The 57671-nt window shown below is 70.8% G+C and carries 48 protein-coding genes (1 of these 48 running past the window's edge); 23 read left to right on the forward strand and 25 right to left on the reverse strand.

Annotation, left to right across the window (positions count from 1 at the left end; genetic code table 11):
- Both J5X75_RS21690 and J5X75_RS21695 read left to right on the forward strand, forming a co-directional pair.
- Positions 1–177, forward strand: a 177-nt coding sequence (locus J5X75_RS21690; RefSeq protein WP_208469474.1) for a CAP domain-containing protein, incomplete at its 5' end; no start/stop codon positions are given.
- A 229-nt stretch (positions 178–406) separates the two neighbouring features.
- The gene (locus J5X75_RS21695) at positions 407–1975 is read left to right on the forward strand and encodes a pectate lyase family protein (protein WP_208469303.1); all 1569 of its coding nucleotides are present in this window, start codon (positions 407–409) and stop codon (positions 1973–1975) included.
- A 179-nt stretch (positions 1976–2154) separates the two neighbouring features.
- Here the strand turns inward: J5X75_RS21695 and J5X75_RS21700 are convergent, their stop codons facing one another.
- Entirely contained in the window at positions 2155–3552 is a 1398-nt protein-coding gene (locus tag J5X75_RS21700) for an MFS transporter (RefSeq protein WP_208469305.1), read from the reverse strand.
- Between the two features lie 67 nt (positions 3553–3619).
- On the opposite strand from J5X75_RS21700, the gene J5X75_RS21705 reads away from it, so the two are divergent.
- Positions 3620–4195: a helix-turn-helix domain-containing protein gene (locus tag J5X75_RS21705; protein ID WP_208469307.1), complete on the forward strand. Its 576-nt coding sequence runs from the start codon at positions 3620–3622 to the stop codon at positions 4193–4195.
- Between the two features lie 137 nt (positions 4196–4332).
- Here the strand turns inward: J5X75_RS21705 and J5X75_RS21710 are convergent, their stop codons facing one another.
- Entirely contained in the window at positions 4333–4569 is a 237-nt protein-coding gene (locus tag J5X75_RS21710) for a hypothetical protein (protein ID WP_208469309.1), read from the reverse strand.
- Between the two features lie 293 nt (positions 4570–4862).
- Between J5X75_RS21710 and J5X75_RS21715 the strand changes: the two genes are divergently transcribed.
- The 3 genes from J5X75_RS21715 to J5X75_RS21725 all read left to right on the forward strand — a co-directional run bounded on the left by J5X75_RS21715 (position 4863) and on the right by J5X75_RS21725 (position 8639).
- Complete coding sequence (locus tag J5X75_RS21715) at positions 4863–6134, forward strand: hypothetical protein (RefSeq protein WP_208469311.1); 1272 nt, start codon at positions 4863–4865, stop codon at positions 6132–6134.
- Positions 6135–6205: 71 nt separating this feature from the next.
- The gene (locus J5X75_RS21720; protein ID WP_208469313.1) at positions 6206–6817 is read left to right on the forward strand and encodes a dihydrofolate reductase family protein; all 612 of its coding nucleotides are present in this window, start codon (positions 6206–6208) and stop codon (positions 6815–6817) included.
- Positions 6818–7010: 193 nt separating this feature from the next.
- On the forward strand, positions 7011–8639 hold the full coding sequence (locus J5X75_RS21725; RefSeq protein WP_238488808.1) for a hybrid sensor histidine kinase/response regulator: 1629 nt from the start codon (positions 7011–7013) through the stop codon (positions 8637–8639).
- Here the strand turns inward: J5X75_RS21725 and J5X75_RS21730 are convergent.
- Positions 8617–10560, reverse strand: a complete 1944-nt coding sequence (locus tag J5X75_RS21730) for a hybrid sensor histidine kinase/response regulator (protein WP_208469315.1) — start codon at positions 10558–10560, stop codon at positions 8617–8619. The genes J5X75_RS21725 and J5X75_RS21730 overlap by 23 nt on opposite strands.
- Positions 10560–11312 carry a sensor histidine kinase gene (locus J5X75_RS21735; RefSeq protein WP_208469316.1) on the reverse strand — a complete coding sequence of 251 codons (753 nt, stop codon included), beginning with the start codon at positions 11310–11312 and terminating at the stop codon, positions 10560–10562. Before J5X75_RS21735 ends, J5X75_RS21730 begins: the two co-directional genes overlap by 1 nt.
- 82 nt (positions 11313–11394) lie before the next feature.
- On the opposite strand from J5X75_RS21735, the gene J5X75_RS21740 reads away from it, so the two are divergent.
- Positions 11395–15276: a PAS domain S-box protein gene (locus J5X75_RS21740; protein WP_208469317.1), complete on the forward strand. Its 3882-nt coding sequence runs from the start codon at positions 11395–11397 to the stop codon at positions 15274–15276.
- A gap of 4 nt (positions 15277–15280) precedes the next feature.
- On the opposite strand, the gene J5X75_RS21745 is transcribed toward J5X75_RS21740, so the two are convergent.
- On the reverse strand, positions 15281–16396 hold the full coding sequence (locus tag J5X75_RS21745; protein ID WP_208469319.1) for a 5-methyltetrahydropteroyltriglutamate--homocysteine S-methyltransferase: 1116 nt from the start codon (positions 16394–16396) through the stop codon (positions 15281–15283).
- Between the two features lie 55 nt (positions 16397–16451).
- On the opposite strand from J5X75_RS21745, the gene J5X75_RS21750 reads away from it, so the two are divergent.
- On the forward strand, positions 16452–16955 hold the full coding sequence (locus J5X75_RS21750) for an epoxide hydrolase N-terminal domain-containing protein (RefSeq protein ID WP_208469320.1): 504 nt from the start codon (positions 16452–16454) through the stop codon (positions 16953–16955).
- Between the two features lie 4 nt (positions 16956–16959).
- On the opposite strand, the gene J5X75_RS21755 is transcribed toward J5X75_RS21750, so the two are convergent.
- The 4 genes from J5X75_RS21755 to J5X75_RS21770 all read right to left on the reverse strand — a co-directional run bounded on the left by J5X75_RS21755 (position 16960) and on the right by J5X75_RS21770 (position 24073).
- Entirely contained in the window at positions 16960–17955 is a 996-nt protein-coding gene (locus J5X75_RS21755) for a LacI family DNA-binding transcriptional regulator (RefSeq protein WP_208469321.1), read from the reverse strand.
- Between the two features lie 52 nt (positions 17956–18007).
- A complete protein-coding gene (locus J5X75_RS21760) occupies positions 18008–19264 on the reverse strand; it encodes a DUF1996 domain-containing protein (RefSeq protein WP_208469322.1) in 1257 nt (418 codons plus the stop codon).
- A complete protein-coding gene (locus J5X75_RS21765) occupies positions 19261–20925 on the reverse strand; it encodes a galactose-binding domain-containing protein (protein WP_208469323.1) in 1665 nt (554 codons plus the stop codon). Before J5X75_RS21765 ends, J5X75_RS21760 begins: the two co-directional genes overlap by 4 nt.
- Before the next feature lie 187 nt (positions 20926–21112).
- On the reverse strand, positions 21113–24073 hold the full coding sequence (locus J5X75_RS21770; protein ID WP_208469326.1) for a discoidin domain-containing protein: 2961 nt from the start codon (positions 24071–24073) through the stop codon (positions 21113–21115).
- A 123-nt stretch (positions 24074–24196) separates the two neighbouring features.
- On the opposite strand from J5X75_RS21770, the gene J5X75_RS21775 reads away from it, so the two are divergent.
- Positions 24197–24742 carry a DUF305 domain-containing protein gene (locus J5X75_RS21775; RefSeq protein ID WP_208469327.1) on the forward strand — a complete coding sequence of 182 codons (546 nt, stop codon included), beginning with the start codon at positions 24197–24199 and terminating at the stop codon, positions 24740–24742.
- Between the two features lie 22 nt (positions 24743–24764).
- Here the strand turns inward: J5X75_RS21775 and J5X75_RS21780 are convergent, their stop codons facing one another.
- Positions 24765–26156, reverse strand: coding sequence for a DUF1996 domain-containing protein (locus J5X75_RS21780; RefSeq protein ID WP_307798188.1), 1392 nt, complete (start codon positions 26154–26156; stop codon positions 24765–24767).
- A gap of 161 nt (positions 26157–26317) precedes the next feature.
- Here J5X75_RS21780 and J5X75_RS21785 point away from each other — a divergent pair, with 161 nt between their 5' ends.
- From J5X75_RS21785 to J5X75_RS21805, 5 genes are all read left to right on the forward strand, one after another.
- Positions 26318–27349, forward strand: coding sequence for a LacI family DNA-binding transcriptional regulator (locus J5X75_RS21785; RefSeq protein ID WP_208469328.1), 1032 nt, complete (start codon positions 26318–26320; stop codon positions 27347–27349).
- Positions 27350–27464: 115 nt separating this feature from the next.
- The gene (locus J5X75_RS21790; RefSeq protein WP_208469329.1) at positions 27465–28142 is read left to right on the forward strand and encodes a hypothetical protein; all 678 of its coding nucleotides are present in this window, start codon (positions 27465–27467) and stop codon (positions 28140–28142) included.
- A 184-nt stretch (positions 28143–28326) separates the two neighbouring features.
- Entirely contained in the window at positions 28327–29991 is a 1665-nt protein-coding gene (locus J5X75_RS21795; RefSeq protein WP_208469330.1) for a DUF4331 family protein, read from the forward strand.
- Between the two features lie 479 nt (positions 29992–30470).
- Entirely contained in the window at positions 30471–31763 is a 1293-nt protein-coding gene (locus tag J5X75_RS21800; protein WP_208469331.1) for a tetratricopeptide repeat protein, read from the forward strand.
- The gene (locus J5X75_RS21805; RefSeq protein ID WP_208469332.1) at positions 31760–33505 is read left to right on the forward strand and encodes an urease accessory protein UreH domain-containing protein; all 1746 of its coding nucleotides are present in this window, start codon (positions 31760–31762) and stop codon (positions 33503–33505) included. Before J5X75_RS21800 ends, J5X75_RS21805 begins: the two co-directional genes overlap by 4 nt.
- A gap of 390 nt (positions 33506–33895) precedes the next feature.
- Here J5X75_RS21805 and J5X75_RS21810 read toward each other — a convergent pair whose 3' ends face one another.
- Together J5X75_RS21810 and J5X75_RS21815 are read right to left on the reverse strand one after the other, a co-directional pair.
- On the reverse strand, positions 33896–34303 hold the full coding sequence (locus J5X75_RS21810) for a hypothetical protein (protein WP_208469333.1): 408 nt from the start codon (positions 34301–34303) through the stop codon (positions 33896–33898).
- Entirely contained in the window at positions 34300–34632 is a 333-nt protein-coding gene (locus J5X75_RS21815) for a hypothetical protein (RefSeq protein WP_208469334.1), read from the reverse strand. Before J5X75_RS21815 ends, J5X75_RS21810 begins: the two co-directional genes overlap by 4 nt.
- A 214-nt stretch (positions 34633–34846) precedes the next feature.
- On the opposite strand from J5X75_RS21815, the gene J5X75_RS21820 reads away from it, so the two are divergent.
- The 4 genes from J5X75_RS21820 to J5X75_RS21835 all read left to right on the forward strand — a co-directional run bounded on the left by J5X75_RS21820 (position 34847) and on the right by J5X75_RS21835 (position 37324).
- On the forward strand, positions 34847–35401 hold the full coding sequence (locus tag J5X75_RS21820; protein ID WP_208469335.1) for a hypothetical protein: 555 nt from the start codon (positions 34847–34849) through the stop codon (positions 35399–35401).
- A gap of 7 nt (positions 35402–35408) precedes the next feature.
- A complete protein-coding gene (locus J5X75_RS21825) occupies positions 35409–36332 on the forward strand; it encodes an AEC family transporter (RefSeq protein WP_208469336.1) in 924 nt (307 codons plus the stop codon).
- Positions 36333–36428: 96 nt separating this feature from the next.
- A complete protein-coding gene (locus J5X75_RS21830) occupies positions 36429–36956 on the forward strand; it encodes a snapalysin family zinc-dependent metalloprotease (protein ID WP_208469337.1) in 528 nt (175 codons plus the stop codon).
- Positions 36957–37048: 92 nt separating this feature from the next.
- A complete protein-coding gene (locus J5X75_RS21835) occupies positions 37049–37324 on the forward strand; it encodes a hypothetical protein (RefSeq protein ID WP_208469338.1) in 276 nt (91 codons plus the stop codon).
- A gap of 187 nt (positions 37325–37511) precedes the next feature.
- On the opposite strand, the gene J5X75_RS21840 is transcribed toward J5X75_RS21835, so the two are convergent.
- From J5X75_RS21840 to J5X75_RS21855, 4 genes are read right to left on the reverse strand one after another with little or no spacing between them, the layout of a single operon-like run.
- Complete coding sequence (locus J5X75_RS21840) at positions 37512–39398, reverse strand: polymorphic toxin type 5 domain-containing protein (protein WP_208469339.1); 1887 nt, start codon at positions 39396–39398, stop codon at positions 37512–37514.
- Positions 39399–39455: 57 nt separating this feature from the next.
- Positions 39456–39902, reverse strand: coding sequence for a CD225/dispanin family protein (locus J5X75_RS21845; RefSeq protein ID WP_208469340.1), 447 nt, complete (start codon positions 39900–39902; stop codon positions 39456–39458).
- Positions 39877–41049: a hypothetical protein gene (locus J5X75_RS21850; RefSeq protein WP_208469341.1), complete on the reverse strand. Its 1173-nt coding sequence runs from the start codon at positions 41047–41049 to the stop codon at positions 39877–39879. The genes J5X75_RS21845 and J5X75_RS21850 overlap by 26 nt, the downstream gene beginning before the upstream one ends.
- A gap of 12 nt (positions 41050–41061) precedes the next feature.
- A complete protein-coding gene (locus tag J5X75_RS21855) occupies positions 41062–41787 on the reverse strand; it encodes a neutral zinc metallopeptidase (RefSeq protein WP_208469342.1) in 726 nt (241 codons plus the stop codon).
- Between the two features lie 281 nt (positions 41788–42068).
- Between J5X75_RS21855 and J5X75_RS21860 the strand changes: the two genes are divergently transcribed.
- Complete coding sequence (locus J5X75_RS21860; RefSeq protein WP_208469343.1) at positions 42069–43100, forward strand: AI-2E family transporter; 1032 nt, start codon at positions 42069–42071, stop codon at positions 43098–43100.
- On the opposite strand, the gene J5X75_RS21865 is transcribed toward J5X75_RS21860, so the two are convergent.
- Positions 43087–44148, reverse strand: coding sequence for a hypothetical protein (locus J5X75_RS21865; RefSeq protein ID WP_208469344.1), 1062 nt, complete (start codon positions 44146–44148; stop codon positions 43087–43089). The genes J5X75_RS21860 and J5X75_RS21865 overlap by 14 nt on opposite strands.
- Positions 44149–44314: 166 nt before the next feature.
- On the opposite strand from J5X75_RS21865, the gene J5X75_RS21870 reads away from it, so the two are divergent.
- The gene (locus tag J5X75_RS21870; RefSeq protein ID WP_208469345.1) at positions 44315–44989 is read left to right on the forward strand and encodes a LuxR C-terminal-related transcriptional regulator; all 675 of its coding nucleotides are present in this window, start codon (positions 44315–44317) and stop codon (positions 44987–44989) included.
- Here J5X75_RS21870 and J5X75_RS21875 read toward each other — a convergent pair.
- From J5X75_RS21875 to J5X75_RS21890, 4 genes are all read right to left on the reverse strand, one after another.
- Positions 44982–46352, reverse strand: coding sequence for a S8/S53 family peptidase (locus J5X75_RS21875; protein WP_208469346.1), 1371 nt, complete (start codon positions 46350–46352; stop codon positions 44982–44984). The genes J5X75_RS21870 and J5X75_RS21875 overlap by 8 nt on opposite strands.
- Positions 46349–49018 carry an AfsR/SARP family transcriptional regulator gene (locus J5X75_RS21880; RefSeq protein ID WP_208469347.1) on the reverse strand — a complete coding sequence of 890 codons (2670 nt, stop codon included), beginning with the start codon at positions 49016–49018 and terminating at the stop codon, positions 46349–46351. The genes J5X75_RS21875 and J5X75_RS21880 overlap by 4 nt, the downstream gene beginning before the upstream one ends.
- Before the next feature lie 139 nt (positions 49019–49157).
- Entirely contained in the window at positions 49158–50249 is a 1092-nt protein-coding gene (locus J5X75_RS21885) for a glycoside hydrolase family 19 protein (RefSeq protein WP_208469348.1), read from the reverse strand.
- 138 nt (positions 50250–50387) lie between these two features.
- Complete coding sequence (locus tag J5X75_RS21890; protein WP_307798189.1) at positions 50388–50657, reverse strand: hypothetical protein; 270 nt, start codon at positions 50655–50657, stop codon at positions 50388–50390.
- 109 nt (positions 50658–50766) lie between these two features.
- Here J5X75_RS21890 and J5X75_RS21895 point away from each other — a divergent pair, with 109 nt between their 5' ends.
- From J5X75_RS21895 to J5X75_RS21905, 3 genes are read left to right on the forward strand one after another with little or no spacing between them, the layout of a single operon-like run.
- The gene (locus tag J5X75_RS21895) at positions 50767–51774 is read left to right on the forward strand and encodes a hypothetical protein (RefSeq protein ID WP_208469350.1); all 1008 of its coding nucleotides are present in this window, start codon (positions 50767–50769) and stop codon (positions 51772–51774) included.
- Positions 51761–52465 carry a GAF and ANTAR domain-containing protein gene (locus J5X75_RS21900; RefSeq protein WP_208469351.1) on the forward strand — a complete coding sequence of 235 codons (705 nt, stop codon included), beginning with the start codon at positions 51761–51763 and terminating at the stop codon, positions 52463–52465. Before J5X75_RS21895 ends, J5X75_RS21900 begins: the two co-directional genes overlap by 14 nt.
- Positions 52466–52476: 11 nt before the next feature.
- The gene (locus J5X75_RS21905; RefSeq protein ID WP_208469352.1) at positions 52477–53025 is read left to right on the forward strand and encodes an AAA family ATPase; all 549 of its coding nucleotides are present in this window, start codon (positions 52477–52479) and stop codon (positions 53023–53025) included.
- Between the two features lie 263 nt (positions 53026–53288).
- Here the strand turns inward: J5X75_RS21905 and J5X75_RS21910 are convergent, their stop codons facing one another.
- The 4 genes from J5X75_RS21910 to J5X75_RS21925 all read right to left on the reverse strand — a co-directional run.
- On the reverse strand, positions 53289–54002 hold the full coding sequence (locus J5X75_RS21910; protein WP_208469353.1) for a VIT1/CCC1 transporter family protein: 714 nt from the start codon (positions 54000–54002) through the stop codon (positions 53289–53291).
- Between the two features lie 3 nt (positions 54003–54005).
- Positions 54006–54515 (reverse strand): hypothetical protein, encoded by a 510-nt coding sequence (locus tag J5X75_RS21915; RefSeq protein ID WP_208469354.1) that lies wholly within the window; start codon positions 54513–54515, stop codon positions 54006–54008.
- A 958-nt stretch (positions 54516–55473) separates the two neighbouring features.
- Positions 55474–56856, reverse strand: a complete 1383-nt coding sequence (locus J5X75_RS21920; RefSeq protein ID WP_208469355.1) for a glycoside hydrolase family 43 protein — start codon at positions 56854–56856, stop codon at positions 55474–55476.
- Positions 56857–56982: 126 nt separating this feature from the next.
- Positions 56983–57671 carry the 3' end of a beta-L-arabinofuranosidase domain-containing protein gene (locus J5X75_RS21925; protein WP_208469356.1) on the reverse strand. 1567 nt of this gene lie beyond the right edge of the window, so 689 of the gene's 2256 nt are visible here — the last part of the coding sequence; the start codon falls outside the window, past its right edge; it ends in the stop codon at positions 56983–56985.

Consider the following 57671-nt stretch of genomic DNA (forward strand, 5'->3'; position numbering starts at 1 on the left):
CCCTCCAGCGAGAACATCGCCTACGGCTACCGCACCGCCACCGACGTCGTCACCGGCTGGATGAACAGCCCCGGCCACCGCGCCAACATCCTCAACTGCAAATCCAAGACCGTCGGCGTCGGCGTCGCCTACGCCACCGACGGCACCCCCTACTACACCCAGGACTTCGGTTACTGACACCCCCGATGTGAGCAGCGACGCCCCAGCCGGTCCCCCTGCGGCTGGGGCGTCGCGCTGTCCGGTCGGCGCGACGCGCTTGCCACATTCACTCGGATCGCTCTATATTCTCGCACTAGGAAAGCGCTTTCCCGCATCTAGAGGCGCTCCGCGGCGGTCATCCCCAGCGTTCCACCCGCCGCCCATCCCCCATGCGCGCACCCCGATGCGCGAGAACAGGTGAAGCGAGATGAGACGATCAGTCGCTCTGCGACTCTCCGCGGTCCTCGGCGTGGCCGGCGCGGCCGGCGCGATCGCCCTGGGCCTGCCGCAGCACGAGGCGTCCGCCGCGGCGAACGCGGCCACCGGTTTCGCCAGCCAGAACGGCGGTACCACCGGTGGCGCGGGCGGGACCACCGTCAAGGCCACCACCGGCACCGCGATCCACAACGCGCTGTGCACCCGGGCGTCCAGCTCCACCCCGATCATCATCCAGGTCGAGGGCACCATCAATCACGGCAACACGACCAAGGTGTCCGGCGACAGCTGCAACACGGCGGCCGACAAGATCGAGCTGAAGGAGATCAGCAACGTCACGATCGTCGGCGTCGGGGCCGGTGCGACCTTCGACCAGCTGGGCATCCACATCCGGGACTCCAGCAACATCATCATCCAGAACGTGACGGTCAAGAACGTCAAGAAGTCCGGCTCGCCGACCTCCAACGGCGGTGACGCGATCGGCATGGAGAGCACCGTCCGCAACGTCTGGGTCGACCACGCCACCCTCGAGGCGTCCGGTGGCGAGTCGGAGGGCTACGACGGTCTTTTCGACATGAAGGACGACGTCGAGTACGTGACGCTGTCCTACAGCATCCTGCGCAACTCCGGGCGTGGTGGCCTGATCGGCTCCAGCGAGAGCGACACCGGCAACAGCAACATCACCTTCCACCACAACAAATACCAGAACATCGATTCGCGTACGCCGTTGCTGCGCGGCGGGATCGCCCACATCTACAACAACCACTACGTGAGCCTCAACGAGTCGGGCATCAACTCGCGGGCCGGCGCCAAGGCCCGGGTGGACGGCAACTACTTCGAGGACTCGAAGGACGTGCTCGGCACCTTCTACACCGACGCGGCCGGCTACTGGCAGGTGTCCGGCAACATCCTCGACAACGTGACCTGGTCGGCGAAGGGCACCGAGAACAACCCGGCCGGCCCGAACGTCGTGTCGAACACCAGCGTGAGCATCCCGTATTCGTTCACCGCCGACAACGCGTCCTGCGTACCGTCGATCGTCGCGGCCACCGCCGGCGCGAACACCGGCCTGAAGGTGTCGACCGGCACCTGCTCGGTGACGTCGTCGCCGAGCGCCTCGCCCACCTCGTCGCCGACCTCCAGCCCCACGTCCTCGCCGACGTCCAGCCCGACCGCGTCGCCGACCGCGACCTCCGGCACCAACCTGAGCATCGGCGCCGGTGCGGACGGTTCCAGCAAGGCCAGCGGCACCAGCTACGGCAACGTCAAGGACGGCGACGTCAGCACGTACTGGTCGCCGAGCGGCACCACCGGTGACATCTCGATCAAGTGGTCGTCGGCCACCACGGTCGGCCGCATCACCATCGTCGAGGCGTCCGGCTCGACCGGCGCGATCGGCGCGTGGCAGGTGCTCAACGGCGCGACCGGGGCGGTGCTGAAGTCGGGCACCGGGGCGGGTTCCATCTCCTTCACCGCCACCTCGACCACCAAGGTCACCTTCCGCATCACCGGCGCGACGGCGACCCCGAAGGTCGCCGAGTTCCAGACCTTCGCCAGCTGATCCACCGAACGTGGGGCGCCCCCCCCCCGGGGCCGGGGGCGGGGCGGCGGCCCCCCCCCCGCCCGGCCCCCCCCCTGCTGAGCCCCCGACGGGCGGCCGCCCGGGCTGTCCGCGGGGCGGGGGGCCGGCCCACCCCTAGAGGCAGGGCACACCGTCCACGACGGCGTGCCCTGCCTCGCTCACCGCGCCGGTGCGGCGACCGGGCCCGGCGGCGCCACGGCGGCTCTCGCCACGCCGGCCGGGGACGCCTGGGCCACGGCCAGGATCGCCAGCCCGCAGGCGGCCACCAGCACCCATCCGGGCCGGGTCGCCGCGGCCAGCCGGTCCGGTGGCAGGTCCGCGACGATGCCCCCGGCGATCGCCACGCCGAGCGCCGTGCCGACCTGCCGGGCCGTCGAGGCGATGCCACCGGCCAGACCGGAGCGCTCCGGCGGCAGGCCGCTGACCGCGGTGTTGGTGATCGGCGCGTTCGCGAACCCCAGCCCGATCCCGGCGACCAGGTAGGCGGTCAGCAGCAGGGCCGTACTGGTACGGTCGCCGAGCCCGATCAGCAGCGCCCCGCCGAGCAGGGTGCACGTCCCGGCCACCCGCAGCGGCAACCGCGGCCCGAACCGGCCGACCAGATGGCCGGACAATGGCGCGCACACCGTAGTGGCCAGGGCCATCGGCAGGGTGAACAGGCCCGCCTCGATCGGGCGCAGACCCCGTACCTGTTGCAGGTAGAGGGTGCCGAGCAGCAACGTCACGCTGAACGCCACGAAAACGGCCACCGCGCCGCCGATCGCCGCGGCGAACGGCGGCCGCCGGAACAGGGCCAGGTCGATGAGCGGCTCGGCACGCCGGGACTCGGCTCGGACGAACGCCGCCAGGGCCGCCGCGATCACCAGGTATCCGGCCAGCAGCGCCGGTGACGTCCAGCCCAGGCGCGGGCCTTCGATCAGCACCGCGACGCCCGACCCCAGGAGCACCACCAGCAGGATCTGGCCGGGCAGGTCCAGCCGGCGGGCCTTCGCCGCACGCGACTCCGGCACGAAGAAGGCGGTCAGCACCAGAACCGCCGCGATGATCGGCAGGTTGGCCCAGAACACGGTGCGCCAGCCGAGCCCGGTGATCAGCGCCCCACCGAGCACCGGCCCGGCCGCCATGCTCAGGCCGAACACCGCCGCCCACACGCCGATCATCCGGGCCCGCTCCCGCGGATCGGTGATCACACTGATCACGATGGCCAGCGCCACCGGGCTCAGCATCGACCCGCCGACGCCCTGCAACGCGCGGGCCGCCACCAGGAAGCCGATCGACGGGGCCAGGGCGCACGCCACCGACCCGGCGCCGAACAGCACCAGACCGAGCCGGAAGACCCGGCGACGGCCGATCCGATCGGCCAGCGCACCGGAAGTGATCATCAAGCTGGCCAGGACCAGGGCGTACGCGTCCACCGCCCACTCCAGGTCGGCGGTCGCGAGCCGCAGGTCGTCGCCGATGGCGGGCAGCGCCACGTTGACGGCCGTCGTGTCCAGGCCGACCAGGAAGATGCTGGTGGCACAGATCGCCAGCACCAGCCATCGTTGTTCTCTCATGGCGCCGATCGTCACGTCGGCACCCCTCCCCGGCCCAGTGGTCTTGCGAGGACCGCAAAATGCTCGGGTGGACGCGGAACTGGAACGACTGATCGGCGACATCGGCCCCCGGCTCAACCGGGTCCGGCAGGATCGCGGCCTGACCCTGGACGAACTGGCCGGCGCCACCGGCATCTCGGTGAGCACCCTGTCCCGGCTGGAGTCCGGCAAGCGCCGGCCCACCCTGGACCTGCTGCTGCCGCTGGCCCGCGTCTACCGGATGTCGCTGGAGCACATGATCGGCGCCCCGCAGACCGGTGATCCGCGCGCCCATCTGACCCCGCACCACCGGGAGACCCGGACCGGCATCGACAGCGTGGTGATCCCGTTGACCACCTACCCTGGCCGGATCCAGGTGTTCAAGCAGATCCTGAGCCCCGCGACCGCCACGCCGTCGCTGGTGACGCACCCCGGGCACGCCTTCTTCTATGTGCTGGCGGGCACGGTCCGGCTGCTGCTCGGCGAGAGCGAGCGGTTGCTGAAACCCGGCGACAGCGCCGATTTCGACGCCGGCGAGCCGCACTGGTTCGGCCCGGCGGGTGGCTCACCCGCCGAGATCCTTCACCTGTACGGCCCGCACGGCGACCGTTTCCCGGCGGGCTAGGCCGTTCCGCGCTCAGGGTCGCACCGGTCACGACGTCGATGGTGGACGGTTCACCACCGTCTTCGGTGGCGAACCGTCCACGATCGCGCGGTCCGGCGGGAGCGGGACGCGCAGCATCCCGCCGGACCCTTGCCGTCCTAGCCGCGGCGGATGTAGACGGTCACCACGCCCAGCGCACACAGCATGATCAGCGCGAAGGCGGCGACCGCCGCGTACGCGAGACCGGCGGGGATCGCCCCGTAGGCCGCCGCGCCGATGATCCCGGTCAGCCCCACGGCAGACGCGCCGGCGACGGTGAGCGAGGTCTTGATGACCCCGGCCCGATGATCGGGACTCTCCTGTCGGCGGCCCGGCGGATTGGATAACGTACGCATGTTGCTCCCCTGGTGATGGTCCTCGCACGGTCGTTTCCGGTACCGGGCAACCCGACGGCCCGCCTGCCAGCGGGCCGTCGCCTGTCCTACCGCTCGGTACATCCGCCCAGTCTGCCGCCCGTGGCCATCCGCGGACTCCGCATCGGACGCCGCCTGACAAAGGTCGACCGGCGCGATTTCGCAGATGGCGCCTCGGCGACCACGGTCCGCGCGCCCGGCCCGCTGCCGCCGCACCGCGGATCCGCACCGCCCGGATCAGTGGATCGGCCGGGCGGATGCTTGAATCCTCGACCATGGGGGATCTACATGTTTCGAAGAAGGTGATCGCCCTCGCGGTCACGGTTCTGGCTGTCGTCGCCGGTGTCGCGGTGTTCTGGCCGGACCGGGACCGGCCCGCCACCGCGACACCGCAGCCGAGTGCCTCGTTCCATAACCCGGTGGCGGATGCACGCGCTGAGGTCAAGGCGCTGTTCGACACCCAGGCGAAGGCTCTGGTCGCCGGAGACGAGCGGGGCTGGCTCGCTCCCGTCGACCCGGCGCTGCACGACACGTTCCGGGTGATGTACCGCAACCTGCGGGCGCTGGAGATCAGCCATGCCGAGAGCGACGTGGTCCTGCTGAAGTACTCCGAGTCCGAACTGCTGATCGATGTGGTGCTCGGTTACTGCCTCGGTGGCGTCCCCTGCCCGGCCTGGGCGGCCGGCGATGCGGAGGGAGCGCCGAAGCTCTACTACCGGACGGTCGTGGTGCCCCGGAACGGCTCCTACACGGCGACCACGATGAGTGAGGCCGACTACCACAACCACCTGAGCCCCGCCCCCTGGCAGACTCCCGGCCTGCGGTTCGTCCGCGGCGAACGGGTGATCGTCGCGGCGCCGGCCGGCCTGGCGAAGCATCTGGGCCGGGTCCTGCCCGTCGCCGAGAAGGCCGCCACGGTGGCCGACCGCTTCGCGGCCGTCTCCGGCACACCGCCCCAACGCTACCGGGTCTATCTCGCCGACAACCGGGCCTGGAAGAGCTGGTACGGCGGTGAGCGGCGGAACTGGGTGGCCGGCTACCACAAGGCTCTCAACCGGACCGGCAGCGACCTGGTCCTGCGTGCCGACGCGGTGCTGGGCTCCGACCGTCGGCTGCGCGAGACGATCCAGCACGAGATGGGGCACGCCGTCACCCTGCTGCCGACCGTCGACTGGACCGAGGACGACGAGGACTGGCTGGTCGAGGGCATCGCCGAATACATCGGGTCCGCGCCGGCCGCAGCACCGGACACCGGCAGCGCCACGGTGCTGCGCCGGTCCTTCGCCAAGCGCGGCGCTCCCCGGTCGATCGCCCTGCCCGGCCTCACCGAGAAGAGTGACGAACTGACCGTCGACACCCTGTACGCGCACAGCCACTTCGCCGCGGCGTGCCTGGCCGATCGGTACGGTGAGCGGAAGCTGCTCGACTTCGCTCACCTGGTCCTCCAGCGGGGTCAACCGGTCGACACGGCGTCACGTGGCGCGTTCGGGCGGCCCTTCGCCGTCGTCGACAAGGCCTGTGTGGCGTGGATCCGGAAGAAGATCTGAGCGACCGATGAGTTCCGGCCACCGCGCCGGTCTACCCCACGGAAAGCACACGACACGAAAGGGGCCCCATCATGGCCAAGGTCATTTCCACCCTGTTCATCTCGGCCGACGGTGTGGCGGAGATCGACCCGGACTGGCACTTCCCGTACTTCGACGAGAACATGGGCCGGGCCGTGACCGAGGACTACGAGACGGCCGACGTGCTGCTGCTGGGCCGGGAGACGTTCGACAGTTTCGCCGGCGCCTGGCCGGAGCGGGAGGCCGCCGGCGGGGAGGACGCCCCGTTCGCCAAGCAGCTCGGTGACACCCGCAAGGTGGTGGCGTCCCGTCAACGGCTGGAGTTCTCCTGGCGCAACTCCGAGCTGATCGACGGCGACCTGGTGGCGGCCGTGACGGCGCTGAAGGCCGACGCCGGCGTGAAGGGCGTGCTCATCCCCGGCTCGATCTCGGTGGTGCAGCAGCTTCTGGCCGCGGGTCTGGTCGACGAGCTGCGCCTGCTGGTGCACCCGGTGGCCGCCCGCAAGGGGCGCCGGCTGTTCGACGAGGGCGACACGGCGTACCACCTGAAGGTGATCGCCACCGAGGCCTACCCGACCGGCGTGATCCGGGTGATCTACGCGCCCACCGAGGCGCCCGCGCCGGCCGGCTACGACGACGCGAAAGAGCAGCTCAACGCGCAGTGACCCACCTGCCGTGCGGAGGCGGCGGCCCAGCGGTGCGGATACCGTCCGGGCCGCCACCGGGCGTGGCCGGGACCGGTGGGCCGGGTGGGTGGGTGGGCGGCTCGGCCCGCAGTAGTCCTTTGACGAAACATCGGCATTTGTCTGGCTTGCCGGACTATCGTACCGATGATCGGTCACGTGCAGGAGGACCATGATGCTTCCGACACGGGCGCTGGCCGGGGCGGTCGTGGCCGGAGCCGCAGCGATCGGATGGGCGTCCAGCCGCCGGTCCCGGCGTGCGCCGGGCAACCTCGGCACGCGGACGCAGGCGATGCTGGCCGCGATCGCCGAGCAGTCGTCCGACCCGATCATCGCCTGCACCCTCGACGGCACGGTGATCGCCTGGAACAGCAGCGCTGAGCGACTCTACGGATGGACCGCGGCCGAGGTGCTCGGCCACCACTTCGGCGACCTGCTGTCCCCGGACCGGCGCGGCGCGCTGGAGCAGGTGCTGCGGAGACTGGCCGCGGGCGAACACATCCACGAGGAGGAGATCCGGCGCAAGCGCAAGGACGGCACGCCGCTGCTGGTGTCGACGGACGTGTCGCCGATCCGTGACCGCAACGGGACGGTGGTCGCCGCGGCGGCCAGAGAGTGCGACGTCACCGAACGCAAGCAGCGCGAGGCCGAGGAGAAGGCGGCCATGGAGCAGTCGGTGCGCGCCGCCCAGATGGAGAGTCTCGGTCAGCTGGCCGGTGGAGTGGCCCACGACTTCAACAACCTGCTGGCGATAATCCTGAACTACACCGATTTCATCGCCGACGAGGTCACCGGTGAGGCCGCCCGCGATCTGTCCCGGATCCGCGACGCCGCCGACCGGGCGCGGTCGCTGACCGGGCAGTTGCTGCTGTTCGCCAAGCGCGATCCCGGCCGGGTGGAGGTGGTCGACCTGAACGACGTGGTCACCGGCTCGACGGACCTACTCGGCCGGACCATCGGCGCGAACATCCACCTGGTCGCGCGGCCGCGGGCGGGCGCGATCCCGGTGGCCGCGAACCGCGGCCGCCTGGAACAGATCATGCTGAACCTGGTGATCAACGCGCGGGACGCGATGCCGGACGGCGGCGTGGTGGTGATCGAGACGGACTTCACCGAGGTCACCGACGGCCCGGAGGCGCCGCTGCCGCCGGGCCGCTATGCCCGGCTGACGGTCAGCGACACCGGCACCGGCATGTCGGCGGAGGTGCGCGATCGCCTGTTCGAGCCGTTCTTCACCACGAAACCCGCCGATCGGGGCACCGGCCTGGGCCTGTCGACGGTCTACGGGATCGTCGGCGACGCGGGCGGGCACATCGGCGTGGAGTCGGAGCCGGGCGCCGGCACCACGTTCCGGATCCTGCTGCCGCCGGCGGACTCGCCGGCTCCGCCGGCCTCCGCGGCGCCGCCCGGGCCGTCGTACGGTCGCGGTGAGCGGGTGCTGGTCATCGAGGACGAGGTCTTCGTACGCGATGTGGTGGTCCGGATCCTCCAGGAGAACGGCTACCGCACCACCACGGTTGGCGAGAACTCGCTGGACGAGGTGGATCTGGCCGATGTTTCCCTGCTGGTGACGGACATCGTGCTGCCCGGCCGACCGGGCCCGGAGGTGGCCGCCGAACTGCGGCTGCGGCAGCCGGACCTGCGGGTGCTGTTCATGTCCGGATACAGCGAGAGCGAGTTGCGCCGCCGCTACCACATCGCCGACTCCACCCGGATCGTCCAGAAGCCGTTCACCGCGGTGGAGCTGCTGGCCACGGTCGGCGAGGCGCTGTCCGGGGCACCTACCGTCGCACGGCCGCGGTGAGGGTGGCGTGCAGGGCCGCCAGCAGCTTGTCGGCGGTGAACGGCTTGCCGACCACGGTCACGTCCGGATCGAGCTGCCCCTGGTCGGTCATCAGCGGGTCGGCGTACCCGGACATGTAGAGCACCGGCGTGCCGGGCCGTTCCGCGGTCAGCGCCGCGGCCAGTTCCGGCCCGTTCATGTGGGGCATGACCACGTCGGTGAGCAGGGCGTCGATGACGCCGGAATGGTCACGGGCGACGCGCAGCGCCGCACGCCCGTCGCCGGCGGCCAGAACCGTGTACCCCGCCCGGCTCAGGATGCGCCGGGCGGCCTCGCGGACGCCGTCCTCGTCGTCGGCGATCAGGACCGTCTGCCCGGTGCCGGCGGACGCGGCCGCGGGCGGCGTGGATCCGGCCGCGGGCTCGTCGGTGCCGGGCAGGTAGAGGTGCACCGTGGTGCCGTTGCCCGGCGAGGACTCCAGCACCAGCTCGCCATGGGCCTGGCGGAGGATCCCGTACGCGGTGGCCAGCCCCAGACCCGTACCGTGGCCTTTGGGTTTGGTGGTGAAGAACGGCTCCACGGCGCGGTCCAGCACCTCGGGGCTCATGCCGTGCCCGGTGTCGTGGACGGCGATGTGCACGTTGTCCCCGTCGTTGTCGGCGGTCAGGGTGAGCGCGCCGCCGTCGGGCATCGCGTCGCGGGCGTTGTTGGCGAGATTGATCAGGATCCGGGTGAGCTGGCCACCGTCGGCGACGATGTTGCGCAGGTACGGGTGCAGGTCGACGCTGACCGTGACGTGCCGGCCGAGCACCGGTTCGAGCAACTCGGTCACCTCGGCGAAGAGGGCGTGCGGGTCGAGCACGGTGGGCTGGACGACCTCCCGCCCGCCGAAGGACAGCAGCTGGTGGGTGAGGTGGGCGGCGCGTTTGCCGGCCTGGCTGATCCGGTCCAGGTCGTCGAGCATGTCGCCGGCCTGTTCGGCGGTCAGGGTGGTGCCCGCGGCGTCGCGCAGCGCCTCGGCGGTGAACTCGCTGAACGACAGGATGATGTTGAGCATGTTGTTGAAGTCGTGTGCGACCGCGCCGGACAGCCGGGCGAGGCTCTCGAAGCGCTCGGCGATCCGGCGGCGTTCGGCGATCTCGTGCTCGACGATGGTGGTGACGTCGTCGACCGTGGCGACGAATCCGCCCCTCTCGTCGGTGATCTGCCGGATGGTGGTGTGCAGCCAGCGGCGGCCGCCGGGCAGGTGCTGCTCGCCGTAGAAGCTGACCGGGTCGACCGGCAGGCCGTCGTGCAGCAGCTCCTCGCGGTGCCGCGGGTCGAGGCTGCACATCCAGCCGTGCCCGGCGAGCTGCTCGGGGCCGAGGCCGGTGATGTCGGCCAGGCGCGGGTTGGTGTAGGTCGCGTTCAGCCCGGTGTGCCCGGAGACGATGCCGACCGGCGAGACGTCGGCGAGGGCGTGGAACCGCGCCTCGCTCGCGTCCAGGGCGAGCACCTTCTCCAACAGCTTGGCGTTCACCGTACGTAGGTGCTCGGCACCCACGTCACCGGCGGTCACGTGGGTGATGACCGGTTCGGCGTGCAGTGCCCGCTCGACCGCGGCGAGCAGGACGCCCGGGTCGGCGGACTTGGCGAGAACTTGGGTGACCCCGTACGCGGCTGCCAGCGGCAACGCCTCCTCCGGCCGGTAGTTGGCGGTGTAGAGCAGCACCGGGATGTCGGCGGTGCCGGCGTCGGCGCGCAGCTGATGGACGAACTCGTAGCCGTCCATGCCGGGCATCACCACGTCGGCGAGAACCACGTCGGGGTGCAGGCGCCGGGCCAGATCGAGTGCCTCCGGGCCGCCGGTGGCCTCGATGACGTGGTGGCCGCCGTCGTCGAGGGTGAGACGGGCGACCTCGCGGTTGGTGGCGCGGTCGTCGACGACGAGGACGGTGGCCATCAGGGCTTCTCCGCACCGGGACCGGGCTGGAAGACGACGGTGCAGATGGTTCCGGCCGGCGAGGTCCGTACGGTCAGGGTGGCGCCGCAGCGGCGGGTGAGGTGCTGGGCCAGGCACAGGCCGAGCCCGGTGCCGTGCTCGTCGTGGTCGTGGGCGGCGGCGCCGCGTTCAAACGGCAGGAAGACGCGCTGCTGCTCGGCGGGTGACAGGCCGGGGCCGTGGTCGGCGATCTCGACGGCCGGGCCGGTGGCCGCGCCGCCGGGGCGGACGGTGACGTGGATGTCCGGGTGGTCGGCGTACCGGACGGCGTTGGCGAGCAGCTCGGTCACGACCTGGCGGGCGTCGTCGGGATGAGCCAGCGCACGGACCGGGCCGGGCGGCGTCCGTACGATGACGTGCCGGTTTCTCGCCGCGGCGGTCTCCCCCGTCGCGGCGACGGCGTCGGCGGTGACCGCGACGCAGTCGACGGGTTCCAGACGGCGCTCGTCGGCCGGGGCGGCGCTGTGGGCGAGGGCGACGATCCGCTCGACCGTGCCGAGCAGCTCCGCCGCACTACTGTTGATCATCTGAAGCTGACGGGTCTGCTGCGCCTGATCGACGGCGCCGGTGGCGGCTTTGCGGGTCATCAGCCCGGTCAGCCCGATGATGCCGGTCAGCGGCCCGCGCAGCTCGTGGCCGAGCCGGGACAGGGCGTTGCCGGCGAACAGGTCGCCGGGTTCCGGCAACGTCACGACGGCGGCTGTCTGGTCCACATCTTCTCCGCGCGGTAATTTCCTAGATGCGGCTTGTATTCGCATTTTATTGGTGACGCTAGAAGTTGTGATGGTTTCTGCGGTGACCGGCGTCCGTTACCGGGTACGGATCTGGCGGATCACGGCGGTGGCGGCCACCGGGATCGGCGCGGCGACCCTGGCCGGCCATCTGGCGCAAGCCCTCGAATGGTGGTCGATGTCGCCCACCAGTGCCGTTCTGGCCATCATCGGTGGCGCCGCGCTGCTGCTCTCCGGGCCGGTCCGGACCACCGGATGGCGCCACTGGGCCGCCCGTGCCCTGGCCCTGCTGATGGTGGTGATCGCGGTCACCGCACTGGTGGCGGTCCTGTCCGGGGCGACCGTCCTGCTCGACTGGCTGTCCGGCACGGCGGCGCCGGCGTCCACCGGGCCGCCGCCGATACGTTCGATGGCCGCGTTCCTGCTGATCGGCCTGAGCCTGGCGCTGCTCGACGCCGGGCCCCGCCGCGGATACCTCGCCCCGCAGCTGCTGGCCGCGGCCGCCGCCCTGGTGATGGGCGTGGCGGAGCTGGCGTCGCTGTTCGGTCTGGCGTCGGTCCACTCGAACGGCGTCCTCTGGGTGACCCCGCCCGCCGCGCAGGCCTGCGTGCTGCTGCTCGCCACCGGGGTGACGGTCAGCCGGCCCGGCGCGCTCGCGGTGCAGGTCTTCGGCGGGCGGTGGCTCGGCAGCCGGGCGGTGCGCCGCCTGGCGCCGGCGGTCGCGGTCGTGGTGCTCCTGATCGCGTTGTCGCCGGCGCTCATGGCCCGGATCGGCGTCGACGTCGAGAGCGTCGGCGCCGACATCATGGTGAGCCTGCTGCTGCTCACCCTCTACCTGGTGCTGCTGCGATCCGGCCACATGCTCAACGAGGCCGACCAGCGCCGGCAGGCGGTGATCGCCGAACTGCGCGGCCAGCGCGACTTCAACGACATCGTGCTGACCGCCCTGATCGAGGGGGTGGTGACGCTCGCCCCGGACGGCCGGGTGCTCAGCGCCAACGAGCGCTGGTCGCAGATGACCGGCTATCCGGCCGACGAGGTGATCGGGATCCACCCGCCGTACCCCTGGTGGCCGGACCGCGAAGAGGATCTCCAGGTCATCCTCAACACGGGCGGGCGGATGGAGTTCTCCACCGACATCCAGCGCAAGGACGGCACGGTTCTCCCGATTCTCGCCACCGTGTGCCCGTTGCGCACCGGCGATCAGCTCAGCATGCTCATCGTCACCTGCCGCGACCTGACCGACCGGGACCGGCAACAGGCGGAGCGCCGCCGGATGGCCGAGGAGCTCGACCACTTCTTCACGCTGTCCGGCGACATGCTCTGCATCGCCTCGGCGGAGGGCTACTTCACCCGGGTCAATCCGGCGTGGACGCGCACCTTCGGCTACAGCCTCGAGGAGGTACGCGAGCGGCCGTTCCTGGCGTTCGTACACCCGGACGACATCGACCACACCATGGCCCAGCTCCGCCTGCTGACCAGGGGCGGCACGTCGACGATCGAGGTGGAGAACCGGTACCGCGGGCGCGACGGCAGTTACCGCTGGCTGAGCTGGACCGCCACGCCCGCCGAGGACGGCTCGAGCATCTACGCGGTGGCCCGGGACATCACCGAACAGCGGGCCGCCGGAGAGGCGCAGGCCCGGCTCGCCGCCATCGTCGAGAGCACCGCCGACGCGATCATCGGCCGCACCCTGGACGGCACCATCCTCAGCTGGAACCCGGCCGCCGAGCGCATCTACGGATACCCGGCCGGCGACATGATCGGCCGCAACGTGGACATACTCTACCCGGCCACCTTCCGCGACGAGCCGAAACGGATCCGGGCCCAGCTTCTGCAAGGCGAGACGGTGCACGTCGAGGACACCACCCGGGTACGCCGGGACGGCTCGCTCGTACACCTGGCGATCACCATCTCCCCGATCCGTGACATCAACGGCGAGGTCGTCGGGGCCGCCTCCATCGCCCGGGACATCACCGACGCCAAACGGGCCGAGAGACAGTTCCGGCAGTTGGTCCTGAGCGCGCCGGACGCCATGGTGATCTTCGGTGCCGACGGCTTGATCCGGCTGGTCAACCATCAGACCGAAAGCCTGTTCGGCTATCGCGGGAACGACCTGATCGGCCGGCCGGTGGAGATCCTCGTCCCGCCGGACCTGCACGCCGAACACGCCGACGACCTCCGGGAGTACCTGGGGGCGCCGTCGGTGCGCCAGGTGGACCTGGGCCGGGAGCTGTGCGGACGGCGGCAGGACGGCACCGAGTTCCCGGTGGAGATCAGCCTGGCCCCGCTGGAGACCGAGGACGGCACCCTGGTGTCCGCGGCCATCCGCGACGTGTCCGAACGGCGCCGTACCGAGCAGGCTCTGGCCACCGCCCGGGACCAGGCGCTGGCCGCGGCGCGGGCCAAGTCGCAGTTCGTGGCCATGGTCAGCCACGAGATCCGTACGCCGATGAACGGCGTGATCGGCCTGACCAAGCTGCTTCTGGACACCCCGCTGGAGTCGGTCCAGCGCCGGTACGCCGAGTCGATCCGCACGTCCGCCCGGGCGCTGCTCGCGATCATCAACGACATCCTGGACTTCTCCAAGATCGAGGCCGGGAAGATCACCCTGGTGGAGCAGGACTTCGCGCTCGGCGACCTGATCGAACAGGTGGTGCACGCCGCCGCGGCCGGCGCCCGGGACAAGAACGTCGACGTCGTCTCCTACTACCCGGCCGACCTGCCGAGCATGGTGCGCGGCGACGAGGGCCGGCTGCGCCAGGTGCTGTTGAACCTGGTCGGCAACGCGGTCAAGTTCACCCGCGAGGGTGAGGTGGTGGTCCGGCTGGAACCGGTCGGGCCGCCCCGCGACGGCCGGCACCGGCTCACGTTCAGCGTCACCGACACCGGCATCGGCATCGACCCGGAACAGCTCAGCCGGCTGTTCGAGCCGTTCACCCAGGCGGACAGCACGATGAGCCGCGAGTTCGGCGGCACCGGGCTGGGACTGACCATCAGCCACCAGCTCGTCGAGTTGATGGGCGGCCACCTGCAGGTGGACAGCGAGCCCGGCCACGGCAGCCGATTCGAGTTCACCATCACGCTCGCCGGCCCACGCGGCGACCAGGCCGGCGCGGCATCCCGCGGTGATCTGACCGCGCACCGGATGCTGATCGTCGACACCAACCCGATCAGCCGGCGATTCCTCACCGAACACGTGCACGCCTGGGGCATGCAGGTCACCACCGCGAGCAGCGGCGAGGAGGCGCTCGGCCATCTGCGGACGGCCGGCGCGCGGGGGGAGCCGTACGACGTGGTGGTGCTCGACCACCGCCCCCCGGAGCTGGACGCGGCCCGGCTCGCCGACGACATCGCCACCGACTCGCTGATCCGGTCGCAGCCGTTCTGCGTTCTGCTCACCCGCGACCCGTCGGCCGAATACCTGCTGCACGGCGACGTTCTCGCCAAACCGGTCGGCCCGTCCGCCCTCTACAACTGCCTGCTGACGCACTTCGCCGCCGACCTGGTCGCCGCCGCGGCGGTGGCGCAACCGGAGGTACCGGCCGGCGGCCGGGGCCGGATCCTGCTCGCCGAGGACAACGAGATCAACCAGATGGTCGCGGTCGACACGCTCAGCGCCCTCGGCTACGAGACCGACATCGCCGTCAACGGCGCCGAGGCGGTCGAACTGGCCAGCAGCCACGAATACCAGGCGATCCTGATGGACTGCCAGATGCCACGGCTGGACGGCTACGAGGCCACCGAGCGGCTACGGCACACCGAACAGCCGAACCAGCACACCCCGATCATCGCGATGACCGCCGGAGTGCTCGCCGAGGACCGGCAGCGAGCACTCCAGGCGGGCATGGACGACTTCCTGGCCAAACCGATCGACGCCGACAAGCTGCGCGCCACCCTGGACCGCTGGATCCACCCCGACGAGGAGCCGGCCGGCCGGCGATAGCAGCTCAGCCCCACACCTCCGCGGCGGTCTCGGTGATCAGGCGGAGCTTGGCGACCTGCTCGTCGTAGGTGAGCGCGTTGCCCTCGACCGTGGAGGAGAACCCGCACTGCGGCGACAGCGCCAGCTGGTCGAGCGGAATGTGGCGGGCCGCCTCGTCGATGCGGCGTTTCAGATCGTCCTTGGATTCGAGCGTGCCGCGTTTCGTGGTGACCAGGCCGAGCACCACGATCTTGCCCGGTGGGACGAACCGCAGCGGAGCGAAATCGCCGGAGCGTTCGTCGTCGTATTCGAGGAAGAATCCGTCGACGGCCAGTTCCGAGAAGAGCGCCTCGGCCACGAAGTCGTAACCGCCCTCGGCCGCCCACGAGGAGCGGAAATTGCCGCGGCACATGTGGGTGGTGACGTTGAGCCCGGCGGGCCGGCCGGCGATCGCCGCGTTGATCTGGCGGATGTAGCGCAGATGCTGATGTTCGGCGTCGTCACCGCGTTCGGCGAGCAGCCGCCGCTGGGCCGGGTCGTTGAGATAGGCCAGGCTGGTGTCGTCGAGTTGCAGATAGCGGCAGCCGAGGCCGGCGACCCGCCGCACCTGTTCGGCATAGGCGGCCGACAGGTCCGCCCAGAACTCCTCCTCGGAGGCGTAGACGGCCGGATCGATGGCCGCCCGGCCGCCCCGGTAATGCACCATGCTGGGCGACGGAATGGTCAGTTTCGCGGTGATCCCCGGGCCGGTCTGCGAGGCCAGGAAGGCGAAGTCCTCGCCGAAGACGGTCTCCTCGAGGCGGATCGGCCCGTCCACGGCGAGGGCCGCCGATTCGAAGTCGAGTTCACCGTTCTCGTTACGGAAATGCACCTGGATCTTCTCGTCGGTGGGCCGGATCCCGCCGAGCCGGTAGATGAAGTCCATGTGCCAGGAGGTGCGGCGGAATTCGCCGTCGGTGGCCGAGCGCAGGCCGACGTCGTGCTGCATGCGGACGACCTCGCGGATCGCGTCGTCCTCGACGGCGCGCAGGTCGGCGGGGGTGATCTCGCCGAGGGCGTGCTGTTCACGGGCCTTGAGCAGGCGGGGCGGGCGCAGGAGACTGCCGACGTGGTCGGCGCGGAACGGTGGCGTGTCGCGCACTGGCGTGGCTCCCTTCTCTCGCTGCCAACCTACGCCGAACGGGTGAGGATTAGGGATGACCTTCGATATCCAACCGTTCCGCAGTATCCGGTCACGGTGGACGGGGTATCTGGTCACGGTGGACGGTCTGCCGATCCACGTGCCGCACGCCCGGTCATCGCGGCCCGGCGCGTTCCCGCTGATCCTGACGCACGGATGGCCCGAATCGGTGCTCGAAGGGACCGGAATGGCGCCGCTGCCGACCGGCGAGTTCGACGTGGATCAGGTGACCCTGAACTGGCTGACCGGCATCGGCGCGGCGGCGGCCCGCCGGTACGCGGAGAGCATCGACCTGGTGTCCGGCTGGCTGAGCGGCGCCCGTGCCGACCGTGTCGAGATCCCGGTGGGTGCTTCGATCTTCGCCAAGGAGGTGCCTCGGCCGTCACGGCGGTGGGCGCACCGCCGTCATCCCGGCGTCCGCTACTGGGCCACCCATGACCCGGGCGGGCACTTCCCCGCCCTGGAGGTGCCCGGCCCGCTGGCCGCCGACCTGCGGGCGTTCTTCCGCATGGCGGCGTGACGGGTCAGGTGGAGGCCCGGAGCACCAGGCTGGGCTGGAAGATGACCGACCGGGCCGCGCGGCCCGGCTCGTCGATGTGGGCGACCAGCAGCTGGGCCATCTCGGCGGCCATCTCCTCGACCGGCTGCCGGACCGTGGTGAGCTGCGGACGGCACTCCAGCGCCGGGCTGCTGTCGTCGAAGCCGACGACCGCCACGTCCTCGGGGACGCGGCGACCGCGGTCCTGCACCGCGCGCAGCGCGCCCTCGGCCATCAGGTCGCTGGCGACGAACAGGCCGTCCAGGTCGGGATGGTCGTCGAGCAGGCGGTGTGCGGCGGCCTCGCCACCGGCCCGGGTGAAGTCGCCGATCTCCGCGGGTGCGTCGGCGCCGGCGACCGCCCGGAACGCCTCCAGGCGTTCGGATCCGGCCGGGACGTCGAGCGGGCCACTGATCGTGGCCAGCCGGCGGCGACCGCGAGCGATCAGGTGCTCGGCGGCGAGCCGGGCTCCGAGCCGCTGGTCCAGGTCGACATGGCTGACCGGTAGCGGCGCGGCCGGCCGGGACGACAGCACCGCCGGGATGCCGAGCGCGTGGACCTGGCCGGGCAGCGGGTCGTGTTCGCTGGAACAGATCAGCAGCACCCCGTCGACGTGACCCTGCCGCAGGTAACGGATCACCTGATGGTGGTCGGCCGAGTCGGTCGGCACGACCACGAGATGGGTGTCGTGGGGCCGCAGCGCGCCGGTCGCGCCCGCGGTCACGCGCCCGAAGTACGGGTCGGTGAAGATCCGGTTCAGGAAGGAGTGGTCGTCCGGCCGGTCCGGCTCGCTGATCACCAACGCGACCGAATTAGATCGGCGGGTCACCAGGCTGCGGGCGGCGACGTTCGGAACGTACCCCGTCGAAGCGATCGCACGCTGGACCGCGTCGCGGATGCCGGGCGCCACCGAGGCCGCGTTGTTGATCACCCGGGAGACGGTGGCCCGGGAGACGCCGGCCGCGGCGGCCACCTGATCCATCGTGGGATGGTGGCCACCGCGGCCCGGTCGCGAACTCATGTGCAAAGTTCTATCAGGGCCGTCCGTCGGTCCCGCACTTGATGATCGGACGGATGCAGTCGTTCACCCGGCGGGCCATCTCCGCGACCGGCCAGGCGTTGAAGAAGTCGCCGTGCATCGTGAACCCGCCACCGGAGGCCAGCCGCAACCGGGCCGGGTCGCCGGTGACCGGATAGCGCATGACCTGCCGCAACTTGGGCACCACGACCGGGTGGCTGGCCGGGCAGGCGTTGTTCACCGGGTAGGCCATGTGGCTCTTGTGGTCGGTGGAGTCCAGGTTCCGGCCATCCCAGCAGTGCGGGAAGTCGAGGTACGACTCCAGCATCGATCCGGCCGGGCAGTTGACGAAGTCCGGCGACGAGCCGACGTGCCCGGCGTGCAGGCACGACCAGCGCGAGATGGTGTTGTCGGACGGGCCGGTGGCCTTGGCGTTTCCGGCCACGATCCGCAGGCCCAGCGGCAGCGGCTGGGTCTGGGCGATCAGGTCGTCGCGGACACCCTCACCGAGGTAGTAGAAGATGCCGGTGACCGGTTCGACCGGCACGTTGTCGCGGTACAGGGTGGGGATCCAGTAGGAGGACTTGTCGATTGACGGGTTGCAGTTGCTGTTCGCATTGAGCAACGTGTCAACAGTTGAGAACGCGTTGGTGTTGGTGGCGCCGAAGAAGCTGTGCATGTGTGAGGCGCCGGGCAGGCTCGGGAAGATGATCGGGTCGTCCGGCAGCCGGTGGCTGAACGGGCAGTCGGCCAGGAACTCGGCCACGCGAACGGCGCCCGGCGGGATGGTCGGCGTGGTTCCGCCGCCCGTCCCGTACACCTGGAACTCGTTGAGCGACACACCCCATTGCGTGGCGCGCGCTCCGGCCTCGAGCCGCACGTAGCGTGCGGTGCCGTTGACGTTGACCGTCTGTTTTCCGCCGGTGCCGGCGGCGGTGCTGTAGAGGGTGGTCCAGCTCTGCGCGTCGGCGGAGGCCTTCAGGGAGAAGCTGCGGGCGTACGCCGACTCCCAATCCAGCACGATCGAGGTGACCGTGGCGCTGGCGCCGAGGTCGACCTGTAGCCACTGTGGGTCGCTGAAGGCGCTGGACCAGCGGGTTCCGAGGTTGCCGTCGACGGCGTTGGAGGCCGGGAAGGCAGCCGACTCGACGGACGAGGCGGTGGCGGGCTTCCCCTGGGAGAGCAGGGTGTCGGCGGCGGAGGCGGACGTGGCGGTGACGATCAGGTAGGTGGCGAGAACGGCGGCCACCGCGCCGGCGAAGATACGCCTCATTGGTAGACCCTCACGTAGTCGACGAGCATGCGGCTGGGGAACGGGGTGGTGGCGTCGATCGGGCCGGGGAAGTCGCCGCCGACGGCCAGGTTGAGGATCAGGTAGAACTTGTGGTCGTAGATCCACGGGCCGCGGGTGTTCTCGACGGTCTCCTTGGCCGCGTCGAAAACCAGGCGGCCGTCGAGGAAGAACCGGATGCCCTTGCTGTCCCACTCGGCGGCCCAGACGTGGAAGTCCTGCGAGAGGTCGACGGTCGCGTACTTCTGGCCATAGCCGCCGGCGCCGTTGTAGGCCGGGGCGTGCAGCGTGGAGTAGGCCTCGCCGGTGTTGCGGCCGAGGACCTCCATGATGTCGATCTCGCCGTTGTACGGCCACGGCCGGCCCTGCAGGAAGTCGTCGCCCATCAGCCAGAACGCCGGCCACAGCCCGTTGCCCTTGGGAACCTTGACCCGCGCCTCGATCCGGCCGTACTGGACGTGGAACTTGTTGCTGGTGTTCATCCGGTGCGAGGTGTACTGGCGGCCCTGGTAGTCCTGGCGGCGAGCCTCGATGACGAGCTGGCCGGCGCCGTTCATGGACGCGTTCTCACCGTTGGGCGTGTAGTACTGGATCTCGCCGTTCTGCGGGACGCCCGGGTCCATGGTCCACTTCGCGCCGTCCGGCTTGGTGCCCGCCGCGCCGTTGAACTCGTCGGAGAAGACCAGGCGGGTGGCCGGGAAGACCGGGTCGGCGGGCTTCGCGGGCGGGGTGGTGGGGTTGCCGCCGGTGCCGTAGATGCTGAACTCCCAAAGTGAGTAGCCGTACGGGCCGCTGCGGGCGGTGCCGTACATCCGCACGTAACGCCCGGTGCCGGTGGCGTTGATGACGTCCTTGAGGCCGTCGCCGGTCGTCGTCGAGTAGATGGACGTCCAGTTCACGTTGTCCGCGGACACCTGGATCTGGTAGCCGCGGGCGTAGGCCGGGTCCCACTGGAGGACGACCTGGCTGATCTGGGCGGTCGCGCCGAGGTCCACCGAGATCCAGCCGGGATCGACCCAGCCGTTGGTGGAGCTGGTGGCCCAGCGGCTGGCCGGATCGTTGTCGAACGCCTTGTCCGGGCTGCACGGGTTGCAGTTGACGTCGTTCTGCCAGGTGGAGGCCTGGGCGGGCTTGGCGTAGGAGAGCAGGCGGGCGGTTCCGGTCGGCGGAGCGTCACCCGAGTAGACCTGGAACTCCCAGAACGAGTAGCCGTACGCCTCGAGCGCCCGCTGGGTCAGGTTGATCCGCACGTAGCGGGCGGTGCCGGAGAGCGCGATGCTCTGCTGGCCGCCGGCGCCGGTCGTGGTGCTCCAGGCGTTGGTCCAGGCGCTGCCGTCGGTGGACAGCTGGATGGTGAAGGCGCGGGCGTACGCGGCCTCCCAGTTGATCGCGACCCGGCTGACCGCGGTGGCCGCGCCGAGGTCGACCTGGAACCACTGGTTGGCGGTGAACGCGCTGGCCCAGCGGGTGCCGTTGTTGCCGTCGACCGCCTCGGACGCCAGGTAGGCGCCGGCGATCTCGGTGGACGACGCGGTGGCGGTCTTGCCCTGGGAGACGAGGACCTCGGCGGCGTTCGCGGGTCCGGAGGGGACCGCGACGAGCGCGGCCAGCAGCGCGGCGACGGATAACAGACGACGTCTCATGGCGGGGAACTCCTCGGGGATGTTTCACGCTTGTGAAAGCGCTCTCTTGCCGGACACTGTGAACCGGGCGTTAAAGGCTGTCAATGCTCGACAAACCTCGGTGAAGCGCTTTCACGACCGCCGCCGAGCGCATCGCCCCAGGTCAATGGGGTACGCCCTCGGCGGCGGGCCGGGAAGTTCCGGAACCTCAGCTGCGGTAGACGCCGAATTCGTAGAGCGAGTAGCCGTACGAGGTGGCCCGCACGGTGCCGTTCACCCGGACGTAGCGGCCGGAGCCGTTCACCGTGAGCGTGTCGAAGCCGCCGTCACCGGCCGTCGTCGCGTACACGGTGCGCCAAGTGACGCCGTCGTCGGAGGCCTGCACGGTGTACGCCTTCGCGTACGCCGCCTCCCACGCCAGCCGCACCCGGTCGAACGACTGCACCGAACCGAGGTCGACCCGCAGCCAGGCCGTGTCCACCCATTCGCTGGCCCAGCGGGTTCCGTAGTCGCCGTCGACCGCGTACGACGGAAGCTGCGGCCCGTTCGTGCCGGTCGGCTGATGGCTGGACGCCGACGTGGGCCTGCCACGGGACAGTTCGGTGCCCGGAGCGGCCGGCGGGACGACCTTGAAGGAGCGCTGCTCGATACCGACGTTGCCGTGGCCGTCGTAGGCGTACACGTACACCTTCCAGACCCCGAGCGTCTCCGGCGCCCGTACCGTGAACTGGCCGTTGCCGGTCTGGCTGAAAGTCAGATGCCGCAGCCCCCGGTTTCCGTTGATGTGCTTGTCGCTGGCCATCAGGTTGTAGCGGATCAGATCGCCCTGCGGATCGGTGGCGGTGGCGCTGACCGTGAACGTGCCACCCGCCGGGACCGCCGTCTGCGAGCCGACCGTCATGGCGGTGATCTCCGGTGGCGTGTTCGGCGCCACCTGCCCGGTGTACGCCTGCCGCATGGCGTGGTAGCCGAGCCGCCGCCACCCACCGGTCGTGGTGTTCAGCCACACCCCGCCGAAGTCGTTCTCGATGCCGTAGTGGAACTCGGTCGCCCCCAGCGCCACGCCCGGGTGCCCCTTGATCGCGTTCCAGCTGTACGTGTACCCGGCCTTCTTCTGCAGGTCGGTGGGCTCGTTCGGCACCCCGTTGACGTCACCGGGCACCTCCCACTCTCCCGCCGGACCGCCCTCGGTCAATATGTACGGCTTGGTGTATCCACCCGCGATCCAGTCACGCTTGACGGTGTCGATCGCTCCGTACGAGTTGACCGCGAGCAGGTCCAGCGCCGGAGCGTGCGGCTTGTAGTAGGTCCACGCGTGGGTGTAGGCGTCGGTCGAGGTGACCGGGTGGTTCGGGTCGGCCGCGTGGATCGCCTCGGCGACCTCGTTCACGAATCTGGCGTACGCCACCCGCCGCGCCTCGACCACATCGGCGGCCAGCCCGTAGTTCTGCATCTCCAGGATGACCTCGTTGCCGACGTCCCAGAGCAGCACCCCGGAGCGGCCCTTCAGCTCGTTCACCTTGGCGACGATCTCGCTCTTCACCGCCGTCTTGTACGCGGTGTCGTTCACGTAGTCGGCGCCGTGATTCAGCCACAACCCGACGATCACCTTGATGCCGTGCCGGGCCGCCGTGTCCAGAAGCAGCGGGGTGCTGGCGTCCGGCCCCCAGATGCGGATCGTGTTGACGCCCATGTTCTTGAGATCGCGCATGTAGCCGTCGGCCGCCGCCTGCGGCGGGCCGTAGGTCATGCCCTTGACCTCCCACGGCGTTCCGTTGACGGTGAGCTGCCAGTTGCCCTGGCCGCCGGTCACCTTGACGACGCTGGGCCCGGCCGGAACCGGCGGGTCGGTCATCGCCGGGACGGTGGTCCCGGCGGCGCGGGCGACGGTGACCGAGTCGACGCTGAGCACGCCGCCCGAGGTGGTCTCCGGGGTGGGTGTCGTGAATCCGGCGATCGCGTTCGGCAGCGACCCGCCGATGGCCAGGTCGAACCGCAGGTAGAAGCCGTGGTGGACGGCCGCCTGCCAGGCCGCGACGCCGACCTGCGACTCGCGGACCACCCAGGTCTGCCGCCCGTCGAGGTAGAAGCGGATCTCCTCGTCGGTCTTCGTCCGGTCGATGATCTGGGTGTACTCGTGGTAGCCGCTCTGGCAGCCCACACAGGACGCGAACCCGGAGGACCGGCCGTCGTACTCGTTGCAGGGCCCGCCCGGCGCGGTGCCGCAGTGCAGCGTCTGGGACAGCTGGTCGCGGCCGTTGACGCCGGTCATGATGTCGGTCTCGCCGACGCCGGGCCAGTTGGTGAAGTTGCCGCGGTAGGCGGCGCCGGTGGCGCGGAAGCCGGGCCAGTATCCGGCGGCGTTCGCGACGTCCGGCTGCCTCAGCACGGCGGTGAACTTGAGCTGCTCACCGGGCTGCGGGGCGAAATCGGCGCGCTGCGTCTCGATCCGGCCAGAGGTCCACTTTCCGGCGCCGTCCCGGATCGCCCGGATGGCGAGCTTGCCGCCGCCGTCGAGGGCGACGTTGGCGGTCGCGTTGCTGGCGGTCTCCACCGAGCCGGTGCCCCAGTTCGCGGCGCCGCCCGGGTACTGGGTGCCGGTGCGCAGCAGCCAGTTCGCGGCGCTCGGGCCGGTGCCGGCCGGGCCGTCGAAGGTGTCGGTCCAGATCGTGGTGAACTGGTCCGGGGGCTGCGTGGTGCCGCCGAAGACCTGGAACTCCCACAGTGAGTAGCCGTAGCCCGTGCCACGCTGGGTTCCGGCCAACCGCACGTAACGGCCGTTTCCGGAGACAGCGTGCTCCTCGACGCCTCCGGCGCCGTTCGTCACGGCCTTGACGGTGGTCCAGGAGCTGCCGTCGTTCGAGGTCTGGATCTGGTACGCCGTGCCGTACGCGCCCTCCCAGTTGAGCACGATCCGGTTGATGGCCACGGCCGCACCGAGGTCGACCTGGATCCACTGCGGATCGGCGAAGGCGCTGGACCAGCGGGTGCCCGGATTCCCGTCGAAGGCGTTGGCCGGGCTGTAGCCGGGTCCGTCGACCTCCTGCGACGAGGCGGTGGCCGGCTTCCCCTGTGACAGCGGCACATCGGCGGCGGTGGCCGGGGAGACTGCGGTGAGGCCGAGGAAGGTCGCGGCGAGCGCGACGAGGAGCAGCAGCCGTCTATACATGATCACACCAATGGGTAAGGGGATGGAAAGCGCTCTCCAAGCGAGAAGATTGTTTCGTTCATGTTGCCGCGCGTCAATAAGTAAGCATTGACAGGATTGGTTCCGGAACCGGAGACTGCGCGAGTGTTCGCTAATCCCCGTTCTCTGGCATCCGTTGCTGCCGCCCTGTTCCTGCTGACCGGCTGCGGCGACTCCCCCGCCCCCGTCCCGCCCGCCCCGGCGATCTCGGCGGCGACCTCGGCGGCGGCCTTCGGCGGCACCGACCGCTCCTGGATCGAGATCACCATCGCGATGGACGAGCAACTGCTCCCCCTGCTCGACCTGGTCCCGGGCGACTCCTCGCTGGCAACGGTGTCCGCGCAGGTCAGAGCATTCACCGAGGCGGAGTTGACCGAGCTGCGGCGGCTGCACGCCGAAGCCGGGCTCCCCGCGGAGAACCCGCACAAGGGCATGCCGATGCCCGGCATGGTGGAGCCGTCGACCGTCGCCTCGGCCACCGCGCTGCGCGGTGAGACGTTCGACGCGCTGCTGCGCTCATGCCTGCGCGCACACCTGGAACAGAGCCGGAAACTGGCCGAAAGTGAGCAGGCCGCCGGGCTCGAACCGCGCACGACCGCCCTCGCCGCACGCATTTCCGAGAACCGGCGGACCACCCTTTCCGCGCTCTGAGAATTTCAGTTAAAAACTGTTATCAGGGAAGCTGGTAGTTCTCGTTGAGAGCGGCGCCCCGCTCCGGCTTGTACTGGTCGAAGCCACGCGGGTTGCACTGCAGCCCGCCGTTGATGCAGTGCCGCACCAGCGCCGCCAGGATCGGCGGCTCCCAGACGTTGTAGACGTCGTAGTGGAACGAGAACCCGCGACCGCTGGAGAACCGCACTCCTGCCATGTTTCCGCTGACCGGCCAGGCCATCTTGAACTCGATCATCGGAACCGCGACCGGGTGCGAGACCGGGCAGACCCCGTTGACCGGATACGCCATGTGGCTCTTGTGGTCCGGCGAGTCCAGGTGGAGGCCGTTCCAGCAGCTCGGCGCCTGGTAGCGGACGTTCAGCTGGGTGCCGGCCGGGCAGTTCGCCGGGATGTCCCAGTTGAAGGCGCTGTTGCCGCACTCGAAGCCCTCGACCGCGCCGGGCGCGTTGCGGAACTCGTCCTGCGTGGCGGTCGGGCTGCCCACCACGTAGCGCAGCCCCGGCGGGAACGGCCGGACGCTGCGGTAGTCGATGACACCGCTCTTGTAGTAGACGACCTGCGGGCCGTCCGGCTGTACGGCCTGGTCACCGTTGTAGAGCGTCGGCATCCAGTAGCCGGTCTTGTCCCCCGGCGTGACACAGGACGTGCCGCCGGCCTGCAACGACGCCAGCGTCGAGCCCGCGTTCGTGGTCCGGTTGCCCAGGAACGTGTGCGAATGCGACGCGCCCGGCAGGTTGGGGAAGATGATCGGGTCGTCGTTGAGGTTGGTGCGGCTCACCGAGCAGTTCGCCTGGAACTCACGGTGGGTCACCGGCGGATTCGTGACGGGCGGGACCTCGGTGGACGGGACCACACCGGTGACCGGCGGGTTCGCGTAGACGTACCCCGGTCCGTCGGTCGGCGGCGGCGTGACCGTGGACGTGCCGTAGACCTTGAACTCGAACAGCGAGTAGCCGTAGCCGGTGCCGCGCTGGGTGCCGTACATCCGCACGTACCGGCCGGAGCCGTTGACCGCATGCGTCTCGGTGCCTCCGGCACCGTTGCTCACCGACTTGATCGTGGTCCAGGCATTGCCGTCCGGTGAGGTCTGGATCTGGTACGCCTTGGCGTACGCGGTCTCCCACTGCAACACGACCTGGGTGATCGTGGCGGTGGCGCCCAGGTCGACGCGCAGCCACTGCGGGTCGGACCACTGGCTGCCCCAGCGGGTGTCGTTGCGGCCGTCGACGGCGGCGATGGCGGCGGACTCGCCGTTCTCCACCGACGAGGCGAGGGCGGGGCGGCCCTGGGAGAGCAGGGTGTCCGCGGCGTGCGCGGACTGGTTACCGGCCATGACCAGCAGGCCGGCGGTGAGCAGGGCGGCGCCCAGCGGCACCAGGATTCGTTTTCGCACGGTGTCTCCAGGGGGTTGAGGACTGTCGGAGACTTGGAGAGCGCTTTCCAAGCGTGGGCTTCCGGCTCACGTACGTCAATGATTTGAGGTTCCGGAACCGGGTTGACCGCCCCTGTGGACAGAGACTCGGAAAGCGCTCTCCCTGTGCTATAACTTCGGGCATGCAAAGCGAGCGGCTGCCCACGCTCGAGGACGTGGCCCGCGTGGCCGGTGTCTCGCGCGCCACCGTGTCCCGTGTCATCAACGGCATCCGCAACGTCGACCCACTGCTGCACGAGCAGGTGTGGAGCGCCGTCGACCAGACCGGTTACGTGCCGAACCGGCTGGCCCGCTCCCTGGTCACCCGCCGCACCGGCACCGTGGCGCTGGTCGTCTCCGACTCGGAGACCCACGACGACGACCCGTTCATGAGCCGGTTCTTCTCCGACCCCTACTTCGGGCGCGTCGTCGGCGGTCTGATGAGCGTGCTGCGCCCCGCCGGGATCCAGCTGGCCCTGCAGATGGTCGGCGCCGACGGGCACCGCCGCCTGATCGGCGACCTGCGCAACGGCCAGGCCGACGGCGCCGTGGTCCTCTCCCTGCCGGCCCGCGACCCGCTGCCGGCGCTGCTCGCCGAGGCGGCGATCCCGGCCGTCCTGATCGGGCGCCCCGCCCAGCCCGTCCCGATCAGCTACGTCGACCTGGACAACGAGGCCGGCGCGGCACTGGCCGCCGCCCGCCTCGCCGCCCACGACCGCCGCCGGCCCGCCATCATCTCCGGCCCCGCCGACGTGCCGGCCAGCGTCGACCGCATCTCCGGTTTCCGCCGCGCCATGGCCCGCCACGGCCACCCCTGGGTGCCGCTGGAGTCCGGCAACTTCACCCAGGAGAGCGGTGAGCAGGCCATGCGCGCCCTGCTGGCCGCCCACCCCGGGCTGGACGCCGTCTTCGTGGCCAACGATCTGATGGCCCTCGGCGCCCTGCTGGTGCTGCGCGACGCCGGCCTCCGGGTCCCGCAGGACGTCGCCGTCGTCGGTTTCGACGACAGCAGCGCGGCCGTCGCGGCCCGGCCGGCCCTGACCACGGTCCGCCTCCCGCTGGAGGACATGGCCGCCGAGGCGGCCCGCATGCTGCTCGCCCGCATCGACGACCCGGGCACCCGGGTCACCTCGGTGATCTACGAACCCACCCTGGTGGTCCGCGAGACGACCTGATCGCCACTCCGCCGGGCCCACCGGTTCGCAACAATCGCCGATTCAGCTGACCGGGGTATGAGGCGGACGGGACGCACCCCTCTCCCCGGGCCCAGCGTCCGGCTACGCTCGGACCGTGCTGGATCTTGACCAGTCCCGCGACTACGTGTCCCGTTACGACGGTGTCGACTCGTCCGTGCTCACCGACGGCTCCTGGCTCCTCGACCAGCCGGGCTTCTGGATGAGCCTGGTGGACGGCTTCACCGGCGCTGACCTCTGGCCCGACCTCGACGTCCTCGACGACATCACGGTTCTCTACGAGCGGATCCGGGAGTCCGGCACCTGGCCGGTCCTCCAGGTCACCGACCACCTGGCGGTGATCGTCTGGCACGGGTACGACGACGAAGGCGGCATCGACTACGTGATCCTTCCGCCGGGCACCGGCCGTTGCCTGAGCATCGCGGCGGTCGAGGGTCACGGTCACGGTCCCGGCCTCTCCTGGCCCGAGGCGATGCGCGCGGTGGACCACGGGCGGCTCGGGACGCCGGCTCAGCGCCTGCTCCTGCTGCTCCCCGCCGTCGGTGACGCCGACACGCCACCCGCGGCCATCGATCTGGTCGTCTCGGCGCTGCGGGAACTCGTCGCACCCGAGGCCGAGTCCGGTGACCTGCATCAGGCCGCCGAGGAGATGCTGGACAGCGACGTCACATGGTCGACCGGCGACACGGCCACCTGCGAGGCGGACCATGCGCCCCGCGGCACCGGCGGCCTTCCACCGGCGGAGCTCGCGCTGATCACCCGCGCGCTGAGCTGACTCTCGGCCTCGCAGGCCGCGGAGTCTGTCTCGGACGTCGTTCGAGAGACCCCGAACGGGGTTGTTCGGAACCGTACCGGCGGCGGATGGGTGGGGGTCGGGAAGTTCACAGTCGCCCATCCGTGGCCGGGCGGCGCCACGAATCCGGGCCGAGAACACCATCCTCGGCACGGAAGGAACCACCATGAGGGCCAACCCTCCCCGAAGCGGGCGACGGCGTACCGTGGCCGCGCTCGGCCTCGGCGTGCTGCTCACCGGGTCGCTCTACGGTCTCGGGCCGTCCACCGCCACCGCGTCCAGCCACCGCGAGGCGCCGCTCATCGCCGCCGACCCGGCGGTCGACAACACCGACCTGTACGCCTTCGTCAGCCCCGAACGCCCCGGCTATGTCACGTTCATCGCCAACTGGCAGCCGTTCGAGGAGCCCAACGGCGGCCCCAACTTCTACCCGTTCGCCACCGACGCCACGTACCACATCAAGGTCGACAACGACGGTGACGCGAAACCGGACGCCGAGTTCCGCTGGAAGTTCCGGAACGTCGACAAGCGCGGTAACAGCACCTTCCTCTACAACAACGGGCCGGTCACCTCACTCGACGACGAGAACCTGCTGTTCCGGCAGACGTACTCGCTGGAGTCGAAATTCGACGGTGAGTCGTTCAAGACCCGGGTGCAGGACGCCCCGGTCGCGCCGTCGCGGGTCGGCGCCGCGTCCATGCCGGACTACGCGACGCTGCGCCAGCAGGCCACCCAGACCCTGCCCGGCGGATGGAAGATCTTCGCCGGTCAGGCCGACGACCCGTTCTTCCTGGATCTGCGGGTCTTCGATCTCCTGTACGGCGGGGACCTGTCGGAGACCGGTCAGGACACCCTGGCCGGCTACAACGTGAACACGATCGCCCTCCAGGTGCCGTTCGAGGACGTGGCGCTGGGCGGCGACGCCACCCGCAACCCGGTCGTCGGCGTCTGGACCACCACCGAACGCAACCGGGTCCGGATCGCCGGCGGCGGCTCGTCCGGCGACCGCGTGCAGGTGTCCCGGCTGGGAAACCCACTGGTCAACGAGGTGGTCGTGCCGGCCGGGCTGAAGGACACCTTCAACGCCACCCGGCCGGACCGGGACGCCCAGATCCCCGCGCTGGTGAACCGGGTGCTCAACCCGGAGGTGCCGAAACTGATCGAGGGAATCTACAAGATTCCGGCGCCGGCCACCCCGCGCAACGACCTCAGCGAGATCTTCCTGACCGGCATCACCACGAAGGCCGGTGGCCCCATCAAGGCCGATTTGAACTCCCAGCTCAACAACGCCGACGTGAAGGCCTCCCGGTTCACCCCGTCCGAACAACTGCGCCTCAACCTGACGGTGCCGGTCGCGGGCCAGCCGAACCGGCTCGGCGTGCTCGCCGGCGACCTCCAGGGCTTCCCGAACGGGCGGCGGCTCACCGACGACGTCGTCGACATCGAACTCCAGGCCCTGGTGGGCGCCGCGCAGACCGGCAAAATCGTCGACGCGCTCGCGGCCGGGGACGCGGTGGACGCCAACGATCAGGACTTCACGGGCGAGTTCCCGTACGTGGCCCTGCCCAACGGGGTGTCGGTCAACAACGCCGGCGGGCAGCGGCCCGCGGCACGGCCCAGCGACGGCGCCACACCGAACAGCCTGACCGGCGATATCGGCACGCTCGGGGCGGATACCGCTCAGCCGGCGCCGGCCACCGTTCCGGTGTCCTACGCGGCCGGCGCCTCCGGCCTCGGCGTTCTCGTCATCGCGGGCGGTCTGTTCTTCTTCCTCTGGCGGCGGCGCAGGCAGCGCACCTCCGCCGACCCTGATCAGACGCTCTCGCTCTGATCTCGGCGCCGGGTGGACGGTACCCGCCCGGCGCCACAGCCGCTTCTCGGATCCGTTTCCCGCCGACGTTCCGCCGCCTCCCGGATCCGTTTCCCGCCGCCTGCCGGATCCGTTCCCCGCTGATGTTCCCGCCGCCTCCCGGATCCGTTTCCCGCTGACGTTCCCGCCGCCTCCCGGATCCGTTTCCCGCTGACGATCCCGCCGCCTCCCGGATCCGTTACCCGCTGACGTTTCCCTCCACTCCCCGGATTGCCTGTTCCGCCGGCCGGGCTCCCTGTACCGCGGCAACCGCTCTCCCGGTCGGCCCACTCACTTGGAATCCCGACACCGCCCCGCCCGCTCACCGCTTCGGCCCACTCGCCCCGATCCCGACACCGCCGCAACCGCTCACCGGGTCGGCCCACTCACCCGATCCCCACACCGCCGCAACCGCTTTCCGGGTTCGCTCACGCTCCTGCCCGGCTCCCTCTGGAGAGATCATGCGACGTACGCTCGTCCGCCTCGGCCTCGCCGCAGTGCTCGCGGCCGCCCTCATCGGCGCCGCGGCCCTGCTGACCTGGCCGCGTTCCACCACCCCGGCCGTACCGGTCGCCGCCCGGCAGCCGGTCGACGTGCTCGCCCAGCGGATCGCCCGGACCCAGCAGCAACTCCGTGCCGTGCCCGGTGACTGGCCGACCTGGGCGGCGCTCGGCGCGGCCTATCTGGAGCGGGCCCGGGTGACCGCCGATCCCGCGTACTACCCGAAGGCCGAGCAGGCCGCCCGCCGGTCGCTCGCGCTGCGGGCCGACGGCAACAGTGACGCGCTCGTGGTGCTCGGCGCGCTTGCCAACGCCCGGCACGACTTCCCCGCCGCCCGGGGCCACGCCGAGAAGGCGCTGACCGTCAACAATCACGACGCCGAGGCGTACGGGGTGCTCGCCGACGCGCTCACCCAGCTCGGCGACGCGGACGGCGCCACCCGGGCCGTCCAGCGGATGCTCGACCTGCGGCCCGGCCTGTCCGCGTACGCCCGCGCCTCCTACGACCTGGAGCTGCACGGCCGGGTGAGCGAGGCGGAGAGCCTGATGCGGCAGGCTCTGGACAACGCCGTCGACCCGCACGACGTGGCGTTCTGCCGCGCCCAGCTCGGCGACCTGGCGTTCGGCCGCGGCGATCTGGCCACCGCCGCGACCGAGTACGGGATCGCGCTCTCCGCAGATCCGGCCACCGGCACCGCCCAGCACGGCATGGCCCGGATCGCGGCGGCCCGCGGCGACCTCACCGGCTACCCCGGCCTGCCGCCGTCGATGTCGTCCATGGTGGAGTACGCCCTGCTGCTGAGTGCCGCCGACCGTGACGAGGAGGCGGCCGCCCAACTGGATCTGGCCGCGGCGGCGGACCGGTTGTTCACAGCGAACGGCGGCACCGACCGGCTGGCCACCGCCGAACTCGCCCTGGCCCAGAGTCGCCCGGCCGACGCGGTGACGGCCGCGCGCGCCGAATGGGCGGTACGGCAGCACCCCGACGTGGCCGACACCCTGGCCTGGGCGCTGCACGCCACCGGCCGCAACGCCGAGGCCCTGCCCTACGCGCGGCACGCCGTCGCCGGCGGGGCACGGCCGGCCGTCTACTCGTATCACCTGGGCATGATCCATCTCGGCCTCGGGCAGCACGGCGCCGCGCGTACCGAATTGGAAAGCGCTCTTTCCACCAACCCGCACTTCTCCCCCATCGACGTTCCCATCGCCCGCCGCGCCCTGGCCGGCCTGCCCGCCTCCGGAGGCTCCCGATGAGAATTCACCGGCTCGGCGTGCTCGTGTGCGCCGTAGGCCTGATCGTCGCGACGGCGCAACCGGCCCACGCGCACCCGGTCGACACCTTCTCGGTCAACCAGTACGCGGGCCTCACGCTGCGTCCCGACCGCATCGACGTGACCGCTGCGGCAGACGTCGCCGAGATCCCGACGCTCCAGGAGAAACCGCTGGTGGACACAGACGGCGACGGCGTCCTGTCATCCGCCGAGCGTGCCGCCTACGCGACTGCGGAGTGTGACCGCCTGGCCGCGGACCTTGCGGTGTCAGCGGGCGGCGAGCGCCTGGAGTGGATCGTCGCCAATCCCCGGTACGAGCTGCTGCCCGGTTCCGGCGGCCTGTCCGTCAGCCGCCTCGACTGTGCCCTGAGTGCTCCCGCCCGGCTGTCCGGCGCCACCACCGTGCGGATCGACAACGAATACCGTTCCGATCGGGTCGGCTGGCGGGAGATCACGGCCAACGGCGCCGGGATCGCGCTCTCCGACTCTGCTCTGCCCACCGAAAGCGTCACCGGCGAGTTGCGCACCTACCCCACCGACCTGCTCGCCTCACCGCCGGACGTCCGCTCCGCCACGATCGGCGTCGGCGGCGCGACCGGTTCAGCGGCCGTGACCGGTGACGCTCCGGCCCTCACCGGCGGCCCGCGATGGCTGGCCGCCGCACAGAGCCGGGTCGAGACGGCCGTCGGTGGACGGCTCACCCCGCTGGTGGTCGGCCTGGCCTTCCTGCTGGCGCTGCTGCTCGGCGCCGGCCACGCGGTCCTGCCCGGCCACGGCAAAACGATCATGGCCGCCTACTTCGCGGGCCGTCAGGGCCGCGTCCGCGACGCACTCGCCGTCGGCGGCACGGTCACTCTCACCCACACCGGTACGGTCCTCGCGCTCGGTCTCCTCCTCAGCACCTCCACCGCCCTCGCCGGCGAACGGGCACTGAGCGCCCTCGGCATCGTGAGCGGCCTCCTGGTCGTAGCGGTAGGCGCGACGATGCTGATCTCGGCCCTACGTTCCCGCAGGTCAGGCACCCACTCTCACGGTTGGCCCGGCCACACCCATGGCCCGCACGCCCACACCCACACCCATGGCCCGCACGCCCACGGCCCGCACGAACACACCCACTCCCACGGCCACTCCTCAGATCGTCACGCCGAAGCTCACGTTCATTCGAGCGGACATGATCACGCACATCCGGCTGACTCCCGAGTCCAACACAGCGACCGCGGGACGCGCGGAAGGGACGACAAGCACTTCGAGCACGGCCAACACAACGAACGCGGCCAACAAGGGGAGCCCAGAGAACACGACAAGCTCGGCAAGCACGACAAACAAGGCGAGCTCGGCAAGTACCGGGAGCACGGCGAGCGAACACCTCGACGTACACGACGCTGGCTCGGCCTCGCCGGAATCGGACTCGCCGGAGGCCTGGTGCCCAGCCCATCCGCCCTGGTGGTCCTGCTCGGCGCGATCGGTCTTGGCCGCGCCGGCCTGGGCGTCGCGCTGGTCATCGCCTACGGCCTCGGCATGGCCGCCACCCTGACCGCGATCGGCCTTCTGCTGGTGGTAGCCCAGAACCGTGTCTCCCACCTGATCGCCAAGGGTGGCCGAGCCGCCAACCTCGGCGACCGCGTGTCCCGGCTGGGCGCCCGCCTCTCCACAACCGCCCCGACCGCCACCGCCGCCCTGGTCGTCATCGTCGGCCTGGGTATCGGCCTCCGAGCAGCTGCTTGAGACCCCCCACTCGAGGCCCGGCCCGACTGCGGATGATCTTTCCGGCTGGCCGTGGGTGCTGTCTCACAGCCGTTGAGACAGCGCCCAGCACCAGCCAAGCAATCCGGCACGACGACCCCCGGTCCAGGACACGCCAAGCTTCGTTCACGACGGCTATCAGACGATGCGCAGCACCACCTGGCAGCGTGGAGACGTCGCCGGTGGCTCGCCGACTTTCAGCCACCGAGACGGGCGCGATCCCGGCTCCCGACAGGAACCGGCAACCCGGCAACGCGCAAACAACACCCGTGACCAACCAACCCTCAGCCACCGAGACGGGCGCGATCCCGGCTCCCAACAGGAACCGGCAACCCGGCAACGCGCAAACAACACCCGTGACCAGCCCAGCCCTCAGCCTCCGGGGCAGGTTCGGCCGCCGCTGGTGGGGATGCAGACGGTGATCTGCGGGGCCGGTTCGAGGGCGGGCGGGACGGTGCCGATCAGTGGGGCCGCGGACTGGGTCGCGGCTATGCCGTAGGCGGCCAGGAACAGCAGCATTCCGGCCAGGGCGCCGAGGAAGTGGTTGCGCCAGTACCGGTCGCGGAGCATGACCGCCATGAGCAGACCCAGCAACGGTACGGCCACGTTGAGCCCCATCGCAGCGGTCAGGTAACGGTCGGTGACCGCGGCGAAGTGGCCGGCTTCGGCCCGGGTGGCGAAGGTGGGCAGGGTGTACCGGCGGATCAGGCCGACGATCAGCAGGAACGGCACGCCGTACAGCCAGCCGAAGAAGAGCGCGCCGAGCGTCGTACGCCTCATCGGGCGACCACCAGGACCAGACCGCCCAGCGCGCCCGCCACGGGGACCGCGACCACCGCGGTGAGGGTGCCCGCGAGTGGCGCCGAAGGCAGCCGCCGGGCGAACGGACCGGCCAGCACCACCACGATGATGATCATCGCGAGGAGGATCGGGCTGGCCAGAGCCAGGCCCAGGATGGCAGCCTCGCCAGGGGTGAGGCACCAGGAGGTCGCGTCGTCGCACGTCTGCTCGCCCGCCGACTGCACCGCACCGGCGATCACCGCGGCCACCACCGTGACCAGCCAGCCGAGCCCGACCAGCGCGGTGGTCCGGTACGACGCCTCCCTCATGTGTCTCCCCGTTCAGCACAGTCGATATGTCCGGCCGGGACAGTAGTACCCGCGCGCCCGGGGTCCAGCCCGAGTCGTACGGCCCGGTGCGTCACACCTGTGTGGTACCCGCGCGGCGCCGGCGGCGTCATACCTGGGTGGCACCCGCGCGCCCGGGGAGTGGCCGGGATCCGTCATGATGTCCGCAAGCGATCGGCTACCTGGGGGAACAGTGATGAGACGCGTCTGCGTGGCGGCCCTGCTCGTGCTCGCGCTGGCCGGTTGCGACAAGGCGGAACCGGCGACGACGACCACCGCGACCGCCGTGACGACCGTCGCCACCACGGAACCGGCGACGACGACGACGGCGACGGCGACGGCGACGGCCGAGGTGGTTCTGGAGGACGGCCGGCACCCGGTCTACCTCACCAAGGTGGCCGCCGGCACGGTGACCTTCGACCTGATCGAGTTCCTGACCGGCGAAAAAGCCAAGGCGCGCTGGAAGAAGGAACATCCGGAGAACCCGGACGGGCCGGACAACGACTACATGATCGTCAACGAGAATCCGAAGCTGCGGACGCTGCCGGTCGCCGCCGACGCCGACTGCCAGGTGCTCGAGACGCTCGGCGGTGTCGACATGACGACAGTCCCCTGCAAGGACCTGGCGGCCTTCCTGAAGAAGCAGAACAAGGACCTCGACGTCGCCCCGCCGCACATCGCGGTTCTGCCGTTCTGGCTGACGGTCGAGGACGGTGCGGTCGTGCGGTTCGAGGAGCAGTTCCTGCCCTGACGTACCGATGGCGGGGGTACTGAGCGGTTTCACCACGATCTGGGCGCTCGCCGCGCTCGGCTACGTGCTGGCCAGACGCCGGCTCCTGGGTGAGCACGCGCCACGGGTGCTGGGGCAACTGGTGTTCTCGGTGGCGGGTCCGGCGCTGCTGTTCACGACCCTGAGCCGCACCTCGCTGGACCGGATCGTGACCGGGGCGTCGCTGGCGTTCGTGGCCTCGACGATCGTGGTGGCGGTCCTGTACGCGCTGGTCGCCCGGCTGGTGTGGAGGCGGGACGCGCGGACCGTCACGATCGGCACGCTCGGCGCGTCGTATGTGAACGCCGGCAACATGGGCCTGGCGATCGCGGCCTATGTGCTCGGGGACGTGTCGCTGGTCGTACCGGTGCTGCTCTTTCAGCTGTTGCTGTTCGGCCCGATCGCGCTGGCCGTGCTGGATCTGGCCAGTGGGCAGGGACGCCCGTCGGCGGCCCGGCTGGCGCTGCTACCGGTCCGCAACCCGCTGATGATCGCGTCGGCCGCCGGAATCCTGGTGGCGGCGGCCGGCTGGCATCCGCCGGATCTGCTGCTGGAGCCGTTCGAGCTGGTCGGGGCGGCGGCGGTGCCGGCCGCGCTGCTGGCGTTCGGGATGTCGCTGCCGGGAGCGCGACCGTTGCGCGGCGGCCCGGAAGCACCGGAACGGTATCTCGCGGTGACGTTGAAGGTGGTGGTGCAGCCGCTGCTGGCGTACCTCATCGGGCGCCTTGTCCTTGATCTGCCGGACCACCAGGTTTTCGCCGCGGTGATCACGGCGGCGCTGCCCACCGCGCAGAACGTGTTCGTGTTCGCGCTGCGTTACCGGACGGCCGAGTCGCTGGCCCGGGACGTGGTGATGCTGTCCACGCTGGTGTCGGCGCTGGTCATGATCTTCGCGGCGGTCTTCCTGGTCTAGGCATCATCCGGCGCAGAGGGCCGAACCGGTATGCCGCATTCATGGATGTTCATCGATAGAAAGGAGGGGTCCCGTTCCCCGTCCCCGGAGGTAGCAATGCTGCTCCGCAGAATCGCCGCGGCCCTGGTCGCGGTCCTCGCCGTCGGCGGTTTCCAGGCGGTCACCGCCGCGCCCGCCACCGCGGCCCCGCGCGTTCTCTACTACGACGCGAGCCAGGCCCAGGAGTTCAAGTCGGTCGTCGATCAGGGCGCCCAGATCTGGAACAGCCGGGTCACCAACGTGCGCCTGCTGCCGGTCCCGGCCGGATCGACCCCCAACATCCGGGTGTACGCCGACAACGGCTGGCCGCGCGCACAGACCACGTCCCTGGGCAACGGCCGCTGGTACATGGGCCGGCAGGCCGTCAACCAGGGCTACTACCAGCCGCGGATCGCCGCTCACGAGTTCGGGCACCTGCTCGGGCTGCCGGACCGGCGCACCGGTCTGTGCACTGATCTGATGTCCGGCAGCAGCGCGCCGGTGAGCTGCACCAACGCCTACCCGAGCACCCGTGAGGCGAGCACCGTGAACAGCAACTTCGCCACCACGGCGAGCGTGCCGGCCGGAACCTTCGTCTGGTCGTAGCGCATTCCTCACGGCTCTGATGTGAGGAATCCACGGAAGTCCGGTGAGGACGGTGACTACAGCGGTTTCCCGCCGCGCCGAACACTCGGTGCATGCTGAAAACCCTGCTCGCCGCCGTCCTCGCCGTCACTCCGATGTCGCTTCCGCCGCCCACCGGCGCGAAACCGATCGGCACCGTCGCGGTGCACCTGATCGACCGGTCCCGGCCCGATCCGTGGGTGGCCACCGAAAATGCCCGGGAACTGATGGCGCAGATCTGGTACCCGGCCCGGTGGGTCGGGGTGCTCTTGTGCCAGGCGGGACTGCCGGCCGAACAGATCGAGCCGATGATCGGCGCCATCGATGGCGAGCGGTCGGTGGCCGTTTAACGGGCGTACGTGCGGGCGTTCTTCGACAGGCATCTGCGGCACCGCGACGGGCGGCTGCTGGACCGGCCGTCGCCCCGCTACCCGGAGATTCGGTGCGGTTCCCGGTGTCGTGACAATGACGATGATCTTGTGCTGAACAGCAGCCCGGTCTCCGGCGTCGTTCCGAGCCGTGCGATTCCCTCCGAGATCAGTGGCGGCCGGTCCATCCGGGATGCGGCTTCGCCTCGGCCAGCACCGCCGGATCCAGGACATTCGCGCCGACGAGCATCTGGGCGGTACGCATCTCGACCGGCACGCCGCCGATGTCGACGGCCGGTTTCACCGCGACCCCCTCTCGGCTTTCCAGCGTCCAGCTGGTCAGCTGGTTGTAGAAGCTGTCCTCCAGCGCGAACCGCTCCTCGTATCCGGCGTGCCGGCTCACCAGGTGACCGGCCTGAAAGGTCAGATCCTCGGAGAGATGGGTACGCGCCCGCCAGTTCCCGTCCTCGTCCAGCAGCTCCCGCAGCGGATGCCCCGGCGTGCTCGCGATCTGTTCCCGGGCCTGATCCATGAACTGGCGGTTCAACCGGCCGTCGGAATGCTGATCGACGCGATCGAACTCGGACAGTGTGTCGAGATCCTCGCGGAGTTCCTCCTCCGCCGGCTCCGGGGCCGGTTGCGGCACGGGAAGCGGCGCCGGCAGGTCGCGGTCCGGCAGATGCGCGTCGTCGTCTCGCGGCACGTCGTGGTCGCTCAGGGCGGCATTCACCACATCGGTACGGGTATGCGCCTCCCATTGCTCCTCCCGCCGCTGAGTGTCCGGCCGCTGAGTGTCCGGCCGCTGACTGTCGTGCTCCCGGTTCTCCTGCTGGGTCTCCCGCTGCTGTGCCTCCCGCTCCTGGCTCTGCCGCTCCTGGATCTCCTCCTGCCGGGTCTCCTCCTGCTGGGTTTCCCGCTCCTGGGTCTGCCGCTCCTGGGTCTGACGCTCCTGGGTCTGACGCTCCTGGGTCTGACGCTCCTGGGTCTCCCGCTCCTGGGTCTCCCGCTCCTGGGTCTCCCGCTCCTGGGTCTCCCGCTCCTGGGTCTCCCGCTCCTGGGTCTCCTGCTGGCGACTCTCCGTGGCCTGGCCCTCCTGCCGAGTGTCCGGCAGCTGGTCGTCGGGCACGGACCTCTGCTCCTGCCCGGTGTCGGTCCGGGCCTGCTCCCGCAGCGGGTCGGGCTGCTCGGTCGGCAGGTCGGCGTCGGCCCGGTCCTGCTGCCGTGTCTCGTCCTGCCGTTGCTCACGCTCGTCAGCGTCCCGGGCCTCCGCCTGCCGGGCCGCATCGTCGGGCACCTCCCGGTCAACGGGATCTTCCCGCGTCTCCCCCTGCCGAGCGACGTCGTCACGGCTATCCGCCTGCCGAGTCGTGTCGTCATGGACCGCGCGATCCGACGCGTCATCACGCACCTCACGGTCCGCCACGTCGTCCCGCGTATCCGCCTGCCGAGTCGTGTCGTCACGGATCTCGCGATCCGACACGTCATCACGCACCTCACGATCCGCCAGGTCGTCCCGCGAATCCGCCTGCCGAGTCGTGTCGTCACGGATCTCGCGATCCGACACGTCATCCCGCGACTCCCCATCCCGCACCGCGTCATCACGAACCTCACGATCCGACAGGTCGTCGCGCGCCTCGTCCTGCCGGTCGGTGTCGTCGCGGACGTCCCGGTCGGCGAGATCCTCGCGGGTCTCGTCCCGGAAGTCGTCCACGCGGATCGCGCTCTCCTCCTGCTCGGGACGACTGCCGGTCGGCTCGGCGGTCTCCTCCTCCGCCTCGATGACGGCGGGCTCCGCCTCCGTGATGGCAGGCTCCGCCTCGGTGGTGGCGGGTTCCTCCTCGGCGGCCTCCCCGGCGGCGGCCTCCTCCTCGGCCCACGGCTCCTGCTGCCAGGAGTCCTGCGGGTCGGCCGTCTCACCGTCCCAGCCCGCGGTGTCCGGCGCCGACTCGGTCCCGCCGTCGGCGGACGCGCCGGACGACCCGGCGGCCGCCGTCTGATAGGTGGTCGTCCCCAGGTCGGCGGCGTCCGGGGTGGTGTCGAAATCGCTGTCGGTCATTGCCGGTACCCGCTCTCCAGGAAGGCGGCCCGGCCGGAAGGCCGGGCCGCGGAGTGATCAGTAGGAGCCGTAGTAGGGGTCGTTCATCGCGCTGAACGAACTGGCACAGAAAAGCACGGTGATCAGCGCACCGACCGCGATGCCGATGAAGCTGACCGTCTTCGCCTTGTTGACGATGGCCAGTGCTCCGACCACGTCACCGGCCGCCACCTGGGTGTTCACCTGGCCGCAGAGGACCAGCGCCCAGATGCCCAGCGGGGCGAACAGCACGGTGGCCGCGATCGCGAGGCCGGTCGGGGCCTTCGGCGCGCCGTGGAAGGCGGCCGCCGCGGCGTGGCCCGGATACTGCGGCGGGTAGGACGGCGGCGGGTACGACGGCGGCGGGTAGTTGCCCGGGTAGGGCTGCGGCCGGTACGGGCCCGGCGGGTCGTAGGCGGAGGTGGTCCAGTCCGGCGCGGTGGCTCCGGCCCGGGTCTCGTCACTGTGGGGCTGCGGTGTGGTCATGGTCTGTCCTTTCCGGATGGGTGTTCACCGTCGGTTCGAGGGGGAGCAGGGGCCGGGGGTCGCCGATCAGCCCGGCCAGGTCGTGCCGGCATTTCTCGTTGCGGCAGCGGCCGAGGATCACCTCCTTGCGGAGCTGGCCGCAGTGCGGGCAGATGCCCGCGCGTACCTCGTCGGCGTCGAGGCCCTGGCAGCGTGGGCAGACGTAGTCGGGTTCGAAGGTGAGGCCGGTCGCCACCCGGGCGCCGACGGTGGCGACGGTGGCGAACGGCATGATCGCGGCGGCGCCGATGCCGATGGCGTTGCGCAGCCGGTGGTTGCGTTTGGCGATCCGGCCGTACTCCGGGTTGACGATCTTGTCGAAGCGGCAGTCCTGGCAGCGCATGATCCAGCGGACCGCCAGGGCGGACCGGATGCGCGCCTGCCGGTCGGCCAGATTCGCGGCGCGGGCCAGGTCGTCGGCCAGGCGTACGCCGGTGTGGACGCCGTGCAGCAGCGGCCAGCAGGCGACCGTCAGCTCGGTGAGGGCGGCCTGGTCGGCGGGCGGCAGCGCGGTTCCGTGCCCGCCGATGTAGGCGGCCGTGTCGATCAGGCCGCCCAGCCGGTGGCCGGTCAGTGGGGCCGGCCCGCCCGACGACGTCAGGGTCACGGTCTCGGTCCCGGTCAGCGGGGGCCGGGCGGGCATCAGGCGCAGCTGCCCCCGTACCCGGGAAGACACCTGCTGCTGCGCGAGAAGCGCGAGGTAGGCCGCCCGGCTGTCGTCGGTGATCAGCAGCAGCGCCGGCCCGAAGGGCCGTGCCGCGCCGGGCCGGACCGCGTCGTCGCAGGCCTGTTGGAGGGTGACCATGTCGGTGAGCTCGGCCGCCAGAACGGCCGGAGAGGCGTTCAGGTCGACGACCTGCGCGGGCCGGGTGATCATGAGGATCCGGCTGGCCGTGGCGGTGCCGACCACCGTGACGGTGGTGTGCAGGGCCCGGTCGGTGGCGCCGACCACCGACCGGATCCGGCCACCGCGCAGCGCCTCGATCGTGCCGGGGGCGGCGCGCACGATCCGGCTGCCCATCGCCCGCAGCGCGGTCCGGATCCGTTCCTGGGCGGCGGCGGGCGCGATGGCGAGGCGGCGGTCCGCGGCGAGGCGTGCGCGCTGCATGACGGCCGCCGATCAGGCCGAAGCCGGAAGGCAGGCGCCGACGCCGCCGTCGGCGCCGATGGTGAAGAACTCCACCCGCTGCTCGGTGGTGCCGTGGGCGCCGCTGTCGCCGTTCCACGGGGTGTCGTCGCCGGCCACCGCGAACACCGCGGCCAGTTCCTCGTCGTCGCCGGGCTCGTAGACGAGTAGGCCGTCGCGGGCCGCCCCGGCCAGGGCCGCGCCGGCCAGGCAGTCGGCCTGGAGTTCGGCGGCCTCGATGACCAGCGACTCGTCGAGCTGATCCTGGACGGCGTGCCCGACCTCGTGGTTGAGCACCAGCCAGGTCAGGCCGTCGCCGAACTCCCCTCCGCTGTCCAGAAAGCCGGCATCCCACGCGATGTAGCCGTCGAGACAGTAGTAGGCGTTGCCCGTCTCGAGTGGCCGGCCGGCACACAGCGGCGCGTTGCCCTCGTCGAACGGGCCGTAGATCTCGGGTGGCTGGTAGGCGCCGGTGAAATGGTTGCTCCAGGCGGCGGCCCAGAAGGCGTTCGCGACCTGCACGGCCTGGGTGGCGTCGTCGCCTGTCGCGGCGGGCTCGGGAGCGGACTCGGGAGCGGGCTCGGGCAGGTCCCAGCCACCGCCTCCGCCGCCGCCCGCCGTCGGTGGGGTGGGTGGACCGACCGCGCAGCCGGCGGGCAGCGCGATCAGGAAGAGCAGTCCGCTGAGGAGGGCGGGTAGGCCCCGGCGTTCGGTTCGCATGGCGGGTCTCCTGTGGTGAGTGGGATTCGCTTCACCACTGTCGGAGAATCGAGGGCCGCCGTCGTCGCTCCACGATGGCAATCCTGAGCTGCATAAACGGGATCACGCCACGGCCATCGTGCCCACGTGGGGAGTGCTCCGCCCGTACTCCTGTGGGGTGATGATCGGGGTTTTCCGCGACGTGGTGGCGTGTCCCCGGGTTACCGCAGCGCGGCGACGACATCGAGCACGATCAGCGCGATGGTCCTTGAGCTGAGGGAATTCTCGACGAAGGAGCCGTCATGCTCGCCCTGGAACGTCATCCTCTGATCGACCGCGTGGCCGCGCTCAGCGGGCGCCTGCTGATCATCGGCACGGCCGCCGCCGCCCTGCTCTGGGTGGTGCACGAGTTGCAGTTCATCGTGCTCACCGTGGTGCTCGGCCTGGCCCAGGTGGCGGTGCTGCACCCGGTGGTGCGGTGGTTGCGACGGCATCGGTTACCCCGGCCGATCGCCGCCATGGCGGCGGTCGGCGCGATCGCGGTGCTGGTCGCCCTTCTCGTCACGGTCGCCGTGGGTGAGGTGATGCGCAGCGTGCCCTCGATGCGTACGGCGTGGGCGCGCGCCACCAGCACCCTGGACGCCGCCGACTCCGGCCCGCTGGCGATGCTGCGCGACCACGGCGGCGAGCTGCTGTCGCGGGCCGGCGGCGGGCTCGGCGCGAGTGCTCTGGAGGGGGTCTCCTTCCTCGGTTCGATGCTGACCATGCTGCTGGCCTCCGTGGTGTTCGCGTTGTTCGCGCTGATCAGCGGCCCGTCGCTGTGGCGTTCGGTGATCGCGCTGGTGCCGGCCCGGCGGCGGGAGCCGGTACGGGCGGCCGGCGAGGAGGCGCTGCGCGTGACCGGCGCCTGGTTCTACGCGTGCAGCCTGACCGGGCTGGTCGACGGGCTGGCCATCGGGCTCGGCATGGCGGTGATGCGGTTGCCGCTGGCCGGAACCGTGGCGTTGCTGACGTTCGTGCTCGGTTACGTGCCGATGGTGGGCGCCCTGCTGGCCGGTCTGGTCGCGGTGGCGATCGCGTTCGTCTTCGGTGGTCCCGGCACGGCGCTGCTGGTGGCGTTGCTGGTCGTGGTGGTGCAGCAGGTGGAGAGTCACGTGCTGGCGCCGCTGCTGATGGCCCGCGCGGCCCGCATCCACCCGCTCGTGGTGCTGCTGCTGACCATGACGATGTCGGTGCTGCTCGGGGTGGCCGGGATGATCCTGACCGTTCCGGTGGCGGGGGCGGCGGCCGCGGCGATCACCGCGTACCGGGGTGTCCGGGTCATCGAGGCGTAGATCCGGGACCGGGCCGCCGGGTTCTCGCCACCGACCCGGTCCAGGTCGCCTTCGCGGCACGGTAGTCGCCGTCACCGAGCGCCCGGACCGGCTCGGCGATCCGGGTGACCCGAACGGGGTCGCCCGGTGCCGCCATGTGCCGGACGGTGTACCGCAGCGGGGCGGCGGGCCGGTTCCCGTTCGCCCACAGCCAGTCCCGGAACCAGGAGGCCAGGTCGTCGGCCGGATCGGCACGGACGGGTGCGGCGGTGATCGTCACCCGGGACAGGGTGTCGCGGTGCCCGTTGGTGAGGCCGGTCCGCGGGCCGACCGCCGCGCGCCACGCCGCTGACAGCGCGGCCCGGATCCGCGTGCCGGTCGCCGCGCCCTCGGCCAGGACGAGAACCATGTGCCCGTAGGCGACCGTCGACAGGTAGCAGGGTGGACTGCCCGGCCCGGCGTGGGTTCTGATCTCGTGCAGGGTGACGTCACCGGTGAAGAACCGCGGGCCGTCCGGGGTGAACGCCACCTGGTGGGAGGTCTGTGAGAAGAGACCGAGCACGGTGCTGTGCGCCGTGGCGTCGATCTCCCAGGCCGGTGGCAGCCGGTTCAGGCCGAACCGGACCAGGCCCTCCTCGAGCGTGCCGATCGGCTCGATGCGGGCGTCGGTCGCGGGGGTGCCCGCCGGCGACTCCCCGAGGATCTCGTGCAGCGCCTCGGTGTGGCGGTGTACGTCCGGCCGGTCCAGGCGCCTCGACCGTGACCGCTGCACCGGCCGGGTGAGGTCCGTGGTGACGGTGATCGTGCCGGGCGCCCGGGTCAGCGGGATCGCGACGAGGGTGCCGTCGGCCACCGAGGCGCCGGTCACCGCCGATCCGGCCCACAGGACCTCCGGCGCCGGGTCGATCTCGACGAACTCGCTGACCTGGCGGGCGACCCGGACCCGCTGCTCGAACACGCCGGCTGTCCCGGGCCGTCGGCGGACCGGCCCCGGCTCGTCGGAGTCGGGTTCGCCGGTCAGCGGGGCCAGGGCGGCGATGAAGGCGTCGACGTCATCGGGTGTCGGCATGCCCACAGCTTTTCGGTGCGGCCGCCGGCCGTCGTCGGCCCGGCGGATCATCCCGCCCGTACGTCATCTGTAGTAGCCCTGACCAGCTCTTTCCAGATTTCCGGCAGATGGGCGCAAGGCCGTGCGGGCAACCTCGCGGGTATCACCGAAGCTGCCGGAGGAAGCCATGAAGACCACCCCGACGCGCGTCGTCGTCGCCGTCGACCAGCCGCTGGTCCGTGGCGGCGTCTGCGCCCTGCTGGACGCCCAGGCGGATCTCGCGGTGGCCGGGCAGGCCGGGTGGGCCGCCGAGGCGATCCGGGTGACCGCCGCGCTGGCTCCCGGCGTGGTCGTGCTCGACCTGGGCCTGTCCGGCGGCGATCCGGCCGAGCTGGTCGGCGAGCTGACCGGGCACGGCGCCCGCGTGCTCGCGATCACCACCGGGCACACGGTGGCGCTGGTGGCGCGGGTGTTGCGGGCCGGCGCGTCCGGGGTGGTGCTGACCGGCGCCGGGCCGGTCGCACTGATCGGCGCGGTCCGGGCGTGCGCGGCCGGCGGGATCTGGCTGGACCCGGCGGTGGCCGGCGACGTGCTGTGCGAGCTGCTCAGCCAGCCGGTCACCGGGCAGGCGACGGCCGCGATGGTCCGGCGCCTCACCGAGCGCGAGCGGGAGGTGCTCGAGCTGATGGCGTACGGGCTGGACAACGCCGAGATCGCCCGCCGCCTGTTCATCAGCGATCTGACCGTACGCACGCACGTCGGCCGGGTGCTGCACAAGCTGGGCTGCGGCACCCGGGCGCACGCCGTGGTGATGGCCTACCGGTCCGGTCTGGTGCGGGTGGAGGCGGCCGCCCTCACCTGATCGGTTCGGTGACCTTCTCGAAGTCGGGACAGTGGTTCGGGGTGATCTCCGGGATGGTCAGGTTCTGCCAGACGTTCCCCTTGCCGGTGTCGTCCTCGACGTAGCCGAGCGGTGGCCGGATCCCGGTTCCGCAGTCGACCGTGCCACCGGCCAGCAGGAAGAGGGCCTCCCGGTAGCTGATCCGGGGCGCGGCGAACGAGGTGCCGGTCAGCCGCTGGCACGGGCCGCCCTTCGGGGTGTGGTCGAAGTCGCCGTCGTATCTGATCTCGCCGCTGTTGGAGTACCAGGCCCGTTCCGCGCTGAGCGGGTCGGTGCCGCAGGCCCGGTCGCTGGTCACGGTCCGGCGGGAGAGGGCGCTGACGCTGACGACGTTCTTCCAGATGGCCGGGGCGAAGGGGAAGTCGAGCCGGAATCCGCTGGGCGGGGTCCCCTCGGTGGCCACACCGATGCCGTTGCCGGCAGCCGCCACCGGGACGACCCGCAGGCCGCCGGATCCGCCGACCAGGTCGGCGAGGAACAGGTACAGCGGATCGTTGTCGACCACCGTGTTCCGGACCTCGGGGTCGATGGTGCCGTCGTCGATGTCCTGCGGCTGATAGAAGATCCACATTTTCAGCTGGTCGGGCAGGCCGGCGAAGGCGTCGCGGACCCGTTGCAGTCTCTGGTCCAGCAGGGCGACCGCGATCGCCTCCGGAGTCTTGCCGACCAGTGTGTCCAGGAAGTTCTTGAGGTCCTGCACCGTCGGTTCGACGGCGACGACGTTGCGGTACATCTGCAGCAGCTGTTCGGGATCGGTGTGCTGGACCGCCGCGAACGGCTCCACCTTGCACGGACCGAGCACGAAACTCATGTTGATCACGAAGGCGGTGATCCCCTGCGTCTGCTTCATCCCGTCGGTCACGGATTTCAGCAGGCCGGTGATCCGCTGTGTCTGGTAGCCGGCGACGTGGACCGCCGTCAGCACAATCTCCTTGTCCGCGCCGGAAGACCATGATTCGAGGGTACGGACATCGGGGACGTCGACGCCGTACGCGGCCTTGTCCTGTGCCGTGCCGTTCGTGCCCCACCTGCCGCCCGCACGCATCTCCTGGCGGATCTCCTCGAGCACCAGCTCCCCGTGGACCGACCCGGCCGGAATGCCCGGGTGGGGTGCTCCCTTGCCACCGACCTCGCCGGTGCCGATGCCCCGGTAGGCGCAGTTGCCGTCGCCCTCCGCGGGTTCCGTCGGCTCGCCCGCCACCTCGAACTCATCGACCACCACCAGCGCGACCCGCTGCTTCTCCGGTGGCTGGTCGGGGCCGGGACAGCCGGTGACGGTGAGCAGGACCACGACCGCGGCCACCGCCATTCGTCGTACACTCATGATCCTCGCTCCTTCTCCGGGTCCGTGATCCGATGCCCGAACCGCTCCATCAGCGACCGGACCTTGTTCTCCTCCTGCGCGTACCCGAGCCGTTCGTAGAGCGCGAGCGCCTCCCGCAGATGGTGGGCGGCCCGCTCGGCGTCCTCGGCCGCCTGCCAGTCGAGGCCGAGGTTGTGCTGGGCGAGGGCCAGGATGTCGAGGTCGTTGAGCTCGCGGGCGATGCGCTGCGCCTCGCCGTGCCGGTCGAACGCGGCGATCAGGCCCAGTTCGAGCTCGGCGGTGCCGAGGTTGTTGAGGAAGATCGCCTCGGCGGCCCGGGCGCCCAGCCGGCGGCTCGCCTCCACTCCGGCCCGGGTCAGCTCCCGGACCAGCCGGAAGTCCTTCCACCGGAACGCGGCGATGCTGTGCTGCTCCAGGATCCGCAGCCGGGCCGCCTCGTCGTCGTGCGCGTCGGCGGTCTGGTACGCCAGCCGCAGCGTGTTCTCGGCCCGCTCGTGCTGCCCCATCTCGGCGAACGTCTTGCCGAGCACGGCCAGCAGGATCGCCCGCCGGTTCGCGTCCGGCGCCAGGTCGAGCGCCCGCTGGTACGCCTCCGCCGCCTCCCGGAGCCGGCCCTGGTGCAGGTAGGCGTTGCCCCGTTTGCCGAGCAGCTGGTGCAGCAGCCGGTCGTCGCCGGTCCGCTGGATCACCTCGTCGAGCAGCCGCACCAGGCGCGGTGGATGGCCACGGTCGTCCAGGTAGCCGCCGGTGGCGATCGCCGCGACGATGCCGGTGCAGGCGTCCGGGTCGGCGTACCGGGCCGATTCCGCCACCGCCAGCAGGTTGTCCAGGTCGAGCCCGATCAGGTCGAGGTCCCCGCCGTGCGCCTCGGCGAACCGCCGGACCGCCCCGGCGATCCGTCCGTCTGCGCCGGTCAGCGCACGGCAGTAGCTGAACGTCAGGTCGTGCACCTCGTGGAAGACGGTGCCGTCACGCGGCCGGGCCAGCGACAGGTCGGCGAGCAGCCGCAGCGCCACCAGGACCCGTTTCTCGTCGAGTCCGGTCAGTTCGGCCAGCAGTGGCGCCGACGCGCCCGCGTAGTCCAGCGCCCCGAAGGTCTGGAACACCAGCCGTCCGTCCGGGTCGGCGAGGGCGGCGTAACTACGGTCCAGCAGCAGTCGCACGCTCTCCCGTCCGGACGGTGCGAGCCCGGCCGGCATGGCGAGATCGTGTGGGGCGTCCATGATCTGGCCGGCCAGGTCCGCCGCGTCCAAGCCGTACTGCCGCAGGTGCCGGCCGGCGATCTCGACGGCGTACGGGTGGTGGCCGAGCAGCCGGCACAGATCGGCGGCGCCCCGGCTCCACGCGCCCGGCGCCGTTCCCCAGTGCAGGGCCAGCAGGCGTACCGCCTCGTCGCCGGACAGCCCGACGATCTCGACCTGCCGGTCCAGGGGGAACTTGGCGCGTGCGGTCACCAGCACCGGGATCCGGTCCGGCACAGCGCGCAGCACCTGGAAGAGCGCCGGACCGTGCCACACGTCGTCGAGCACGAGCAGACCGATCCCGGCGCGGTCCATCAGGTTCTGCAGCGCCAGCAACCGGGCGTCGCCGGTGAGCGCCGCCTCGGTACCGCCGCCGAGTCTGCGGAGCAGCGCCTCGAAGACGGTCTCCTCGTCGGCCTCGCCCACCCGCAACCACACGTACGGGCGGCCGCCGGCGCGCAACCGCTCGTCGGCGACGGTCGCGGCGATGGCGGTCTTGCCCATGCCGGCCAGCCCGTGCAGGAGCACCGGCCGCCCGTCGTCGAGGGCCGCGTTCACCTCGGCCACCGGCTCGTGCCGGCCGACCAGCTCGGCCGGCCGGTTCAGCCGGTTGCCCGGGGTGCGGTAGACGACCAGATCCAGGCGGGCCGCGGCTTTCTCCTCCTCGGCGGGTCGGGGGTCCAGCGCCGGATCCGCGCCCACCATCCGCAGGTACAGGTCCTGCAACGGCCGGCCCGGGTCCGCGCCGAGTTCGTCGACCAGCCGTTGCCGGATCTCCCGGTACAGGTTCTGTGCCTCGGCCTGCCGGCCGCTGCGGTACAGCGCCAGCATCAGCTGCCCGGTCAGCCGCTCGTCGAGCGGCCGCGCGGCCGCCGCGGTGGCGAGTTCACCCAGCAGCGCGGCATGTCCGCCAAGGGCCAGGGCGAGATCGTTGCGGTCCAGCTCAGCGGTGGCCCGCTCATTCTCCAGAGAGGTACGCAGCGCGGCGAGCCGGGTCGTCTCCACCGCCCCGAAGGGCCGCCCCCGGCAGAGGTCGAGCGCCGCCTGCAACAGTGCGAGCGCCCGTTCCGGATCACCGGCGCGGGCGGCCTCCCGGGCCCGGGCCACCGCGTCCCGGAAGCGGTGCAGGTCGATACGGGCCGGGTCGATGTCCAGCAGGTAGCCCCCGGACCGCCGGGCGATCTCGACGCCGGTCCCGGTCAGGGCCGCGTTGAGCCGGGAGACGTAGCTGTAGAGCGACGCCCGGGCACGCTGCGGCAGCCGCTCCGGCCAGACATGGTCGATCAGCGTGTCGACACCGATCACCTGGCCGGGCTGGAGCAGGAAGACGGCGAGCACGACCTTCTGCCGGGCGTGACCGATGTCGATCTGCCGGCCGTCACTCGTCACGGCGATGTCGCCGAACACTCTGCACTCGACGCTCATGGCAGCCCGCCTCCGTCGGATGTCTCCTGGATAGCGAACCGGCCCCGCGGGGACAAGCCCTTGCCGGGTGAGTGAGCGACTTCCATGGAAAGGACGACAGCCCCGGCGCCGGGCGCCGGGGCTGTCGCGTTCTGCGGTGTCAGCAGGAGAGGTTGGCCCCCGGGCTCACGCCCAGGATCGCGCTGAACCGCTGGTAGGCGTCCACCCGGCTCTGCACCTGCGCGGGATTGCCGCCGTTGCACTCGAGCGAACCGTTGATGCTGCGGATCGTCTCCCCGAAGCCGCGGCTGTTGACCATGGCGTCGTGCGGGGTCATGGTGCCCGGACCGCGCTGGGTCATCCAGTACCAGACGGCCGTCTGGTAGGCGACCGACGACTCGTTCTTGACCCGGTCCGGGTTGTTCAGCAGGTCGATGCCGAGCGCGTCACCGGCCGCCTTGTAGTTGAAGTTCCAGCTCAGCTGGATCGGGCCACGGCCGTGGTAGGCACTCTGGCCGGCCGGGCACCCGTACGGCTGGCTGCGGTCGCAGTAGAGCGGCCAGTTCGCCTGGTTGATCTCCTCGACGTAGACCAGGCCGCCGGACTCGTGGTTGATGTTGGCGAGGAAGGCCGCGGCCTCCTGCTTCTTGACCGTGTCGCTGCCGGTGGTGGTGAACGCCGGGTACTTCTTGACGGCGTCGATCAGGCCGGCGTACGAGTAGAACGCGATCCGGTTCGGGAACATCTGGTTGAACTGGGCCTCGCTGACCGGGAAGCTTCCCGACCCGCCGCCGGGCGGCGGGGTGGTTCCGCCACCGGTGCAGGTGTACGGCGACCAGTACCAGGTGCTGATGACCGGATCGTAGCCGGGGTTGTCGTGCGACGCCCGGTAGTACTGCCCGTTGGTGTAGCGGACGATCGCCCCGGCCGCGTAGAACTGGCCGGCCACCCAGTTCGGGTGGTTGCAGGTGCCGGTGGGCGGGTTGGTGGTGCCGCCGCCGCAGGCGCCGTTGTCGGCCCACACCCCGGAGCCGCCGGTGCTGGGCGTCTCCCCCTGGGTCCACCACTTGGCGGTCCAGTTGCGGCCGTTGTGGGACGCCCGCATCCCACCGGTGTAGACGGCGGTGTTGCTGTATGCGGCGACGCACGCCTCGGCCGCGCTGGACGCGGTCATCGGCAGGATCGCGGCGGCGGCGCCGGCCACGGCCACGCTGACCGCGGCCAGGATCGACAGGAGCCGTTTTTTGGGCATGGCTCACCTTCCGTACATCAATGGATGCACTGGTGCGAGGGGGATATCGGGTACATCGACTTAACTAGATGCCGGAGGCGCGGTCAAGATATCTGTTAAGAAAGTTCAGGATTTGTTGCGGCGGGGACGGCGAACGGCTCAGGGCCGGGGCGCGGTACGCGTCCAGGCCCGCTCGCCGCGCCGGCTGGTGGCGGCCACACAGCGCGGGCAGATGTAGCGGACCTCGTCCCCGGCGGTGATCACATCGGTGGCCCGGAAGTCGAACCGCACGTGCGGGAACCGCTTCAGCCGGGTCCGGCTCAGGGCCAGCCCGCACAGTGTCTGGTTCATCCCCGGCGTCCAGGCGTGCACCTCTCCCCCGGGCTGCCGCACACCGTCGTCACCGGTGAACTCACTGGAAGCCGCCACCGAAGCCACCCGCGTTCTCGCCATGACCTCCGCATTCCCACCCGAGGCCGGGTCACTCACCCGGCAACCGATCCCTTCGGTACGGCGTCGAAGGCGCGTGGACGTACTGATGCTGATGATCGTGGGATTGCTCGGGTATCTCACCGGACGGCGCTTTCCGCATCCCGGCGCGTGGATCGGCCGTTGGCGCGAAGTGGCGGATCGGCTGCCGGCCCGCCGGTGGTCGCGGCCGCTGCTGGTGGTGGGCGCGCTCGCCGCCACGGTGCCGGTGTGGCCGGGCGTCCAGCCGGGCGATCCGATCGCGGACGAGATGCTGGAACCGGCCGAGGTCGCCGTGCTCGTGCCGCTCGTGCTGGTGTTCCCGGTCGCGTGGGCGCTACTCGGCCGGTCCCGGCCGCACGCCTGGCGCATCGGCGCCGGGCTGGCCGTCTGGGTCGCCGCGTGGTCGCTGTGGACCGTCACGTTCGGCACCTGGAGCACCCCGCCGACCATCGACGACGGTCTGCGCTGGCACCTGGCCGGGGCCGCTCTGGTCGTCGCGATCGGCACGCGGGTGCGGAGACCGTTGACCGGGCGCTGGGTGACCGGCGCGGTCATCGGGGCGGCCGGCGTCGCCGCCGCCGTCGCGATACCGGTCGTCGGCGATCCGCCGGTGCCGCCGCGCGACGCGATTCCGTTGCCGGCCGCGATGACCGTGCTGCGCGAGGAGACCGGATGTGGCGTGAATTCCTGCTACCGCCGGCTCACGGTCACCGGCCTGGGCGAGGCCGGCGAAGCCGAGCTGGCCCGGCGGACCGGCTGCCGGAGGGCCGGCTGGCTCGACGCGTACGAACTGTGCCTCGACCTGCGGCGCGACGAGCCGGCGGCGGCCGTGGAACTCCAGGTCACGTACTACAACGGGCGGGACCGGGTGGTGTTCATGGGGCGCCCGGCGCCGCACCGAAGTCACCATGCGCCCACCCGGACGATGGCCGGTGTATCGCCTCCGCGGATGGGCATACCGCTGCCGGACCGGGCGCCGCGGCGCGCGAATGTCCTGGTCAGGGCTCCGGACGGGGAAGAATCCGCCCGGAGCCTCCCGACGCCTGAGGGGAGGCCGGGTGATGACGGAGGATGACATCGCTGTCGCGCTGACCGAGGTGGCGCGATCGCTGCAGAACGAACGCGACGAACAGGGCACGTTGCGGGCCATCACCGCCGCCGCGGTGGACACCGTGCCCGGCACCGAATACGCCGGCCTGATGGTCGTCGACCACGGCCGGGTCGACACCCGCGCCGCCACCGACGACGTGGTTCGCGAGATCGACCAGGCACAGTTCGACACCGGTGAGGGCCCCTGCCTCACGGCGCTCTTCGACGAGACGACGGTGCGGCTCACCGACATGGTCGACGAGCATCGATGGCCGAACTTCGCCGGCCGGGCGGTCGTTCTCGGCATCCGGAGCATGCTCTCCTTTCAGCTGTACGTGGAGGACGGCACCCTGGGAGCCCTCAACCTGTACGCCGGTGACCGGGACGCCTTCGACGACGACGCCGAACACGTGGGGCTGCTGTTCGCCGCCCACGCCGCGGTCGCCCTGTCCGGAGCACGGCAACAGGAGCAGTGCGGCCGCACCATCCAGATCCGGGATCTCATCGGCCAGGCCAAAGGCATCCTCATGGAGCGCTACCACCTCGACGCCGAGCTCGCCTTCGGGCTGCTGATCCAGGTCAGCCAGCGCACCGGCACCCGGATGATCGACGTGGCCGCGCACCTGGCCAGAACCGGCGAGTTGCGCCCGGTCGGCCCGGATGCGGAGGGACGCTAGCCTCGGACCACATGATCGTTTGGATCAATGGAACCCACGGGGCCGGCAAGACGACGACGAGTGCGCTCGTGCGGGCGCTCATCCCGGATTCGCGGGTGCTGGACGCCGAGAAGGTCGGCGAGACGCTGATGGACATCACGCCGGGGCTGCCGGAGACCGACAACTTCCAGCACTGGCCGCCGTGGCGGCAACTCGTCGTCGAGACGGCCCGGCGGGTGCTCGACTACACCGGCGGAACCCTGGTCATGCCGATGACCGTCCTGGCCGAGCCGTACTGGCGGGAGATCAGCGCGGGCCTCGCCGCACACGCCATCGAAGTGCGGCACTTCGTCCTGCACGCCGACCAGGACACCCTTCGAGGCCGGATAGCGGCGGCCTCCCCGATTCCGTCACCGTTCCGGCTCCAACACCTCGAGCCGTACGCCGAGGCGGCCCGCACCTGGTTACACGCCGAGGCGGAGGTCGTCGACACCACGCACCGCACGCCGGCCGAGGTCGCCCAATGGATCGCCGACGCCGTGACCCATCACCCAACCCCGAACGGCGCCCCCACGCCGTAACGCACCATCCGACCCGAACGATGCCCCCACGCCGTTACCCATCACCCGACCCGAACGATGCCCCCACACCGTGACCCATCACCCGACCCGGAACATGCCCCCACGTCGTAACCCATCACCCGACCGCACGGTGCCCCCACGCCGCAACTCACCATCCGACCCGAACGGTGCCCCCACACCGTGACCCATCACCCAAACCCGAACGATGCCCCCACGCCGTAACTCACCATCCGACCCGAACGGTGCCCCCACACCGTGACCCATCACCCGACCCCGCCACCGATAAGTGTCCCGATGCCGTAGGTGACCGCCATTCCCGCCGCGCCGCCGAGCACCAGCCGCAGCACCGCCCGCCTCGGCCGGGCGCCGCCGAGCCGTGCGCTCAGGTAGCCGGTGCCGGCGAGAGCGGCGACCACCACCAGGAACGCGACAACGATCCGGGCGCTCGGCGGCGGCAGCAGGATCGCCGCGAGCGGCAGCAGCGAGCCGGTCGTGAACGCGACGGCCGACGCGACGGCGGCCTGCCATGGGCTGGTCAGCTCGTCCGGATCCAGGCGCAACTCGACGTCAGCGTGCGCGGCGAACGCGTCCCGGTCGGTCAGTTCCCGGGCCACCTGCCGGGCGGTCGCCTCGCTGAGCCCTTTGGCCTCGTAGAGCGCGACCAGCTCCTCGAACTCCTGCTCGGGGAACTCGGCCAGCTCACCGCGTTCCTTCTCCAGCAGCGCCTTCTCGGTGTCCCGCTGGCTGCTGACCGACACATACTCCCCCAGCGCCATCGAGACGGCACCGGCCACCAGCCCGGCGACACCGGCGGTGGCGATCGACCCGATGGAGGTGGTCGCACCCGCCACACCGATCACCAGACCTGCGGTCGAAACGATGCCGTCGTTGGCGCCGAGCACACCGGCACGCAGCCAGTTGAGCCGCCCGGCGAGGGCGGCATCGTGCGGCTCCCCCGGATGCGAGTCGATGGCCATGGATCAGAACGCCGCCAACTCAACCGACCCAAGACCAACAGACTCGAGTCCGGCCAACCCAAGACCGACCAAGGCGAGTCCGGCCAACCCGAGACCAACCAACCCGAGACCAGCCAGGCCGAGACCGACCAAGCCGAGACCAGCCAGGCCGAGACCAGCCAAGCCGAGACCAGCCAAGCCGAGACCAGCCAAGCCGAGACCAGCCAAGCCGAGACCAGCCAAGCCGAGACCAGCCAAGCCGAGACCAGCCAAGCCGAGACCAGCCAAGCCGAGACCAGCCAGGCCGAGACCGGCCAAGCCGGGACCAGTTAGGCCGAGATTGACCGGGCCTCGATTGACCGAGCCGAGACCGGCCGAACCGAAACCAGCCAACCCGAGATTTACTGGGCCGAGATCCGCGGCGAGAAGGGCCACATCCGAGGCGATCTCGTCATTCGCGACGAACGCGAGACCGATATCCGCCGGTCCGCCGGCGACGCGCACCGCGACCTCGCGGCCGACCCGAGTCTCCATCATGGCGCTCCTTCCCAACCAACATCATCTGGTACCGGCGCCGCCGTCACCACCCCCGACCGGCCCGCCCCGGCCGGCCCATCTCCCCGCCGACCTTGGACGACTGACCACCATTCGCGCACAAACGCCCCAGGATCCACGAAGCGCGGACACCCCACCCACCCCCGCCGACCTTGGACGACCAACCACCGCCCGAGGTAGGCAAACGTCCAAGATCCAAACGGAGACGGACGCATCGCCCATCCCCCGCCGACCTGGACCGATTGACCACCACCCGAGGCGTCTCCGGCCAAGGTGGGAGAACACCCAAGATCCGAGAACGGGACAACCCGCCACCCACCTCCGCCGACCTTGGACGACTGACCACCACCCAAGGTGCCTCCGCCAACGAGGGAGAGCGCCACATCCGAGAGCGGCAGGACGAACAGCCCACCTCCCGCCGACCTTGGACGATTGACCACCGCCCGAGGTGGGAGAACGGCCAAGATCCGAGAACGGGACTGTCCGCCACCCACCTCCGCCGGCCTTGGACGACTGACCACCGCCCAAGGTGCCTCCGCCAACGAGGGAGAGCGCCACATCCGAGAGCGGCAGGACGAACAGCCCACCTCCCGCCGACCTTGGACGATTGACCACCGCCTGAGGTGGGAGAACGGCCAAGATCCGAGAGCGGGACTGTCCGCCACCCACCTCCGCCGACCTTGGACGATCGACCACCGCCCGAGGTAGGAGAACGTCCAAGATCTAAACGGAGGATGACGAACTGCCCATCCCCCCGCCGACCTTGGTCGACTGACCACCGCCTGAGGCGGGAGAACGGTCAAGATCCGCGAGGGGGACGATGCACCGCCCGATTCATGATGATTTGGGCGATTCGGGACCGCGTGCGGTGGGGACGTCCGAGATCGGCTCGGGCGGGGTGAGGGCGGCGGCGGGGAGGGGCGGTCAGGAGGGGCGGTCAGGAGACGCGGAAGGTGGCGTCCTGGCGGTCGGAGGCGCTGGAGGAGGCGCTGAGCGGGTCGATGCGCAGCACGTAGTTGGAGTGGCGCAGGTAGCGGTCCGGGAAGTTGTAGGAGCGGAACGACGACCACGCGGAATCCGCCAGCCCGGCCACCCGGTAGAAGGTGGCGTCGGCGCGGAACGTGGCGGTGTTGTCGTTGGGGTCGAGGCGGATGGCGTAGTTGCTGTGCCGCAGGTACCGGCCGGGATAGTTGACCGATTCGAACGAGATCCCGGCGCTGTCGGCCAGTCCGGCCACCATCCGCCACAGCTGGTCCTGGTGCGGGTCGAACGGGTAGGCGTCGATGCGGCCGATGCTGTTGGCGTGGCGTACGTACCGGTCCGGGAAGTTGGACGACTTGAGCCGCACCCAGGCGGGCAGGCCCCAGCGGCTGATCAGGGCGCTGTACTCGGCGGCGGTGATGCCGGCGATACTGCCGTGTTTGGCGTTCAGCGGCGGGGTGAAGGTCCGCTGGTTCGCCACGGTCCAGCTGTTGGCGCCGACGTTGCCGCTGCTCCACAGGTAGTAGTCGTTGTTGACCGGGCTGAACGAGTCGCCCCAGAGCCACCAGCCGGTGCCGGCGTTGTTCTTGATCAGCAGCGGGGCCTCCATCGAGCTGCCCTGGCGCAGACCGCTGGTGTAGGTGGTGTAGCTGTTGGCCGCGCCGGTGCTGGATCGGGCGCCGTGGATCAGGCCGGTGGAGAGGTTCTTGTAGTACAGGTAGAAGGTGGAGCCGTCGACGACGATGTCACCGTCCAGAACGGGGAAGCCGGGACTGAAATAGACCTGGTTCGCCGAGACGGTCCGGAAGTCGGACGTGTAGTTGACCATGAAAACGTCGGTGCCGTTGTTGGCCGAGTAGACGATGCCGTACTGGCCACGGGCGGCGTCCCAGAAGGCGGTGGGCGCCCAGGTGTGGGTGGCCAGCGTGTGCATGCGGATCCGCCGGTAGCCGGTGAAGCTGGTGAGGTTCACCGAGTCCCAGACGTGCAGGTACTGGTTGTTCTGGCCGAAATCGGTGCCGTTGAGGTCGGTCGCCAGGATCACGAAGGTGCCGTCCTGCTTGCGCAGGATGAACGGGTCCCGCAGGCCGAGGGTGCCGGCGGTGGGGGTGACGACGGGTGCGTTCTGGTTCAGCGGCGACCAGTTCAGGCCGTCCTGGCTGACCGCCAGGTGCAGGCCGTAGTTCGCGCCGGACATGTTCGGGGTCTCGGTGAAGTAGGCGAACACGTAGGCGGTGTTGGCCGCGAGCGCCGCGGTCGGGGCGGCGGCGACGGCGGTGGCGGTCGCGGCGGCGGACAGGACGGGCAGCAGGGTGAAGGTGCGGCGGGTCAGGGACACGGTTTCACCTTTCGGGGTAAGGGTGACGTCACCGGATCAGCCCGGCGGCGGCCGATGGCCGTGCGGGGGCAGCAGGCCGGGCGATTGCCACGGTGACGCTTCGTAGCCCGTACGAGATGGTGGTTTTCAAGCGAAGCGCCAGAGGTTGTCGGCGCTGCCGTTGTCGGGGTCCTGGACGACCTGGACGCCCCACGCGGTGCCGCCGTTGAGGACGGCGAGGAGTTTGCCGCTGTTCACGTTGCGGATCTTGTAGAGGCCGCCGCCCTGGTCGACGAGGGTCCAGCGGTGGTCGGCCGTGCCGTTGTCGTCCCATTGCAGGACGCGCGCGTTGTCGGCGGTCGACATGTTCTCGACACCGAGGACCTTGCCGCTGTTGACGTTGCGGAAGCGGACGGCGGTGCCGTCGGCGATCCGGACCCAGCGGTGGTCGGGGGTGCCGGTGTCGCCCCAGGTGAGAGCGAGGCCGCCGTTGGCGGTCGACATGTCCTGGATGCCGAGGACCAGGCCGGTGGCGTTGTTGACGATCTTGTACGTGGCCGTGGTGAGCCAGTAGACGCTGTAGTTGAAACCGTGCGCGTCGTAGAACGGCACCAGGTTGACGGTCGCGCCGTTGGCGGTGGCGCTGGTCCGGGTGACCGACGAGACGGTGAGCGCGGGCGGGGCGGTGAGAGCGGTGTCCCCGTAGTTTCCGGCCAGCACGGTCGGCCCGTAGGTGATCGCCTGGACGTCCGGGTTGTCGGGCGCCGGCCGCAGGACGATCCGCATCGGCAGCCGGACCGTGATCGTGTCGCCGGCCGCCCAGGTGCGGGTGATCG

Origin of the sequence: Actinoplanes flavus, from assembly GCF_017592555.1 — a bacterium.
Lineage (GTDB): Bacteria > Actinomycetota > Actinomycetes > Mycobacteriales > Micromonosporaceae > Actinoplanes > Actinoplanes flavus.

What these genes read in the sequence shown, in the direction of transcription:
- J5X75_RS21695 (WP_208469303.1), top strand. Translation starts at nt 407, where the DNA reads ATGAGACGATCAGTCGCTCTGCGACTCTCCGCGGTCCTCGGCGTGGCC.
- J5X75_RS21700 (WP_208469305.1), bottom strand. Translation starts at nt 3,552, where the DNA reads ATGAGAGAACAACGATGGCTGGTGCTGGCGATCTGTGCCACCAGCATC.
- J5X75_RS21710 (WP_208469309.1), bottom strand. Translation starts at nt 4,569, where the DNA reads ATGCGTACGTTATCCAATCCGCCGGGCCGCCGACAGGAGAGTCCCGAT.
- J5X75_RS21715 (WP_208469311.1), top strand. Translation starts at nt 4,863, where the DNA reads ATGGGGGATCTACATGTTTCGAAGAAGGTGATCGCCCTCGCGGTCACG.
- J5X75_RS21720 (WP_208469313.1), top strand. Translation starts at nt 6,206, where the DNA reads ATGGCCAAGGTCATTTCCACCCTGTTCATCTCGGCCGACGGTGTGGCG.
- J5X75_RS21725 (WP_238488808.1), top strand. Translation starts at nt 7,011, where the DNA reads ATGCTTCCGACACGGGCGCTGGCCGGGGCGGTCGTGGCCGGAGCCGCA.
- J5X75_RS21730 (WP_208469315.1), bottom strand. Translation starts at nt 10,560, where the DNA reads ATGGCCACCGTCCTCGTCGTCGACGACCGCGCCACCAACCGCGAGGTC.
- J5X75_RS21750 (WP_208469320.1), top strand. Translation starts at nt 16,452, where the DNA reads ATGACCTTCGATATCCAACCGTTCCGCAGTATCCGGTCACGGTGGACG.
- J5X75_RS21755 (WP_208469321.1), bottom strand. Translation starts at nt 17,955, where the DNA reads ATGGATCAGGTGGCCGCCGCGGCCGGCGTCTCCCGGGCCACCGTCTCC.
- J5X75_RS21760 (WP_208469322.1), bottom strand. Translation starts at nt 19,264, where the DNA reads ATGAGGCGTATCTTCGCCGGCGCGGTGGCCGCCGTTCTCGCCACCTAC.
- J5X75_RS21765 (WP_208469323.1), bottom strand. Translation starts at nt 20,925, where the DNA reads ATGAGACGTCGTCTGTTATCCGTCGCCGCGCTGCTGGCCGCGCTCGTC.
- J5X75_RS21770 (WP_208469326.1), bottom strand. Translation starts at nt 24,073, where the DNA reads ATGTATAGACGGCTGCTGCTCCTCGTCGCGCTCGCCGCGACCTTCCTC.
- J5X75_RS21785 (WP_208469328.1), top strand. Translation starts at nt 26,318, where the DNA reads ATGCAAAGCGAGCGGCTGCCCACGCTCGAGGACGTGGCCCGCGTGGCC.
- J5X75_RS21795 (WP_208469330.1), top strand. Translation starts at nt 28,327, where the DNA reads ATGAGGGCCAACCCTCCCCGAAGCGGGCGACGGCGTACCGTGGCCGCG.
- J5X75_RS21800 (WP_208469331.1), top strand. Translation starts at nt 30,471, where the DNA reads ATGCGACGTACGCTCGTCCGCCTCGGCCTCGCCGCAGTGCTCGCGGCC.
- J5X75_RS21805 (WP_208469332.1), top strand. Translation starts at nt 31,760, where the DNA reads ATGAGAATTCACCGGCTCGGCGTGCTCGTGTGCGCCGTAGGCCTGATC.
- J5X75_RS21810 (WP_208469333.1), bottom strand. Translation starts at nt 34,303, where the DNA reads ATGAGGCGTACGACGCTCGGCGCGCTCTTCTTCGGCTGGCTGTACGGC.
- J5X75_RS21815 (WP_208469334.1), bottom strand. Translation starts at nt 34,632, where the DNA reads ATGAGGGAGGCGTCGTACCGGACCACCGCGCTGGTCGGGCTCGGCTGG.
- J5X75_RS21820 (WP_208469335.1), top strand. Translation starts at nt 34,847, where the DNA reads ATGAGACGCGTCTGCGTGGCGGCCCTGCTCGTGCTCGCGCTGGCCGGT.
- J5X75_RS21825 (WP_208469336.1), top strand. Translation starts at nt 35,409, where the DNA reads ATGGCGGGGGTACTGAGCGGTTTCACCACGATCTGGGCGCTCGCCGCG.
- J5X75_RS21830 (WP_208469337.1), top strand. Translation starts at nt 36,429, where the DNA reads ATGCTGCTCCGCAGAATCGCCGCGGCCCTGGTCGCGGTCCTCGCCGTC.
- J5X75_RS21835 (WP_208469338.1), top strand. Translation starts at nt 37,049, where the DNA reads ATGCTGAAAACCCTGCTCGCCGCCGTCCTCGCCGTCACTCCGATGTCG.
- J5X75_RS21840 (WP_208469339.1), bottom strand. Translation starts at nt 39,398, where the DNA reads ATGACCGACAGCGATTTCGACACCACCCCGGACGCCGCCGACCTGGGG.
- J5X75_RS21845 (WP_208469340.1), bottom strand. Translation starts at nt 39,902, where the DNA reads ATGACCACACCGCAGCCCCACAGTGACGAGACCCGGGCCGGAGCCACC.
- J5X75_RS21850 (WP_208469341.1), bottom strand. Translation starts at nt 41,049, where the DNA reads ATGCAGCGCGCACGCCTCGCCGCGGACCGCCGCCTCGCCATCGCGCCC.
- J5X75_RS21855 (WP_208469342.1), bottom strand. Translation starts at nt 41,787, where the DNA reads ATGCGAACCGAACGCCGGGGCCTACCCGCCCTCCTCAGCGGACTGCTC.
- J5X75_RS21860 (WP_208469343.1), top strand. Translation starts at nt 42,069, where the DNA reads ATGCTCGCCCTGGAACGTCATCCTCTGATCGACCGCGTGGCCGCGCTC.
- J5X75_RS21865 (WP_208469344.1), bottom strand. Translation starts at nt 44,148, where the DNA reads ATGCCGACACCCGATGACGTCGACGCCTTCATCGCCGCCCTGGCCCCG.
- J5X75_RS21870 (WP_208469345.1), top strand. Translation starts at nt 44,315, where the DNA reads ATGAAGACCACCCCGACGCGCGTCGTCGTCGCCGTCGACCAGCCGCTG.
- J5X75_RS21875 (WP_208469346.1), bottom strand. Translation starts at nt 46,352, where the DNA reads ATGAGTGTACGACGAATGGCGGTGGCCGCGGTCGTGGTCCTGCTCACC.
- J5X75_RS21880 (WP_208469347.1), bottom strand. Translation starts at nt 49,018, where the DNA reads ATGAGCGTCGAGTGCAGAGTGTTCGGCGACATCGCCGTGACGAGTGAC.
- J5X75_RS21885 (WP_208469348.1), bottom strand. Translation starts at nt 50,249, where the DNA reads ATGCCCAAAAAACGGCTCCTGTCGATCCTGGCCGCGGTCAGCGTGGCC.
- J5X75_RS21895 (WP_208469350.1), top strand. Translation starts at nt 50,767, where the DNA reads ATGCTGATGATCGTGGGATTGCTCGGGTATCTCACCGGACGGCGCTTT.
- J5X75_RS21900 (WP_208469351.1), top strand. Translation starts at nt 51,761, where the DNA reads ATGACGGAGGATGACATCGCTGTCGCGCTGACCGAGGTGGCGCGATCG.
- J5X75_RS21905 (WP_208469352.1), top strand. Translation starts at nt 52,477, where the DNA reads ATGATCGTTTGGATCAATGGAACCCACGGGGCCGGCAAGACGACGACG.
- J5X75_RS21910 (WP_208469353.1), bottom strand. Translation starts at nt 54,002, where the DNA reads ATGGCCATCGACTCGCATCCGGGGGAGCCGCACGATGCCGCCCTCGCC.
- J5X75_RS21915 (WP_208469354.1), bottom strand. Translation starts at nt 54,515, where the DNA reads ATGGAGACTCGGGTCGGCCGCGAGGTCGCGGTGCGCGTCGCCGGCGGA.